The 56,691-nt window shown below is 41.9% G+C and carries 62 protein-coding genes (2 of these 62 cut by a window edge); 42 read left to right on the top strand and 20 right to left on the bottom strand.

Annotation, left to right across the window (positions count from 1 at the left end; all coding sequences use genetic code 11):
- From L3V77_RS24950 to L3V77_RS24840, 23 genes are all read left to right on the top strand, one after another.
- Window positions 1-473: the 3' portion of a phage minor head protein gene (locus L3V77_RS24950; RefSeq protein ID WP_275137504.1), read on the top strand. The gene continues 322 nt to the left of window position 1, outside the view; 473 of the gene's 795 nt are visible here — the last part of the coding sequence; the start codon falls outside the window, past its left edge; the stop codon is at window positions 471-473.
- Window positions 474-785: 312 nt separating this feature from the next.
- On the top strand, window positions 786-1,775 hold the full coding sequence (locus L3V77_RS24945) for a phage protease (protein WP_275137503.1): 990 nt from the start codon (window positions 786-788) through the stop codon (window positions 1,773-1,775).
- Window positions 1,776-1,777: 2 nt separating this feature from the next.
- The gene (locus L3V77_RS24940; protein ID WP_275137502.1) at window positions 1,778-2,674 is read left to right on the top strand and encodes a Mu-like prophage major head subunit gpT family protein; all 897 of its coding nucleotides are present in this window, start codon (window positions 1,778-1,780) and stop codon (window positions 2,672-2,674) included.
- Window positions 2,675-2,727: 53 nt separating this feature from the next.
- Window positions 2,728-2,976, top strand: coding sequence for a hypothetical protein (locus tag L3V77_RS24935; RefSeq protein WP_017098626.1), 249 nt, complete (start codon window positions 2,728-2,730; stop codon window positions 2,974-2,976).
- Window positions 2,977-2,978: 2 nt separating this feature from the next.
- The gene (locus tag L3V77_RS24930; RefSeq protein WP_069669249.1) at window positions 2,979-3,542 is read left to right on the top strand and encodes a hypothetical protein; all 564 of its coding nucleotides are present in this window, start codon (window positions 2,979-2,981) and stop codon (window positions 3,540-3,542) included.
- A 38-nt stretch (window positions 3,543-3,580) separates the two neighbouring features.
- Window positions 3,581-4,204 (top strand): hypothetical protein, encoded by a 624-nt coding sequence (locus L3V77_RS24925; protein WP_275137501.1) that lies wholly within the window; start codon window positions 3,581-3,583, stop codon window positions 4,202-4,204.
- 24 nt (window positions 4,205-4,228) lie between these two features.
- On the top strand, window positions 4,229-4,663 hold the full coding sequence (locus L3V77_RS24920; RefSeq protein WP_102582796.1) for a DUF1320 domain-containing protein: 435 nt from the start codon (window positions 4,229-4,231) through the stop codon (window positions 4,661-4,663).
- Window positions 4,663-5,205: a phage virion morphogenesis protein gene (locus tag L3V77_RS24915; RefSeq protein WP_275137500.1), complete on the top strand. Its 543-nt coding sequence runs from the start codon at window positions 4,663-4,665 to the stop codon at window positions 5,203-5,205. Before L3V77_RS24920 ends, L3V77_RS24915 begins: the two co-directional genes overlap by 1 nt.
- Entirely contained in the window at window positions 5,198-5,788 is a 591-nt protein-coding gene (locus L3V77_RS24910; RefSeq protein ID WP_275137499.1) for a hypothetical protein, read from the top strand. The genes L3V77_RS24915 and L3V77_RS24910 overlap by 8 nt, the downstream gene beginning before the upstream one ends.
- A gap of 27 nt (window positions 5,789-5,815) precedes the next feature.
- Window positions 5,816-6,097, top strand: a complete 282-nt coding sequence (locus L3V77_RS24905) for a DUF2635 domain-containing protein (RefSeq protein WP_275137498.1) — start codon at window positions 5,816-5,818, stop codon at window positions 6,095-6,097.
- A 2-nt stretch (window positions 6,098-6,099) separates the two neighbouring features.
- Window positions 6,100-7,578 carry a phage tail sheath subtilisin-like domain-containing protein gene (locus tag L3V77_RS24900; protein ID WP_275137497.1) on the top strand — a complete coding sequence of 493 codons (1,479 nt, stop codon included), beginning with the start codon at window positions 6,100-6,102 and terminating at the stop codon, window positions 7,576-7,578.
- A gap of 15 nt (window positions 7,579-7,593) precedes the next feature.
- Entirely contained in the window at window positions 7,594-7,947 is a 354-nt protein-coding gene (locus L3V77_RS24895) for a phage tail tube protein (protein ID WP_275137496.1), read from the top strand.
- Window positions 7,947-8,291, top strand: a complete 345-nt coding sequence (locus L3V77_RS24890; protein ID WP_069669256.1) for a phage tail assembly protein — start codon at window positions 7,947-7,949, stop codon at window positions 8,289-8,291. Before L3V77_RS24895 ends, L3V77_RS24890 begins: the two co-directional genes overlap by 1 nt.
- A 125-nt stretch (window positions 8,292-8,416) precedes the next feature.
- On the top strand, window positions 8,417-10,159 hold the full coding sequence (locus L3V77_RS24885) for a phage tail tape measure protein (RefSeq protein WP_275137495.1): 1,743 nt from the start codon (window positions 8,417-8,419) through the stop codon (window positions 10,157-10,159).
- Between the two features lie 11 nt (window positions 10,160-10,170).
- Window positions 10,171-11,490: a DNA circularization N-terminal domain-containing protein gene (locus tag L3V77_RS24880; RefSeq protein ID WP_275137494.1), complete on the top strand. Its 1,320-nt coding sequence runs from the start codon at window positions 10,171-10,173 to the stop codon at window positions 11,488-11,490.
- On the top strand, window positions 11,487-12,569 hold the full coding sequence (locus tag L3V77_RS24875) for a phage baseplate assembly protein (RefSeq protein ID WP_275137493.1): 1,083 nt from the start codon (window positions 11,487-11,489) through the stop codon (window positions 12,567-12,569). Before L3V77_RS24880 ends, L3V77_RS24875 begins: the two co-directional genes overlap by 4 nt.
- On the top strand, window positions 12,569-13,174 hold the full coding sequence (locus L3V77_RS24870) for a phage baseplate assembly protein V (protein WP_275137492.1): 606 nt from the start codon (window positions 12,569-12,571) through the stop codon (window positions 13,172-13,174). Before L3V77_RS24875 ends, L3V77_RS24870 begins: the two co-directional genes overlap by 1 nt.
- A gap of 2 nt (window positions 13,175-13,176) precedes the next feature.
- On the top strand, window positions 13,177-13,632 hold the full coding sequence (locus tag L3V77_RS24865; RefSeq protein ID WP_275137491.1) for a phage GP46 family protein: 456 nt from the start codon (window positions 13,177-13,179) through the stop codon (window positions 13,630-13,632).
- Window positions 13,622-14,689, top strand: a complete 1,068-nt coding sequence (locus L3V77_RS24860; protein ID WP_275137490.1) for a baseplate J/gp47 family protein — start codon at window positions 13,622-13,624, stop codon at window positions 14,687-14,689. Before L3V77_RS24865 ends, L3V77_RS24860 begins: the two co-directional genes overlap by 11 nt.
- Window positions 14,674-15,261: a putative phage tail protein gene (locus tag L3V77_RS24855; protein ID WP_275137489.1), complete on the top strand. Its 588-nt coding sequence runs from the start codon at window positions 14,674-14,676 to the stop codon at window positions 15,259-15,261. The genes L3V77_RS24860 and L3V77_RS24855 overlap by 16 nt, the downstream gene beginning before the upstream one ends.
- Complete coding sequence (locus L3V77_RS24850) at window positions 15,261-16,259, top strand: hypothetical protein (RefSeq protein ID WP_275137488.1); 999 nt, start codon at window positions 15,261-15,263, stop codon at window positions 16,257-16,259. The genes L3V77_RS24855 and L3V77_RS24850 overlap by 1 nt, the downstream gene beginning before the upstream one ends.
- Entirely contained in the window at window positions 16,259-16,780 is a 522-nt protein-coding gene (locus L3V77_RS24845; RefSeq protein ID WP_275137487.1) for a hypothetical protein, read from the top strand. Before L3V77_RS24850 ends, L3V77_RS24845 begins: the two co-directional genes overlap by 1 nt.
- A gap of 390 nt (window positions 16,781-17,170) precedes the next feature.
- Window positions 17,171-17,647 carry a CreA family protein gene (locus L3V77_RS24840; RefSeq protein WP_275138248.1) on the top strand — a complete coding sequence of 159 codons (477 nt, stop codon included), beginning with the start codon at window positions 17,171-17,173 and terminating at the stop codon, window positions 17,645-17,647.
- A gap of 48 nt (window positions 17,648-17,695) precedes the next feature.
- On the opposite strand, the gene L3V77_RS24835 is transcribed toward L3V77_RS24840, so the two are convergent.
- Complete coding sequence (locus tag L3V77_RS24835; protein WP_275137486.1) at window positions 17,696-18,301, bottom strand: OmpA family protein; 606 nt, start codon at window positions 18,299-18,301, stop codon at window positions 17,696-17,698.
- Window positions 18,302-18,475: 174 nt separating this feature from the next.
- On the opposite strand from L3V77_RS24835, the gene L3V77_RS24830 reads away from it, so the two are divergent.
- The 4 genes from L3V77_RS24830 to L3V77_RS24815 all read left to right on the top strand — a co-directional run bounded on the left by L3V77_RS24830 (window position 18,476) and on the right by L3V77_RS24815 (window position 22,610).
- On the top strand, window positions 18,476-19,102 hold the full coding sequence (locus L3V77_RS24830) for a thioredoxin domain-containing protein (RefSeq protein ID WP_275137485.1): 627 nt from the start codon (window positions 18,476-18,478) through the stop codon (window positions 19,100-19,102).
- A 12-nt stretch (window positions 19,103-19,114) separates the two neighbouring features.
- Window positions 19,115-19,588, top strand: coding sequence for an FKBP-type peptidyl-prolyl cis-trans isomerase (locus L3V77_RS24825; RefSeq protein WP_275137484.1), 474 nt, complete (start codon window positions 19,115-19,117; stop codon window positions 19,586-19,588).
- Window positions 19,589-19,884: 296 nt separating this feature from the next.
- A complete protein-coding gene (locus tag L3V77_RS24820) occupies window positions 19,885-21,153 on the top strand; it encodes an FMN-binding protein (RefSeq protein ID WP_275137483.1) in 1,269 nt (422 codons plus the stop codon).
- 140 nt (window positions 21,154-21,293) lie between these two features.
- A complete protein-coding gene (locus L3V77_RS24815) occupies window positions 21,294-22,610 on the top strand; it encodes a flavodoxin domain-containing protein (RefSeq protein WP_275137482.1) in 1,317 nt (438 codons plus the stop codon).
- Between the two features lie 176 nt (window positions 22,611-22,786).
- On the opposite strand, the gene L3V77_RS24810 is transcribed toward L3V77_RS24815, so the two are convergent.
- The 4 genes from L3V77_RS24810 to L3V77_RS24795 form a co-directional block, all read right to left on the bottom strand.
- Window positions 22,787-23,536, bottom strand: a complete 750-nt coding sequence (locus L3V77_RS24810; protein WP_275137481.1) for a LuxR C-terminal-related transcriptional regulator — start codon at window positions 23,534-23,536, stop codon at window positions 22,787-22,789.
- Window positions 23,517-24,302: a tetratricopeptide repeat protein gene (locus L3V77_RS24805; protein ID WP_275137480.1), complete on the bottom strand. Its 786-nt coding sequence runs from the start codon at window positions 24,300-24,302 to the stop codon at window positions 23,517-23,519. The genes L3V77_RS24810 and L3V77_RS24805 overlap by 20 nt, the downstream gene beginning before the upstream one ends.
- 77 nt (window positions 24,303-24,379) lie before the next feature.
- A complete protein-coding gene (locus L3V77_RS24800; protein ID WP_275137479.1) occupies window positions 24,380-24,667 on the bottom strand; it encodes a tetrachloroethene dehalogenase in 288 nt (95 codons plus the stop codon).
- 15 nt (window positions 24,668-24,682) lie between these two features.
- On the bottom strand, window positions 24,683-26,068 hold the full coding sequence (locus L3V77_RS24795) for a reductive dehalogenase (protein WP_275137478.1): 1,386 nt from the start codon (window positions 26,066-26,068) through the stop codon (window positions 24,683-24,685).
- 151 nt (window positions 26,069-26,219) lie between these two features.
- Between L3V77_RS24795 and L3V77_RS24790 the strand changes: the two genes are divergently transcribed.
- Window positions 26,220-27,110, top strand: a complete 891-nt coding sequence (locus L3V77_RS24790; protein ID WP_275137477.1) for a LysR family transcriptional regulator — start codon at window positions 26,220-26,222, stop codon at window positions 27,108-27,110.
- A 236-nt stretch (window positions 27,111-27,346) separates the two neighbouring features.
- Here the strand turns inward: L3V77_RS24790 and L3V77_RS24785 are convergent, their stop codons facing one another.
- Window positions 27,347-27,949 carry a beta-phosphoglucomutase family hydrolase gene (locus L3V77_RS24785; protein ID WP_275137476.1) on the bottom strand — a complete coding sequence of 201 codons (603 nt, stop codon included), beginning with the start codon at window positions 27,947-27,949 and terminating at the stop codon, window positions 27,347-27,349.
- An 86-nt stretch (window positions 27,950-28,035) separates the two neighbouring features.
- On the opposite strand from L3V77_RS24785, the gene arfB reads away from it, so the two are divergent.
- On the top strand, window positions 28,036-28,455 hold the full coding sequence (gene arfB / locus L3V77_RS24780) for an alternative ribosome rescue aminoacyl-tRNA hydrolase ArfB (RefSeq protein WP_275137475.1): 420 nt from the start codon (window positions 28,036-28,038) through the stop codon (window positions 28,453-28,455).
- Window position 28,456: 1 nt separating this feature from the next.
- Here the strand turns inward: arfB and rlmF are convergent, their stop codons facing one another.
- The 3 genes from rlmF to torS form a co-directional block, all read right to left on the bottom strand.
- Window positions 28,457-29,497, bottom strand: coding sequence for a 23S rRNA (adenine(1618)-N(6))-methyltransferase RlmF (rlmF, locus tag L3V77_RS24775; protein ID WP_275137474.1), 1,041 nt, complete (start codon window positions 29,495-29,497; stop codon window positions 28,457-28,459).
- A gap of 118 nt (window positions 29,498-29,615) precedes the next feature.
- Complete coding sequence (locus L3V77_RS24770; RefSeq protein WP_275137473.1) at window positions 29,616-31,265, bottom strand: SulP family inorganic anion transporter; 1,650 nt, start codon at window positions 31,263-31,265, stop codon at window positions 29,616-29,618.
- A 147-nt stretch (window positions 31,266-31,412) separates the two neighbouring features.
- Entirely contained in the window at window positions 31,413-34,304 is a 2,892-nt protein-coding gene (gene torS / locus L3V77_RS24765; RefSeq protein ID WP_275137472.1) for a TMAO reductase system sensor histidine kinase/response regulator TorS, read from the bottom strand.
- A gap of 88 nt (window positions 34,305-34,392) precedes the next feature.
- Between torS and torT the strand changes: the two genes are divergently transcribed.
- Both torT and L3V77_RS24755 read left to right on the top strand, forming a co-directional pair.
- The gene (torT, locus tag L3V77_RS24760; RefSeq protein WP_275137471.1) at window positions 34,393-35,397 is read left to right on the top strand and encodes a TMAO reductase system periplasmic protein TorT; all 1,005 of its coding nucleotides are present in this window, start codon (window positions 34,393-34,395) and stop codon (window positions 35,395-35,397) included.
- Window positions 35,398-35,487: 90 nt separating this feature from the next.
- Entirely contained in the window at window positions 35,488-35,943 is a 456-nt protein-coding gene (locus L3V77_RS24755; RefSeq protein WP_195705204.1) for a methylglyoxal synthase, read from the top strand.
- A gap of 51 nt (window positions 35,944-35,994) precedes the next feature.
- On the opposite strand, the gene L3V77_RS24750 is transcribed toward L3V77_RS24755, so the two are convergent.
- Together L3V77_RS24750 and helD are read right to left on the bottom strand one after the other, a co-directional pair.
- A complete protein-coding gene (locus tag L3V77_RS24750; protein ID WP_275137470.1) occupies window positions 35,995-36,363 on the bottom strand; it encodes a VOC family protein in 369 nt (122 codons plus the stop codon).
- A 13-nt stretch (window positions 36,364-36,376) separates the two neighbouring features.
- Window positions 36,377-38,446 (bottom strand): DNA helicase IV, encoded by a 2,070-nt coding sequence (gene helD / locus L3V77_RS24745; protein ID WP_275137469.1) that lies wholly within the window; start codon window positions 38,444-38,446, stop codon window positions 36,377-36,379.
- 191 nt (window positions 38,447-38,637) lie between these two features.
- On the opposite strand from helD, the gene yccS reads away from it, so the two are divergent.
- The 4 genes from yccS (at window position 38,638) to L3V77_RS24725 (ending at window position 42,402) form a co-directional block, all read left to right on the top strand.
- A complete protein-coding gene (gene yccS, locus L3V77_RS24740) occupies window positions 38,638-40,797 on the top strand; it encodes a YccS family putative transporter (protein ID WP_275137468.1) in 2,160 nt (719 codons plus the stop codon).
- 243 nt (window positions 40,798-41,040) lie between these two features.
- Complete coding sequence (locus L3V77_RS24735; RefSeq protein ID WP_195705208.1) at window positions 41,041-41,205, top strand: hypothetical protein; 165 nt, start codon at window positions 41,041-41,043, stop codon at window positions 41,203-41,205.
- 127 nt (window positions 41,206-41,332) lie between these two features.
- On the top strand, window positions 41,333-41,617 hold the full coding sequence (locus tag L3V77_RS24730; RefSeq protein WP_275137467.1) for a hypothetical protein: 285 nt from the start codon (window positions 41,333-41,335) through the stop codon (window positions 41,615-41,617).
- A gap of 128 nt (window positions 41,618-41,745) precedes the next feature.
- On the top strand, window positions 41,746-42,402 hold the full coding sequence (locus L3V77_RS24725) for a PilZ domain-containing protein (protein WP_275137466.1): 657 nt from the start codon (window positions 41,746-41,748) through the stop codon (window positions 42,400-42,402).
- A gap of 14 nt (window positions 42,403-42,416) precedes the next feature.
- Here the strand turns inward: L3V77_RS24725 and L3V77_RS24720 are convergent, their stop codons facing one another.
- The 5 genes from L3V77_RS24720 to L3V77_RS24700 all read right to left on the bottom strand — a co-directional run bounded on the left by L3V77_RS24720 (window position 42,417) and on the right by L3V77_RS24700 (window position 48,442).
- Window positions 42,417-44,978 (bottom strand): LuxQ periplasmic sensor domain-containing protein, encoded by a 2,562-nt coding sequence (locus L3V77_RS24720; protein WP_275137465.1) that lies wholly within the window; start codon window positions 44,976-44,978, stop codon window positions 42,417-42,419.
- Window positions 44,975-46,072 carry a substrate-binding domain-containing protein gene (locus L3V77_RS24715; protein WP_275137464.1) on the bottom strand — a complete coding sequence of 366 codons (1,098 nt, stop codon included), beginning with the start codon at window positions 46,070-46,072 and terminating at the stop codon, window positions 44,975-44,977. Before L3V77_RS24715 ends, L3V77_RS24720 begins: the two co-directional genes overlap by 4 nt.
- Window positions 46,073-46,211: 139 nt before the next feature.
- Complete coding sequence (locus tag L3V77_RS24710; protein ID WP_275137463.1) at window positions 46,212-47,360, bottom strand: conjugal transfer protein TraF; 1,149 nt, start codon at window positions 47,358-47,360, stop codon at window positions 46,212-46,214.
- Between the two features lie 118 nt (window positions 47,361-47,478).
- Window positions 47,479-47,772: a GIY-YIG nuclease family protein gene (locus tag L3V77_RS24705; RefSeq protein ID WP_275137462.1), complete on the bottom strand. Its 294-nt coding sequence runs from the start codon at window positions 47,770-47,772 to the stop codon at window positions 47,479-47,481.
- A 4-nt stretch (window positions 47,773-47,776) separates the two neighbouring features.
- A complete protein-coding gene (locus L3V77_RS24700) occupies window positions 47,777-48,442 on the bottom strand; it encodes a DUF480 domain-containing protein (RefSeq protein ID WP_275137461.1) in 666 nt (221 codons plus the stop codon).
- A 449-nt stretch (window positions 48,443-48,891) separates the two neighbouring features.
- Here L3V77_RS24700 and L3V77_RS24695 point away from each other — a divergent pair, with 449 nt between their 5' ends.
- Both L3V77_RS24695 and L3V77_RS24690 read left to right on the top strand, forming a co-directional pair.
- Complete coding sequence (locus L3V77_RS24695; RefSeq protein WP_195705217.1) at window positions 48,892-49,206, top strand: DUF496 family protein; 315 nt, start codon at window positions 48,892-48,894, stop codon at window positions 49,204-49,206.
- 304 nt (window positions 49,207-49,510) lie between these two features.
- Entirely contained in the window at window positions 49,511-49,765 is a 255-nt protein-coding gene (locus L3V77_RS24690; protein WP_275137460.1) for a YgjV family protein, read from the top strand.
- A gap of 76 nt (window positions 49,766-49,841) precedes the next feature.
- On the opposite strand, the gene L3V77_RS24685 is transcribed toward L3V77_RS24690, so the two are convergent.
- Entirely contained in the window at window positions 49,842-50,309 is a 468-nt protein-coding gene (locus L3V77_RS24685) for a TetR family transcriptional regulator (RefSeq protein WP_275137459.1), read from the bottom strand.
- A gap of 257 nt (window positions 50,310-50,566) precedes the next feature.
- Here L3V77_RS24685 and L3V77_RS24680 point away from each other — a divergent pair, with 257 nt between their 5' ends.
- Together L3V77_RS24680 and L3V77_RS24675 are read left to right on the top strand one after the other, a co-directional pair.
- The gene (locus L3V77_RS24680; protein ID WP_275137458.1) at window positions 50,567-50,878 is read left to right on the top strand and encodes a YfcZ/YiiS family protein; all 312 of its coding nucleotides are present in this window, start codon (window positions 50,567-50,569) and stop codon (window positions 50,876-50,878) included.
- Between the two features lie 103 nt (window positions 50,879-50,981).
- Window positions 50,982-51,587, top strand: coding sequence for a hypothetical protein (locus L3V77_RS24675; protein ID WP_275137457.1), 606 nt, complete (start codon window positions 50,982-50,984; stop codon window positions 51,585-51,587).
- An 89-nt stretch (window positions 51,588-51,676) separates the two neighbouring features.
- On the opposite strand, the gene L3V77_RS24670 is transcribed toward L3V77_RS24675, so the two are convergent.
- Complete coding sequence (locus L3V77_RS24670; RefSeq protein ID WP_275137456.1) at window positions 51,677-52,786, bottom strand: 1-acyl-sn-glycerol-3-phosphate acyltransferase; 1,110 nt, start codon at window positions 52,784-52,786, stop codon at window positions 51,677-51,679.
- Between the two features lie 236 nt (window positions 52,787-53,022).
- Between L3V77_RS24670 and L3V77_RS24665 the strand changes: the two genes are divergently transcribed.
- Window positions 53,023-53,631, top strand: coding sequence for an AraC family transcriptional regulator (locus tag L3V77_RS24665; RefSeq protein WP_275137455.1), 609 nt, complete (start codon window positions 53,023-53,025; stop codon window positions 53,629-53,631).
- Window positions 53,632-53,758: 127 nt separating this feature from the next.
- Here L3V77_RS24665 and L3V77_RS24660 read toward each other — a convergent pair whose 3' ends face one another.
- Window positions 53,759-54,292, bottom strand: coding sequence for a nicotinate-nicotinamide nucleotide adenylyltransferase (locus L3V77_RS24660; RefSeq protein WP_275137454.1), 534 nt, complete (start codon window positions 54,290-54,292; stop codon window positions 53,759-53,761).
- Window positions 54,293-54,375: 83 nt separating this feature from the next.
- Here L3V77_RS24660 and nadE point away from each other — a divergent pair, with 83 nt between their 5' ends.
- Window positions 54,376-55,206, top strand: a complete 831-nt coding sequence (gene nadE, locus L3V77_RS24655; protein WP_275137453.1) for an ammonia-dependent NAD(+) synthetase — start codon at window positions 54,376-54,378, stop codon at window positions 55,204-55,206.
- Between the two features lie 163 nt (window positions 55,207-55,369).
- Window positions 55,370-55,705 (top strand): hypothetical protein, encoded by a 336-nt coding sequence (locus L3V77_RS24650; RefSeq protein WP_275137452.1) that lies wholly within the window; start codon window positions 55,370-55,372, stop codon window positions 55,703-55,705.
- On the opposite strand, the gene L3V77_RS24645 is transcribed toward L3V77_RS24650, so the two are convergent.
- Window positions 55,702-56,691: the 3' portion of a hybrid-cluster NAD(P)-dependent oxidoreductase gene (locus L3V77_RS24645; RefSeq protein WP_275138247.1), read on the bottom strand. It continues 849 nt past the right edge of the window; the window shows 990 of its 1,839 coding nt (coding positions 850-1,839); its start codon lies off the right edge, out of view — the gene reads right to left on this strand; its stop codon occupies window positions 55,702-55,704. The two genes, L3V77_RS24650 and L3V77_RS24645, sit on opposite strands and share 4 nt — an antisense overlap.

Genomic DNA, 56,691 nt, shown 5'->3' with positions numbered 1-56,691 from the left:
AAGGCCGAGTAAAGACCATTTACAAAACCAACATGAGAACAGCACGTTCAGCTGGGCAATGGGAACGCATCGAGCGAACCAAACGCGCCATGCCTTATTTGCTTTATCAGCTTGGGCCATCCATGGAGCATCGAGTTGATCACGTTAAATGGAAAGATACGCTGCTTCCTGTTGGTGACCCATGGTGGGATAACCACATGCCACCGAATGGTTGGGGCTGCAAATGTTGGATACGCCAGGTCTCTAAGTTTGAAGCTGAGAAACTGATTGCTGATGATAAAGTATCGACCGACTCGCCAGAAGGTGGCACTAAGCAGTGGTTAAACAAGCGAACGGGTGAAGTGGAAGTGTTACCAGAAGGCATTGAACCAGGATGGAATTACAACCCTGGTAAATCACGCCAAGAAGCGATGCAAGAAGACCTATTACAAAAAGAAGCAAGAATGCGTGAGACGCTCTCTAATGGCTCTTAGTTGTAAAATGGCTACAATGTGTCGTTTAAAAAAGTTCTAACAAATCTGAGTTGATTTAAACAGTGTTTAAACATGGTTCAGTAAACTATTTTAGGTGAGATTGCACAAGTCAGCTTGATAAGCTGATTTTTTCGGGTAATCTTTAAGCCCTCAAGAAAAGTATTTCAATTCATCCTTTCCTCCAAAATAGAGCAACCGACGTTATTTCTCGTCGGTTGCTTTTTTTTTGCATTCTTAACTCCACGAAACGAGTTCATACCAACTAATCCAATGAGGAGGTTGTTATGTAAGTTCTGATTTATGGAGCGAGTAATGAAAAAAACTTACCTGGCAATGTGTTTCAACTTATCGAACAGCATGATTGATGGCCTTGGTGAAGAACAAGGTACTAACAGCGTTTGGTTGCCAATGATTCCTGCGGGTGAAGTAAAAGGCCGTGATGGTCGCATGTGGATGAACACCGAACCTGATGCGATTGTTGCAGCCTTTGATGCAAAACTTCCTTTCGACATTGAACACGCTACCGAGATTCGTGGCCCAGAAGGTAAAGACGCTGATGCAGCGGGTTGGATTCTGGCACTAGAAAACCGCGAAGGTGAGATTTGGGCGCAAGTCGAATGGAACTATATCGGCCGCTATAAAATTACCGACAAGTTATATCTGTATTACTCCCCTGCTTTTAACTATGACCAGCAAGGCGTCATTACTGCGATGAGCAGCGCTGGCTTAACCAACAAACCTAACTTTTATGTACCTGCCCTTAATCGACAAGAGGAAACCGACATGCCGCTTTCACAACTGATTGCAGCCGCGCTTGGCCTAGCCGCAGACGCGACCGAAGAGCAAGGTGTTACCGCAATTAATTCACTTAAGTCTGAGAAAGACATTGCGCTAAACCGTGCCGCTACGCCGGACTTAACTAAGTTCATCCCAATTGAAACACACACCGTTGCACTGAATCGCGCCACCACGGCTGAAGCTCAGTTAAAAGATATTGACGATCAGAAAATCGATGGCTTGGTTCAGGCTGCGATTGATGAAGGCAAGATTGCGCCAGCGAACAAAGAAATGTTTGTTGGTATGTGTCGTGCTGAAGGCGGTGTTGAGCAGTTCGAAGCGTTTGTGAAGAGTGCTCCATCTATTGCGACCAACTCCCAGGTTAAGAAGCCGAAAGTTGAAGGTGGCAGCCAGTTAGATAAAGACGAACTTGCGATGTGTCGCAAGATGAATTTGACCGAAGAAGAGTTCCTAGCATCAAAGAACTCTATCGCGTCTAACCAAGAACTGAATAAGGACGCGTAATCATGGCGACTGAAGCTCAAATTATTGAAGCGTTGTTTGTATCAATGAACGCCTCGTTCGTGAAAGGTGTTTCACGAGCAAACCCACAATGGGACAAGATTGCTACTGAAGTTCCGTCTTCTGGTGCCTCTAACTTCTATGGTTGGTTGAAAGACTTACCAGAGATTAAAGAATGGGTAGGTGACCGACAGCTGGCTGATGTGGGTAAGCATGGTTACGCCATTACAAACAAGACGTTCGAAAGCTCTATCTCTATCAGCCGTGAAAATGTTGAAGATGACCAAATCGGTCAGTACTCAGTATTGGCAGAACGTTTTGGTGATCAGGTAACGATGTTCCCAGACAAGCTTGCTTATCCATTGCTTGTAGCAGGTTTCACCACGCTTTGTTATGACGGCCAGAACTACTTTGATTCTGACCACCCGTTAGACACGACACCTGCTTCAACGTTCTCGAACGTGGTTGGTGACCCGTCAACCGATACAGGTTCGCCTTGGTTCTTGATTGATAACTCGCAAACGCTGAAGCCTATCGTGTATCAGAACCGTCGTCCGTTCGTGTTCAAAAACATGAACCCGACAGAAGAGTACACCTGGTTCAACAACAAGTTTGCAGCGGGTACTGATGGGCGTTGTGAAGTTGGCTTCTCTTTCCCTCAATTAGCGATTGGCTCTAAAGCTGCGCTGACGGAAGCGAACTATGAAGCGGCGGTTAAACAACTTGGCGGAATGAAACGTGCCGATGGTGTGCCTCTGGGTGTTCGCCCTACCACACTTGTGGTTGGCTATGCGAACCGTGCGGCAGCGAAGAAATTGATTGAACGAATGCTCATCGAAGGTGGTGATACCAACGTGTATTTCCAAGACGTAGAAGTGATCGTTTCTCCATTCATCGCTTAACCAGCAAGACAGATTGGCGGTAGCAATGCCGCCAACCTTTAGGGATTTATGCCATGACTGTAAAAGTTGAACTTAATCCAAACACTTGGACGCTTATTTCTTCTGCTGCGGCGGGTTATATGGACAACCAAGCAGGCAGCGTTGTGAAGTACCGTGTTGAAGACTCAGCACCATCCGATGCTGAAACGTTTGGGCATCAACTGAAGCTTGAAAAAGGCATTGGTTGGTCTCGCGCTGTAGCGAAAAACATTTACGGAAGAACCGCCAGCTCAACAGGCGATGTCATCGTTACGGAAGGTTAAGTATGTTTTTTGAAAACTCACCACTGATAAGCCAAAGCGCACCGCCAGCACCTGAATCTGTTTTGCTTATGCGTGCCAGTTATGTCACGCCAGATGCGAACGATTTAAAGCAAACGCTCGCGGCAGACAACACACCAGAAGCGATTCAATTTAACCAAATTCCTCTAGCGTCTGCTGACCTTTCCCTTGATTTATTAACAGGTGAAACCACAGCGCTTAAAGACTTTAGTGGAATGGTGAGCTTGAACGTTTCCATTTTGCGTGAGCTTGCAGGTGCAGGAAGTACCGATTGGGGAATGTTCATCGAAGTGTTCGATACAGGAACAGGCCAATGGGTAGCTTATGACGGCAGCTTGAGACCGATTACCTTAGATAGCCAGTCAACCGATGAGAAGCGAGCGATTGATTATTCTGTGTCTGTTTCCATCTTGGCGGGTGACAAATTCCGTTGGATGCATTCAACGAGCGATGCAAGCCGAACGGTTTCCATTGTTTCATTTGGTGCGGCTAATGGGTTGCCCTCTTCAGCGGGTGTGATCATGAGTTTCTGGGGCATTAAACCGTAATTTAATCGCCATTAAATATTCGTTTAAAGGAGTTCACAGTGAGTGGAACTAAAAAATCAACAACTGGAAAAGTTGGAAAAGTGGAAGGAAATCCCTCCACCGCTAAAGCGGAAGCCGAACAGAAAGCACTAGACAACGCCGATGCTGAATTAAAGGCCGAAGCAGAAGCTGAAACCAATGTTCAGTTAAAAACAACCGAGCCGGAAGCATCAACAGCTGAAAGTTCATCTCAATCAGAGCCTGATTCTAAGAACCCTGAAAAGGGGGAGAACGACAAGCTGGAGCAAGATGCGTCGATGGCGGGCACTGAAACCAAAGAAGGAAAGGCAAGTGAGCAAGTGGATTCAAAGAAAGATGATGTGGTTCATCCTGGGGATGGCGTTGACGCTATCGGTATTCTTGGCGCTTTCAAAGTATGCGCTAAATCAGATGCTGGGTTTTGGCGCTCAGGCGTTCAGTTCCATCGTCTCCAAGAAAAGCTGGTGCTTGTGGTGGAACAAGAGCCGGATGCGTCTGCGCGAGTTCATGCGAAAGATCATGAACCAGAGTGCGTGGTGTTCCTCTCTCCTGAAAAGGCGAAGCGAGTACACGACGAGCCGCACCTAACAGTTGAAGTTGTTGAGCTTGAAGACGTACTCGATTTTCAAGACATGCAGCAATAACGTTTTTAAAAGGTAGTAAATACGATGGCAACTTACGCAACCAAGCAAGACCTACTTGATCGTGATGAGCAAATGCTGTGGAACTTTGCGGTAGACCGCACCACTGGCGAACTCAACGATGTTTGGATTAACCAGGCATTAGACCAAGCCGATGAAGAGATTAACTCTTTCTTAGGTCGTCGTTATGTTCTGCCACTGCCGACTGTGCCAGGTATGTTGAATAAGGTTGCCATCACTATTGCGTTCTACTGGTTAGCCGACCGTGACCAACAGGCCACTAACTTACTAGAAGAGCGCTACAAGATGCAGCTTGAAACCCTGCGTGAGATAGCCAATGGCAAGCGCGAACTTGGTTTGCCAACCATCGAAGCCCCAAGCGAAAGCAGCGTGGGCAAGGTTGAGCTGATTCAAGAGAACGAGCGTCAGTTCACTCGCAAAAGCTTGAGAGGCGTCTTGTAATGTCGATTGGTGTTCAAGTAACGGGAACGCAAGAGCTTGAGCGCTATCAACAGCTGCTTGAAACCCTAAGCGACCCAAAGCACAAAATGGAACTTTTGGATAGTTTAGGGAGTGTTGTAGAAAACCAAACCACGAGAAGAATTGCCGATGAGAAAACTTCACCTGATGGTCAACGTTGGGATGATTGGTCTAGCAGTTATGCGAAGACTCGACATGGAAATCAATCCCTATTGGTTGGTGAAGGAGACTTGCGAGACTCCATTACTTTCCAAGTGGAGCGAAACCAAGTTCGAGTTGGATCGCCATTGGCTTACGCTAGCGTTCATCAAGATGGCTTTTCTGGTCCGGTTCAAGTGTCTGCTCATACGCGCCTTATCACACAAGCCTTTGGTAAAGCGATTCCTCAGAGAACTCAATTCATCTCGTCTTTCACTCGTATGATGAACATACCGCAGCGAGAATTTTTAGGGTTAAGTACCGACAACCAAGCGGATGTGTATACGGTTATCGGTAACTTCTGGAAGGAGTTAATGAATGTCTAGACCCGACTTTACCACCAGTGGTTCTACCGTTTGGGCTGTGAATGAAATCGTTCAGTACCTTAAGCCAAAGCTTGAAGGTGGTGTACGTGAAATAGAAAAGATCCAAACCGTTGAGCGCCACATTGGCCGCTTTGATAAAGCGGATGATATTAAGCGCTGGATGTCGAACCGTGACGGTGGCGTTCGTGTTGCTGCCCTACGTGTTCCGCAATATGAAACCGTGGGTAATCGCTTAATTGGTAACGTTAACCTTGTGGCCTATGTGTTTACCACCGACCAGTTCGGTTACGAAAAAGACCTACGTGCTGAAGTGGTCGCAGGAAAGTTGGTGCGTGAACTGGTGGATAGAAGCGCACTGCCAACGGCCTATGGTCGCGTTGAAAACGTACGCAGTGACAATTTATACAGCGGTGAAATTGACAAGCTTGGTATTGCTATCTGGTCTGTCACTTGGTCGCAGCAATGGTACTTAGATGAAGAGATTGATCTCAGTACGTTAGATGACTTCATTACCTTTGGTCTGAAAGGTGAAATCGCAGATGGCGCACCCACCATTGATGGTGAAGTGAAGCTGCCTCAATAAACCGTGACACAAATATAGGACTTAATCATGTCGTTAAAAAAGAATCTGATCCCCATTAAACCCAAGAAAGCCGAAGTGCCTGTACGCAAACCTGACGGTGGTTTTGTTAACGCAGATGGTGAAGAAGTCGAACGCACAGGTTACTGGGTTCGAAGAATTAATGATGGCGACGTGGTACTAGTCCATCAAAAAGATTGGGATGCAGCCAAGGCGGCGCTGGCAAAAGAAAAAGCCGATGCCATCGAGCAACAAAAGAAAGCGCTGGCGAAAGAAGCCAAGGCTACAACCTCTAAAACTGAAGGAGAATAAGCATGTCATTAGGCTCTATTCCTAACGATATTCGAGTACCACTCGTTTATATCGAGATCGACAACAGCGAAGCGAATTCAGGCACACCCGCTTTGGCTCAGAAAGTATTAGTCCTTGGCCAACAGCTGGCAACGGGCAGTGCTGACGCACTTACGCTGAATCGCATTACGACAAGTGAAAGCCAAATGGATGACCTTTATGGTAAAGGTTCAATGCTTTCTCGTTCGCTTAAGAAGTTCCGCAAAACCAATGAATATACAGACGTGTATGCATTGGGTGTGGCTGACTTAGCAGCAAGTGCGGCTAAGGGTGAGATTGCCGTTACTGCAACCACGGTTAAAGCAGGTGTGATCGCTTTATTGATTGCTGGCGAAAGCGTGCAGGTAACGGTGAAAGATACGGACGATGCTGATTCTATTGCGACGGCCATCATTGCTAAGGTGAATGCTGATACCAACCTGCCTGTTACTGCTGCTTTGAAAACAGCTGAGACAAATATTGTAGAGCTGACGTGTAAATGGACAGGTATTACGGGCGACGATATCGATATCCGTTACAACTACTACGACGGTGAGTTCTTGCCTAGTGGTGTGACTATTGCGATTACTGCCATGACAGGCGGCGCAGGAACGCCAGACATGAGCGCTGTTATCGCGGCTATTCCGAACGAATGGTACAACCATATCGTGATGCCATTTAACGATACCCAATCAATGAATGACCTACGTGACGAGCTGATTAATCGCTGGGGCCCACTCAAGATGATTGAAGGCATTGCTTATACCGCGTTCCGTGGCACCTTTGCTGAGACGGGTGCGTTTGGCTCTGCGCGTAATGACTTCTTGTTTACGTGTATGGGTACGAACAGTTCGCCAAACTCGCCTTGGGAATTTGCAGCCGCTTATGCTGGCCGTGCATCTTACTCACTGGGTATTGACCCTGCACGCCCTCTTCAAACGTTAGTGCTGACCAGTTTGCTACCACCGGCTAAAACCGCTCAGTGGGATATGACCGAACGCAATCTACTTCTGCACGATGGCATTGCGACCTATTCCGTTACGCCAGGTAATGAAATTGCGATTGAGCGTGAAGTATCAATGTACCGTGAGAACGTGTATGGCGACCCAGACCCAAGTTACCTCGATATCACGACACCAGCGACATTGGGTTACTTACGTTACTCACTTCGAACCATGGTGACTAACCGATTCCCTCGCCATAAGTTGGCCGGTGACGATGTTCTTGATCGCCTTGACCCTGGTCAGCCAGTGGTGACACCAAAGATTATGCGCCTTGCCATCATCGAATTAGCAAGTGATGACTGGGTGCCGAGCGCGTTGATGGAAGACTTCGAAGGTTTCAAAGAGACGTTAGAATTGTATCGGGACGAAAACGATAAGAACCGTTTGAACTGTGTGTTCAAGCCAGACATCGTGAATCAGTTCCGTATCTTCGCCGCATTAATGCAGTTCAAACTTTAATAGGGAGTACGCACCATGGGACAAATCCTTGGTCAAGTTGTTGTTCGTGCTAACAGCAAACAGCTTAAAACAAAGAAGGGTTCTACTTTGAACCCAGGTGGAGTAACAAATACGGCTCATAATGGGCCAAAGAGAATTTGGGGTTTCTCTCAAGACTTCGTTCCATCAACACTATCTGTAGTGATTGCGGCAGACGAAGATGTCGATGTTGTGGAGATTAATGCTATGACAAATGCCACCTTAACTTACGAAGGCGATAACGGTGTTGACTACATGATTACGGGTGCATCACCACAAGAGCCATTTGTGTTGAGTGATTCTGGTGAGATTACAGGTACGTTCACAGGAAACCCAGCGGAGAAAGTTTAATGGCTATCATGACCTTTGCATTGGATCATGGTTTCAAGGTGGGCGAAGCCGTCCACCATGAAGTTGGTCTAAGAGAGTTAAGCTCTGGTGATTACATCGATGCGCAGTTAGCGGCAGAGAAAGTGATCGTGAATGATGGCGTGGCCATGGCGTACACCTCTGATGTGCTTTATGGCATTGAGCTTCTTGTTCGTCAGGTTGAGTACATTGGCAGTGTTCAGGGGCCTATCTCTATCAAGGAGTTAAGAAAGCTGCACCAGGACGACTTTAAGCTGCTGCAAGAAAAAGCAAGTGAGCTTGATGAGCTGATTACCAAGGAGCTCGAAAACAGGGGGCGATCTTAAGGCGCTACCGGAAGTCTGTGAAAACTTGCAACTTGCGATGTGTTCAAGAATTCCGTTAAGCGTCACCACTGCCATGCCTTTGCGGCGACTACTCAAAACCTATCGAAAACTAAGAGAACAATCCAATGGCACAGAAACTTGAAACCGATATTGTCTTAAACCTTGCAGGCAACCTAGCGGCTAAGGCGCGTCAGTATGGTAATTCGATGGGTGAGTTCGCCAAGAAAAACCAAAAAGCCATGACACTCGTTAAAACCTCGACCGCCGCAGCTGGTCGGGGTATCGACGCTTTAGGTAATCGCTATGTTGGTATGGCGGCAACCTTTGCTACAGGCGCTACGGTTCGTAATGTAGCAGCGTTTGATGCTCAGATGGTTCGTATTGGCACCAATGCCAAGCTGTCTAGCGACCAAGTGGATGTACTAACCCAATCCATTGAAGACTTTTCTACTCAAGCTGATATTCGTATCGATACAACGACTCTCGCGACAGGCGTTGATACCTTACTTGGCAAGACAGGTGATCTTGAATTCGTAATGGACAACCTAGAGAACATGGGTGTGTTCATGCAAGCCTTTGGCGCTGATGCTGAATCGACAGGTGCGTTGTTTGCTCAGTTCCGAGAGAAAGGCATTCGTGATTCAGAAGCTGTAATGAAAACCATTGATGAACTGTACGGCCAGTTCGCCATTGGTAGTGTGAGCGTTAAGGATTTGGCAGGGATATCAGAGCAGCTTTTTGCTACCTATCAAGCCAAAGGCCCTGAAGCGATTACACAAATGTCTGCCCTTGTTCAGTTGTTTGCAAAGGCAAAAGGTAACGCCAACGAATCACTAACCTCTATTCAAGCCGTGTTCGCCACTTTCTCAGACAAAAAGAAAGTTGAGTTTCTAGACAAACAAGGCATCGCTGTATTTAAAGAAGGCACTAAAGAATTGCGAGAGCCAGTAGAACTACTGCTTGAAGTGTTAGATGCGGCAAAAAATGACCCGCTAAAGTTGGGCGATGTATTCGACCAGACTTCATTGCAAGGTCTGTCTTCTATTTATTCTCAAGAGAACAAAGACCTTCTTCTACAAATGACTTCAGGTACTGGTGAGCTAGGTGCAACGCAAGAAGCGGCTGCTAAGAATGCCGCCACGTTAAATAGTGCAATGACCTCTCTGAATAACTCATTCAATAAATTTGCCAATCAAAGGCTGGCTGAACCAATTCAAGAACTCGCTGATGCTATTAACAGTGTTGATGATGAAACCATTCAAAACTGGTTGAAGTGGGGTGAGACTGCACTATGGGTTGTCGGTGGTTTGGTTGCGGCTAAAAAAGGATTAGACATTGCTGCTTCGGTTAAGACCGTATTTGGTAAAGGTGGCGTTCCTGGTGCAGGCGGTAAAGGTGGGTTTCAAGATTTAGGCGCGATGCCTGTGTTTGTTGTAAACATGCCAGGTGGTGGCATGAGTGGTCTAGGTGGTGATCTTCCTGATGGGAAAAGCCCTAAAGGAGGTAAGCCATCTAAGTCTAGGTTTATGAGCCTTTCTAATTTAGCAGCTGCGACCACTGTAGGTTATGGACTTTCTATCATTCCTGACTTCTCTCCTATTAATGTTCGTCGCCAATCTGAAGTTGATAGAAGTCAACTGCCTGAAGGTTTCCCTGTTTCGGCTGGATTGATGGATGTGGTAGACGACTTCAAAAGTTGGTTTTCGTCGAGTTCAAGTAATGAAGGGACGGTCAACAATCCATATTTGTCTTCAAACACGGGAGGAAATATAAACGTAGATGTTTCAGTCAGTGATGACCGAATCACAACAAAGGTCACTTCCTCTTCACCAACTATTCAAATCGACCCAGATACGGGCGCAAATTAAAGGGGCTTTAAATGGCATTTGAAGATCGTTTAACCGCCTCTATTCGTGGTGTTGAATTTTTCCTAGATGATGCAAGTGGTGACTTTGGTCGCCGTGCTATCCCTCATGCTTACCCTAAGCGTGAACAAGGCTATACCGAAGATAACGGTAAAGTGCTTCAACAAGAAATGATTAATGGCCGCACTGTGGGTGATGGCTACTTTGAGAAGCTACAGCAAATCATTGAAGCGATTAATACACCAGGGCCATGTGAACTGATTCACCCTTGGTTTGGCGTTCGTAAAGTTCAGGTTGGTAAAGGCAGCTTTAAGTTAGTCAATAAAACAGACGGCTTAGCCACGTTTAGCTTTGAGGTGTTTGAGCAAGGTGAAAACCTATTCCCGAATTCAAAGCGCGATACCGCAAGCCAGGTGCAAGGTGAATCAACCAAGTCACAAGATGCGGCTAATGATGCCTTTGAAAAAGAATTTGATGAGACGGCCACGGAAGGTGTGGGCGATATGGTTGATCAGTTCTTAGATGACTTAGATGAATTCACTCGTGGTTTGCCATCACTACCTAGTGAGCTACGTGAGTGGACAGATCGCCTTATGCGCACCAAAGATTCCATTGGCAACCTATTGGCCTACCCTGGTGAGTTAGCGCGTGAAACTATGGGCCTGTTGGAAGACGTGAAAGGCGTGGTCACTGACCCTATTCGCGCCCTCGATGTTTACCAGAACGTGCAAAACCGTTGGGATGGTATGCGTGCTGAACTGGCTGTGACTGGTGGTTTAAGCCGTAACATCGATAGTGCTGATGGCTTCGCAAGTTCGGTGCCTAGCGTGGCTAACCCAGTGAAGCAACAAGCCGTGCTAAATAATGCCGATGCGTACAAGCGTTTGATTATGAATTCCACGACGGTTTCTAAGGCTTCAGCAATGGGTGATGCCGATATTGGTGTTGATTTGATTGATACCGATGAGTCGATTAATAGTCTTTCAGGTGCTGACCGTAAAGCCGTATTAACAGGTGAGCAGTACAAGAAGATTGGGTATGACATTGCCAATGAGTTAGCGGAGCTTTCTGCGAATGCCGTTGAGCTTGGTGACTCTGCGGTGTGGCGTCAGTTTCGGGTGCTGCGTCAAGCGGTTTTGGCGGATACTAGAGCAAGAGCCGAGCTTTTGCCTCAGTTAAGTATTTATACGCCCACCAGTACGGTGCCTGTTTCTTTGGTGGCATGGCAAGAGAACGGCGACACTGAAACGCGCCAGAGCATAGTGCGTCGTAATGGTCTGTCTAATCCATCTTTTATCTTGCCTTCAGATTCCATTGAGGTGATTAGCTCATGACAACGCAGTTAGATGAAATTGTATTGAAAGCTGGCGGTAATGTTTACGGTGGCTGGACTAAGGTCAGCGTGACTCGCTCAATCAATGCGATGTCTGGTTCATTTGATTTAGAACTGACTTGGAAGTGGCAAGGCTCTGACGATAAATACAAAGCCTTCATGGAGCCGATTCAGCAAGGTCAGCCTTGTGTGATTGAAATTGGTGGTGAGCGCGTGATTACAGGCTATGTGGATGATTGGGTGCCTAGCTACGATGCAAACCAGGTGATGATATCGGTGAGTGGCCGAGACAAAACCTCTGACCTAGTGGATTGCTCGATTGACTACCCTTCAGGGCAGTTCAAGAATCAAACGTTAACTCAGATTGCTAACGTGGTGTGTAAGCCTTTCGGTATCAAAGTGATCGTGAATACCGATGTGGGCGCGGCGTTCCCTCGTATTCAAATCGAGCAAGGTGAAACGCCGCATGAGCTGCTTGCTCGTCTAGCGCGTCAGCGTGGTGTGCTGCTAACCAGTGACACGTTTGGCAATCTTGTGATCGTGCGTAGAAGTACAGAGCGTGCGGGTGTGTCTTTAATTCTTGGTGAGAATGTGAAAGCTGCGCGTGGGCGCTTCAGCTGGCGTCAGCGTTTTAGTAGCTTTACGGTTAAGGCTGTCGGGCCTTCGTTTGAACGCTGGGATGGCGCTGAACCTTCTAATGTTGTTGGAATCAAAGCCGAAGTTAAAGATGCAGATATTAACCGCTATCGTCCAATGATTATTATCAACGAAGAAATCACCACTGCGGAAGGTGCAGCCAAGCGCGGCCAGTGGGAGCGCCAGCGTAGCATTGCTACCTCTAATGGCGCTGAGTACACGGTGACAGGGTGGCGAATTCCTCAAACGGGCAAGCTATGGAACTTCAATACGATAGTGCCAGTTCAAGATGAGATTGTAGGTTTGGATGAAGAGATGCTGATTGCCTCGATCATGTTTAGCGAAGATGATTCAGGTCGTCTGGCTGTGGTGAGTGTGGTGAAACCAGAAGCATTTGACATCCCTGCTGAAATTGAACAGCAAACGAAAGTAGGTATTGGATAATGGTAACTCAGCGTTATATTGAGCGATTGCTTGCCCCTATTAAACGCCGCATTACAGGTGCCATTACTCGCGCGGTGGTATCTGGTGTGGTTGAAGATTTACAGCGCCAAAACTTACAGCTTAAGATGCACGCGGATGAATCTGTTGATGACATCGAGCGCTTTCAAAACTACGGTTGCAGTTCGTTCCCACCTATAGGCTCTGAAGCTATTCTTGCGGCTATCGGTGGCAACCTAGGTAACTTGGTTGCTGTGGCCGTCGAAGATAAAAAATATCGTCCAAAGGGTGAAAGCGGTGACGTTTTCCTCTACCATTTGGAAGGTCATAAAATCCGCTTAACCAAAGATGGCAAGGTGGTTGTTACAGCAACCGACGTTATTTTTGAAGCCTCTAATTCCTTCACTATTATTTCCCCTGAAACATTGATTCAAGGCCCTTTGCATGTGACAGGTGGGATATCTACAGACCTTGGTATTTTTGCTACTGGCGGCATTACTTCTGCCAGCGTTGTTAGCGGTTTAGATTTTACCGCAGGCGGCTTTAGCTACCTTGGCCACTTCCACAAAGATGCAGAGAACAGGAATACTTCAGTACCAGTGGGTTAACTATGAGCGTGAGCATCGTGTTCGACATGATGAAAAACACAGGAATCATTATCGAGGGCGGAAGTGTCGCAGATGTCACAGTTTCAGCCCTCGTTTTGATCTCGTTGTTTACCGATGCACGCGCCGATACTTCAGACCGCTTACCCGACGATTCAAACGACTTTAGAGGCTGGCCTGGTGACACGTTTTACGATGCACCATGGGGCTCTAAACTTTGGCTGCTTTACCGTGAAAAACTGACTACCGATGTGCGCAACCGTGCGGTGAAATACGCAGAGGATGCACTGGCTTGGATGTTGGTTGATAGCGGTGATGGCCAGATGGCAAAAAGCGTGTCTGTAGTTGGCTCTATTCCTCGTTTTCAAACCCTTGCCTTGTCTATCAATATCACCAAACCAGACAACGAAGTCATCTCACTGACCGTTATGAAACGATGGGAGGCGCAACGTGCCGTTTAACGTTCCTACGCTACGCCAGCTTATTGAAAACGGTTTAATCGATATTGAAGCCTCGTTAGATGAGGTTTTACCTAAGTTTGGCATTGAGCAAGCGCTTAACTCTTCTGTGAGTGGCAGCGTTCGTGATCTCTACGATTACCAATCTTGGATTGTGCGTCAAATCATCCCTTCTACTGAATCTGAAGACCAGACCATCATCGATGCAGCGCGCTATGAAGGCGTGATTCAAAAGCTTGCAACGAATGCCGCTGGCCCCGTTACTTTTACAGGTAGTGTGCCTATTCCCGTTGGTACTGTGATGACGCATTCTGATGGCCGCTTATATCGAGTGACGCTATCTAATGCGCCAGACAGTGGCAGCGTTTTAGTGGAAGTAGAAGCGGAAGAATCAGGCGCAGCGGGTAATCTCGCGGCAGGTGAAACGCTGACATTGGTCTCAACCGTACCAGGCATTCAACCTAATGGTGTGACGGGTGAAATTTCAGGTGGTGCGGAAATAGAATCCGTTGCTGAAGTGCTTGAGCGTTTACTGTTTCGTAAGCGTAACCCACCAATGGGCGGCGCGGTGCATGACTACGTGGCATGGTGCCGTGAAGTGGCAGGGGTTACTCGTGCTTGGGCTATCGATGCCTATCAAGGCGGCTCAACGGTTGGTTATGCGTTTGTCTTCGATGGCCGTACCGATATTCTGCCTAATGTCACCGACCAACAAGCGATGTCTGATTATATTTATCGCCATAAAGACCCAGCAACAGGTAGTGACGTTGGTCGTCCTGGTGGCATCGAGCCAGTGCCGATTTTGTTAACGCTGAAAGTGACGGATTTAGACATCAATATCACCCCAGATAACACAGAGCTTCGCGCCAGTGTGCAGACCAGTATCAACAGCTATTTTAAAACGCTAAGCCCTGCTAGTACCTTGCTTGTAAGTGCTGTGCGCACCGCTATTGGTTCAGTACCAGGTATTGAAGACTATTCGCTAGATCTTAATGCTGACGTTCCTGCTGCATCGAATGAGTTACATGAGCTTGGAGTGATCACATGGGCCACTCTGTAGAGCAATGGACAAACTCAATCATGGCGCAAATGCCACGAGGTATCTTGTGGCAGCGTTCAGCATCTCTAGACCTTCATAAATACGCGGCAGGCTATGCACCAAGGCTTGAATCGGTAGAAGTTAGCGCAGACAGTTTACTGTTAGAAATGCGCCCTGAAACCACTCAGCAATTACTAGACGAATGGGAAGAGTATCTAGGGCTTCCAGAGTGCCAAGTTCAAAACCAAACGTTTGAATCACGCCGTGCAGCTGTGGTTGAAAAGTATCACCGTAAAGGTGGTTTACAAGCATGGAACATCGACAAGCTTGGTGCTGATTTAGGGTTTGATATCGAGGTTGAAGAAATCTTCCCTCACCACTGTTTACGTGGTTGTACTTATCCGCTTTATGAAGAGAAGTACCGCCACTTATTACGTATTCGCGTCAAAGGCATTACACAAGCTTACGCAACGTGCCTAGACGATTGTTTAACCCCGTTAGTATCTCAAACCGCCGCTATTCTGGAATGTACGCTAAACCAGTTCAAGTTGGGCGGTAAGTACTATGAATTCATCTATGAGGAGAGCGTGTAATGCATCCCTTAAATAATGGCTCTCAGGTCGAGAACGTACCCGCGCCCAAGCCAAGAGTCGGTACGGCTGGATACTTCAGTGAGAGCAACGATAGTGGCGCACCAAGCTATCCAGGGCAAGATTGGTTTAATGCAGTGATTCGTGAGTTTCAGACGGCGCTTTCTGCAAGTGGTGTGGCTTTTGACCCAAATAAGTTTGATCATATGACTAAAGCGATTAAAGGTATTAGCCAAGCTAATGCTCTTGCTCAAAACCGCCTACTTCCCAATCAGAACGCTAATGTAATTGGTAAAAACGGTCATCCAGTGCCAAGTGCGAGCGAGTACACTTACCCCGCGGGAGAAGAAATTGCGGCAGGTTGGCTGGCAGTGACAGAATGTGTCATTACTAAAACGGATAAAGCGCTATCAGGAACGGGGACTTACCGCAGAACCATTGATGGCGAGTTTCCCGATGATTATTTTGGTGTTAAGCGACTTAATAACTCCCAAGACATGACAGGTGTAACGTTGGGGGTAATAGCGGGTAGAACGCACATTGAGGTAGATTTACTACAATCAGGCTCGCACGAGTTCCCCGGTTCAAGTGAAGTTGAAGGGATTTGGCAGAGAGTTGGGGATGAAGTGTCAACGCAAGAAGCCACGGTTGTAACTCAATCTAATAGCGGCCTAATTGGTAATTATGAGACAATATTGCCACTTGGAATTTATACTTCCGGTTCATTTTCAAATGCAGCCGGAAGACCTTGGTCAGACTATGTATTTATAGTCACTATTCATGCGGCAAATGACATTGAAAGTGAAGCTGTTGGGGCGGCAATTTGGGTAAGTGAAGATGCAATAAAAAATTCACCAACATCTTGGTACACTGAGTACGTTTCCGAATCAGGACAAAACTCAAGAGTCAACGCTACTGGTCTAAATACATTTTCAGTAGTTAGAGCGGCTAACGATTCAGTCAGACAAGTGATCGGATACGTAAAAGAAGGGGTTGTGTAATGTTTGCATTAGTAGTTGATAATCGAGTCATTGCTGTTAATGAGATTGGATTTACTAACGCTTTAGTCGGTAATTCATTCGAGTTTGCAGAGGTTGAAATAGGCCAAATTTGTTTAGATGGAGAATTAAAAGGCTTTCCGCTTGATGTTCTGAAGGCTGAGAAGCTCACTGCATTATCAGCAGCGTGCGAGTCAACTATCCTCCAGTCTATATTTAATTCGTCAGCACTCGGTGTTTCAAGGCTCTATCGATGCCGGATAGTCGATCAGTTAAATATTAACGGTTATGTGGTCGGCACCAACAATCATAGTATCGACACTTATGTTGATGATAAAGCCTCGGCAGTACCTGAGCTGCACACACCAGAACAATGCACCCAAGTTCGCGTTGATATGACTAAACACATTGAAGTAGTTCGCAATTACTTTTCGGATTTGAAAGAGCGTGTCAATGCTATAGTAGAAGACACGCCCGAAAACCGTAAAAAGCTTGAGTTGATCGCGTGGGAATTAAATAGTTAGAATCATCTCTCGTTGAGTACATAACCTAAGAACAACAAAGCCTAACATATTGAGCATTTCTATCGCTGCTCAATTTTCTAGGCTTTGTTGTTCAAATCGCAAGTCGCGCTACATCGACATGACTTGTTAACCACTGATGTTTCTTCTCAACTGGCTCTATTTGTGAAATCATTTGATATACATCTAATTAATTGGAGGGCTGTTAGACACAGATTTCTCTGATATCAGTGTTACATCGGGTCAGAATTAGCTCTTAGGATATCGCATCCAGATCATGATTGTTATCAAAAAGTAGCTAGACGTGATAGTTGTCTTTCATAATCTTTAACAGATTAATATCCGACCACCGTATGATAGACTTGTAATATAAATTGGCTTTAAGGAATAATGATGAAGAAAGTACTCTTAGCGGTAGGGATATCAACCTTACTGATCGGCTGTTCAGACAACGAAGTTGGTGATGTGTCACTTGGTATTTTTACTATGAAAGATATCAAACTAGACCATATGGCGGATCCTGTGGTTACGGGTGTGACCTGCCATATTGCTTCTATTGAAGCCGACTTCAGCTTATCCGACCCAAGTGATAGCTCTATATCTTGTCGTCAAACAGGAGATATCACCTCAGAGATGATCGCCGAAATAGACAAAAGTAAATCTGGTGAAGTCGTTTTAAAGAAATCCAAAAGCATATTCTTTAAAAACATGAAAATCAGACGTATCTATGATGGAAAGAACCAAACCTTAATGTATCTCTCATACTCGACCAAAGAAACATCAGGCAGCTTCAAACATAGCCTTTCTACTGTTCCGCTCTGGGGAACAGCGGCTTATGTCACACCGGTACTCGATTCGAAAGCTCAATAGTAATAAGAAAGGATTGGCAGATCGCCAATCCTTTTAAGAAATACTTTGTTATTTATTTGCGACTATCAACGTCAACTCAACTCGACGATTACATGCTTTACCTGTCGATGTGCCATTATTGCAAGCTGGCATATATTCCCCATAACCACGAGTAAATATATTATTTGAATGTAGGTCGCTACGCAGCAACTGTGACTTTACCTCTGACGCCCTTTTTTGAGATAACCGTTCATTATTTGACAATTTACCTGTGTTATCTGTATGGCCGTCTATGACGATATCTACATTTGAATAACCTGATAAGAACACACCAAGTTTGGACAGCCAATCTTGAGACACAGGGGATAATGAGGCAGATCCAGTTTTAAAGTTAATATTTTGCTTCAGTTTGATCATGGTATGGCCACCAGACACCACTTCATACTGAATGCCTTGCAGAGACAAAAATCTTGCCACAGAACTCATATCATCATTTTCTCTTTGCCCATAAGAACTTTGATCCGCATTTTGATTACGCGAAGTAGATGTGCTTTCTGCCCATTCTGGGTGACGTAATTGGGAGCTATTCTGTGGAGCCGTATCCAGCATATAGAACTCACTCATCGTTCCACATCCACTAAGTACGACCATTACCAAGCTGACTATCAGTCTCATACCACCACCCAAGAAAATTCATATGTAATCAAAAATTGTATCGGCCTAAACCTAAATATCTTTATAGCATAATAAAATATTTCTAAAAGTTGACCTAAATTTGTTATCCGTATCTTTAATCATCGGTTTACAGACTGTAGAATCAACCCAATATTCCATTTATTGGTTAATAACATGCTAAACAAACTCGCTCGACTGTTTCTATTGGTGACCTTCACCCTTTTTGTTGCTGCCTGCAGCGACTCAAATACACCTCAAATTGGTAAACAGTACAGCGCACTGCCAAACGACTTATCCGAATTTAACTTATCCCCTATTACTGAGGTCTTTTCTTTAACCTGTGGCCATTGTCGAAATATGGAAGCCTCCATACCAGAAATCGAATCACTCACCAAACAGAAAGTCGGAAAGGTTCACGTTACATTCAATGAAAGCGCTCAGGTTAGTGCCATGCTTTATTATGCTGCTGTAATGCAAGTGGAGGGTCAGCCAGAGCACGAATTGGTTGCCGCACTATTTGAAGTAGTACAGCAACAAGAAGGTACGATGGAACAAAAGCAAGCAAGAATCGAGGAAGTATTTGCCTCTCGCGGTTTAGTGAGTCCTTATCGATTCGATAGCTCTCACGTGGCTGAGCTAGAACAACATATGACATTTGCTGACGACGTTTCTAAAAAGGCGGATATTAACTCTGTACCAAGCTTTATCATAAAGGGTAAATATTTGCTTATCACAGAAGGTCATGACGACATAAAAGACCTTGCAGCCACCATTAACTACCTACTTTCGAAATCAGAATAAAAAGGAACTCCTGTGTCTAAAATTATCTTTCCCATTGTTATTCTTGTTCTTGCCGCATTTTTCATCTATCGCACGTGGAATAATCACAAAATCGCAGACGCGAACGTGGCTATCGGGCAAACATTTTTAGAGAATAATGCCAAAGAAGAAGGTGTCATTACTACCGATAGCGGACTTCAATACAAGGTATTGCAGGAAGGTACAGGTACCGAGAACCCAACCGCCACGAGCAAAGTTAAAGTGCACTATCACGGTACATTAATCGACGGTACGGTTTTCGATAGCTCGGTTGATAGAAATGAACCGATTTCATTTGGATTAAATCAAGTCATAAAAGGTTGGACTGAAGGGGTCCAAACCATGGTTGTTGGGCAAAAAATTCGCCTATTTGTACCAAGTAACCTTGGTTATGGAAAAAGCGGCAGCGGACCTATCCCACCAGCGTCGGTACTGATATTTGATGTTGAGTTATTAGAAATACAGTAATTATTGGTATAAAAACGAAATGTATCTAATCGTTGGTCGTTAAACTCCGTAAAAACGGTCGTGATTGAACGTTTAAAGCCCATTACTTTGTTAATGGGCTTTTTTTTGGTACTAGGTAAAGTCAATCTAATCTTGGACGAATAATAACGTCTAAATAGGGCGCTAGGCTTCCGTTTACCTTGCTTCGCATTATTGTTTTATTTTCACATTTACTATGATTTTTCCTAGTGACACGATTTCGCCATAAGTGGATAGTAACAACTGTATTTTCGTTATTATTTTCAGGGGCCATTATCGTGAATTGTAAGGATTGTTCATCGCAATCGTGTCGTAAAAGTAAGGCAACATCCTCGATTAAATGGCGCCTAGATTATGGAAAGGTGTTTCGATTACTCGCGTTCATTACACTCATCTTTGCTTGGTATTGGGGTCAAGAGCATAACCGGCCTGATTGGAAAAGTGATATTCAAGGACTGCATCCTAACGCCAATATTTCAGCCATAAACGGTAGCGAAGTACTATTTTCGATGAACCACAATGGCGGGGAATATTATGTGTCTGTCGCGACGGATAACAGTTACGGAGGACCACTAACGTTGGCGTCTATCATTACCAAAAAAGGTAGAATCAAAACAGTAGAGTTGTTAAACCACAGTGACACTCCTGCGTATATCCAAAAGCTTTTAAATGCAGGATATTTACGACAGTTCCAACGAAAACCTGTCGATTATTTACCCATTGCTGGTAAAAACTGGGATGCGGTCAGTGGGGCAACCCTCAGCTCCAACGCGATTATGCGTGCCAATACTAGGGCATCACATACCATCGCAAAACTGAGTTTTTCCTTATCCCCTAAACCATTACAAAAAGAAATCGACCTCACTCTTAATCACGTTTTAATTACATTACTCATTACGCTGTCAGTCATCAATATTTGGATAGGCAGTAAGAAGCTAAAACTCACTTACATTTTGGGTAGCATTATCGTCATTGGCTTTATGACCAATCAGCTACTCAATGTAGCTAACTTCTCTGGGTTATTGTTAGGTTTTGTACCCGCACTCAGTGAAAATCTCGGTTTCTGGATTCTATTCGGGAGCGTCTTCGTCGCAGTTATCCTTCTAGGAAGAAATATCTATTGTGGTCATATCTGCCCATTCCATGCTATCCAATTTCTATTACAAAAAATTGGCAATCTTAACTTCCCCATTCTGCCTATTGTTCTGAAGTATGGTCGCTATATACCGAAGGTAGGCTTATGGGCCGCTTTAGTGATTGGTCTCGTTACCGTAAACCCTAGTGCAGGTGCATATGAACCATTCTCGATGATATTTTCGTTGCAAGGTGATGGTATTCAGTGGTTCATAATGCCTGCTGTTATCGTTGGGTGCTTCTTTATCCCTGACATGTTTTGTCGTTTTTTCTGCCCTGCAGGAGAGATGCTAACCTTACTAGTTAATTTAAGAAATAACCTTGTTTACCAAATCAAAAGATTCATAAAACGTAAGGCAATCAAAAGGTTATATGATTGCCCTCATACAGGACGAGAACAAAGAGATGAGTAAACCAATTTTGCATCCCAAGACAAGAACCAAAGGACCTCAATGGGCTTCTACAGCGCTATTGTTCGTTACCAGCGCGATTATCATTGCATTCCTTTTTGACTCGTTTATTAGGAACTATACTTGAGCGATTGGCCGTTAATATGAACAAAATAACCCATGCTTTAATGAGCATCCTCTTTAGCCCTGTTTACGAGGACCAAGACATCCTCGTTTGTTATGCTAGCCAAACGGGAACCGCCGCTAATTTGGCTTCTCAATCCGGCGATATTATACGCAGGTTGGGAAGAACCGCCGACGTCAGGTCACTTTCATCATTACAACCTGCCGATTTCAAACGCTATAAACAGGTGTTATTGATTGTAAGTACTTGTGGCGAGGGCGACATCCCTGATGACGGAATACTATTTTATGAGCAACTCAAAGATTTTCCTAATCTCGATACACCTGTTGATTTATTGGCTCTTGGAGACAAAAGTTATTCCCACTATTGTCTAGCAGGAAAATTATTCCATAACGAGTTACTTCGTATGGGGTTAGTAACAGAAGAAGAACCTGTCATGGTCAATGGCAACCCGATGGAAGTGTGGCAAAACTGGCTCTCTCAACAGCTAGAATATGACATCGACATTAACCAAACCAAAGCGGTTAGCATACCTATAAAATTAGTTTTGGCAGAGAAAAGACCCTTACATACCTCAACTTACGCCGACAACGAAAATCACGCTTTTCAGCTACGTTTCGACATTCAGGGCAACGTGACACAACCTTACTTAATTAACGACCTTGTAGGCATTATGCCACCAGGAAGTGCTAAAGAGCGATTGTACTCTATCGCATCATCCCCTACCGAAAACCCTAATCAGATTTCTTTATGCGTAACAAAGCATCAATTTGTGTTAGATGGAAAACTTACAAATGGATTATGCTCAGATTACTTAACCGAACATCTACCTATAGGGCACGAACTGTCAGCAACGATTAGACCCGGAGCAGGCATGTCATTACCAGAGGATGATATACCGGCCATCTTAATTGCAACGGGAGCGGGAATCGCACCTATGATGAGCCTATTGGAGGAGAGAAGGCAGCAGCTTCATTCCGGAAAAAACTGGTTAGTATTTGGTAATAGGCACGCTGACAAGGATTTCTACTATCAACAGGAATTAATACAATACGTCGCAGAAAACGTCATCACGCAGCTTGATACCGCATTTTCTCGAGATTCTAAGCAGAAAATTTATGTACAGGATAAGTTAAATCAACACCACAAACAGTTAGCTGCTTGGTTACTAGATGATGGCGCACAAGTGTACGTTTGTGGCAGACCTGAACTAAAAACAGAAATTTCAACGGTGATCAAACACGCACTCGCTACGCGATACGTCGACAAGGAAGAAGTAGATAATTACTTAAAGGCGATGCAGGAAGATGGCCAAATTACATTCGAGTTGTTTTAAGGGCATTGGTAGGTCGAATAACTAGATCGCATAGTTAAAACTTAACGCAAGCTTACCTATAAAGGCTTGCTTGCGTTAGATTCAAATAATGAAACTCATCACAATAGAATATAGCGTCTGGCAACCGTATCATTTTCAGACTTAAGAATTTAACTGTATGCCAGCTTGATGTCTGTTCATGAAACGATGCCATTTCTAAACAACTCCGCGATTAAACTCCCTCTATTCGTCGCACCTAATATTCGTCTCATTGATTCAATATGGTATTCAATGCCTGAGCCACTGATATGTAAAGCCTCTGACATCTGTTTTGTAGAAAAACCTTCCACCATCAAACTGGCTATTTGGATGGCGTTTTCACAGAATGAACCTCTCACTTTATACAGATTAAAATCTTTCCCTTCAAAGGTTAACCATAATTTATATATCTTGCTTGCAATACCAATGAGTGGTTCTTGATTACACTTCAAAAACAGTTGAGGGTTTTGGTTTTGCTCGTTCTTAATTCTAAAACACAGGATGACTTTCCAACGCTGTTCAATATTGTCACAAATGGGCACCAATATAGTAAATGTACTTTGTTCTTTCGTTTCCAAGCCGTAAGGTGATATCTCAAGCGACCTTACATGTGCCGAATCCCTGAGTGGCACATTATAAATAATCGGATTCTCACTCATTAATATTCGCTCGACATTATGGTCATTTTTGCTAAGGAAACCGGGCGGTGAGCACCAAGTACGATTTGAAGACGTATTATTGCTCGAGTGCATTAGAGTCATGTATTTGTACTCTTTCCCTTTCAACCCATCCCCTCTTCGTTCATTGCGTTTTAAGCCTCCCCATATATCAAAGTTGACCAGTGTCTCCTGTTCAAAGAGTTGTTCGGAAATATTGTCTAGCCTATGATTAAATAGGGGAAGGTTCATGCTCGCAGTACTCCTGAGCCTTTTGTTTCGCTTGCTGTTTTTTTATATCATCAAGAGTACCCAATACGTCCTCTATCAAATCATCTAGATTTGGCATTCCATAGTGTCGGCAATAACAATATAAGCTATATGCTCGAACAACATCTTTGTCTATTCCAAAACCATGTTCTAACATAGACCCCATTATAAAATGGGCTTGTAGAACCTTTTGCTCCATTGCTAATACTATGTATTTTCGAGCGCTTACATAGTCGGTTGCCGTATCTTGCCCTTGATAATAGAGTTGCCCCAAACGATATTGCGCGAATCTATCTCCTTTGTTGGCGGCACACTTAAGAAGTAAGATTGCTTTTACAACGTCTTTATCGACTCCTTTCCCTCGCAGATAAAGGTCGGCTAGATTTGTTTGTGCCTCTGTTATTTCTTTGTCTGCGAGGTGATTTAGAATGTCAAAAGCCTTATCAAATTGATCACTTTGAAAATAAAGCGTCGCCATCGCAAATTGAGCGGGAATAAAGTCGCAATCCGAGGCTTTCTTAAACCAATCAAATGCGATAGATTGGCTTTGAGCAACATGTTCACCTAGAGAGTACATCACGCCCATTTGATACTGCGCTTCAACTAACCCTAAATCAGCGGATTTAGTTAAGTATTTTATTGCCAATTCTGCATTATCATTGTGTTCCATTTCCTTGAGAAGATTCGCTGCCTGTAGATAGTAGTTCTGGGCGTCGGAAAGCTCTTCGCATGGTTTTTCATGAGTCATGTTAGGTAACCTTTTTACTGTAATATTTGGCCTTCCTGGCCTATCGAAATATCCCTATTTGTCTAACGTTTATACAATTATTTATAAGAAGCTTTTTCATTTGGTGCTATCTGGGTTCTCCAAGTAACAGCAAAAATCACTATGGAAATAAAACCAAACATAACCAAACCCATTGCACCTGACTGAGGTTCTCTCTCTACAAAAGAAGCCCACGACCAAGCAATACAGAACCACATACCGATGGCTGAAGCGAGGATGCCGAGCTTTGCTATCCAATTTAGTTTATATAAACGATCAAGTTTCCTGTACCCGATAAATGCTGTTACGGTGAACATACCCAGCAGATACCACATTAATGCCATCATAATTTTATGCTCCTATTAAACTTCAATGTCTTTGCCTGTTTTCCAAAAATCAATAACGGCCTGTTCATCAAATACATTTCCGTATCCAAATAACTCATCCATCACTTTCATGAAGGTATGAATGGGTCCGCCCGTATAAGCATTAGAAGCATCAATCAATCTATGGTGCCAAAAATCTGGTTTATTCCATGGGCAAGCCGTCATACAAATCGCACAATCAGTGCCACTATCTACCCAATATTTGTAGCATTTTTTGGCGTCATTATAGAATTTTTTAACGCCTCTCTGATGGTGCCAGGAGTACTCTGGGTTTTCGCCATTTTCATAGGTTGGTCCCCACCCCGGTTTGTCATCTAAACTGATCGCTTTTGAGGGACACTTTTCTGCACATAACTTGCATTTCTCACAGAACTCCATAATCCCAAAAGACTTAGGTTTATCATATGCTTCGTCAGGTAATTCTAGATCGGTATAGACTTTCGCAATTCGAACACGAGGGCCAAATCGTGGGGCCATCATGTGACCATTACGAGCCCCTTCACCTAAACCCGCCTCTATGGCATAAGAAACACTATTTCCCAAATCGTTACCCGCGCCAACAGCCTGATAACCTAACCCTCGAATAAATGTCGCTAAACTCCCGGCTACTGTCGCCATCTGAGAGTATCCCATACCAACGGCGGCTCCGGACACGTAAGAAGGTGCTGTAGCGATTGCTTGGTAATCTTCCTCAATCAAAACGACTATTACGGTTTTTGCCACAAACGGAAACTCATCCCAAGAAACCTCTCGCCCTTCTTTCGAATCATAAAGCGGGTCCCAATTCCACACCTTATGGTTGCGAGTAATTCCGCACCGTGTTGCCCCTAATAGTCTGGCTGCTGACTTAATGCTCTGGCTTGCATCTTCGGCACTTTCGAACTGCCATTGTTGATCCATGAGACCATGTTGTTCCCAACCGTAAACGCCAGATTTGATCTGCAACGAAGATGAACCCGGCGCCAATACATCATCCATCGCCCAACCTGACATCATTAAGGCCAGATCTAGCTGTCGCATTCCAGGTTTTGAGTTATCCAGCCCAACGAAGGGATTAAAGCCATGCTGTTGGAAATTCCAGCCATTTTCGAAATTCTGATTTCTTTCCGGAAATTTGTCCGCCAACAAAGGAGATTTAATAAACGTCCAAATCGAGTTTTCTTGCGGCATGGGTTTCAATACATCAGGATCAATGGGAACAGGGAAATCGCTATGACTTACACCTTCTATTTTGTTTGCCGCGTGGGCAGAGGAAACACCTACCCCCGCAATAGCAGCCGCTCCCAATCCCAATTTAAAAAAATTGCGACGTGAATTGTCTTCAACTTCATTTTCGTTTTCTTTCTGGTTTTCATTTGACATAATAAAATCTCATTTATGTACGATGTCTAAAAAGCATGTAATATACGAAAGATTTATAGCCTATGTTTATTTGATAATGAAATCAGCAACTGCGGGCTTTTCCGACATAAAAAATTAGAATGAGAATTCTTTCCAATAAGGATCGATTTAGGTGAAGGACTTTAATTACAATCAACTCGTTTCCTTTGTACAAGTCGCCCAAGATCTAAATATCTCTACGGCGGCGAAACATTTAAATAAAAACCGTGCAACAATTACAGAACATATTGAATCTTTTGAGTTTGAACTAGGTCACAAATTATTTAATAGAAGTTCTAGGCAAATAGAACTCACTCCATTAGGGAATAGAATTCTCAAGCCTTCCATTCTATTGACAGCACAAATTTTTACATGGCAAAACACAATAAAAACAGTCTGCCCAGATGCCTCAAAAGTCACATTGCGAATGGCTTACGATGCCGTTGTACCAAAAGAAATGATTAAAAATTTGATTCGATATGCACACTCAAAAAAAATGGAGATCGAGTTTATAAAAATTGGTTCTAACGTGTCACTAGAACTTCTCGAAAAAAACATTGTCGATCTTATAATAGCGCCGTCAGATGATAATGAAGAGAAACTAAGCACGAACGAATGGCGCATTCTTGGGTTTATGCCTTATCGATTTTATGCCCACAAAGATTTTTTTGATTCACAATATGTAATGTTAAGCGAGCTCGTCCACCATACTCAAATATTGCCACAAGCTTATCTAAATAAAACGAAAGATCAGAAATTTATATTCACCCCAAATAATAAAGTTATTAATGATTTAGAGTTATTGGAATGTGCATTATCTGAAAAAATGGGGTGGGCATTTTTACCTACGCATATAGGTGCAGAAAAGTGGAAAAATATCGTTGAGTTTGAATCAAATTTAGGTCGAGAAGGTTTTGTCACCCCAATTATTGCACGATGGCGTGCTGGAGAGGAGGTGTTAATAACGCCGATACTAGATTATTTTGAAGAAAATAATTCATTTCAATGCACGCTATGTAAATAGTTAATATTGCTTCAATGTTGGTGTGTTATTTATAGAAACACATCAACATTGAAGTTTAACGATACATACAATAAATACCTTGACCTTGTCACATCTATATACAATATAAACATAAGCTTAAATAGTCAATAATTTGAAGTACTCTTATCAACCTATATCAATAAATATCATAACGATGTATTCGTTCATATAGTCTACATGACGTTCACTATTCAAACTTATCGGCACCGTTTATTTTATCGTTCAACTGGACAAAACTCGAAACCATCAGGAAGAACCATTATACAATCCATTCCACCTGAATGTGCCGCTTTTTTACCCAATGCCGTATCTTCAAACACCACGCATGAGGTTGGTGCAACACCCATACTTTCTGCGGCCTTAATAAATGTGTCTGGGCATGGTTTAAAATTCGTCACATCCGATGCAGTCACTATTGCATCAAAATATGGCAACAGATCTCTTTCTTCCAAGAGCCTCATCGCATTTGCTCTTTGACTACCAGTACCAAGCCCAAGTTTCTTGTTGCCATAAGCCTTTTTGAGGACATCAAAGGTATGCTTTATAACGTCACCTTGCTCTGCCATTTGCGAAAAAGTGATCATTTTGAAGTCAGACACCGCTGCAAAATCCAGTTCTATACCATATTTTAGGCTAACTTCTTCTGCTATTACTGGACTCGGTTTACCACCCAGTCCGTGGATCCAGTCTCTGTCATACGTAAAATTGAACTGCTTTGCTGTCGTTTCCCACGCATCAAGGTGTGCGGGCATGGTATCTATAAGCGTACCATCCATATCAAATATCACACCTTCATATTTGGAAAGATCAATATTCATTCTATTTTTCCTGTAAAATTAATCGAGACACCATAACTCTACCATATATACAACAACAGATAATCTACTAATTTTACGGACAAATAATGTTAAAAATATCAAACAGTGTTGAAATTTCCGACTGGGAAATTCAACTTACCGCAATACGATCGCAAGGGGCTGGAGGACAAAATGTTAACAAAGTTGCAAGTGCTATACACCTGCGATTCGATGTAACACACTCTACGCTACCGGATTTCTATAAACAGCGTTTATTGAACATGAACGATAGCCGAATAACCAAAGATGGCGTGATAATCATCAAAGCTCAACAGTTTAGAACACAGGAAAAAAATAGAGAGGATGCACTTAAAAGGCTTCAAGAATTAATTGTTTCCGTGTCCTACGTTGAAAAAGCCCGCAGAGTGACACGCCCTACACGTTCTTCTAAACGAAAACGCGTAGACACTAAAGTACTGAAAGGAAAAACAAAAGCACTTAGAGGAAAACCAAATGCTCATGATTAAATTAGTTTTTAAGTTTAAGCCACTGTTGCCGTTGTTGTGGGCTTTTAAAGGTCCACGCAACAATACGACTCACTTTTTGACCTTGGCTCATTTCTAATATCTGAACTTCACACGCATTTACCTTTTCCAAATTCTTTTTCATCCACCTTACATTGTCCTTCTTCGAGATGAGTGTAGAAAACCAAAGCACCTGGTCAGCAAAACGTTTACTCTCTAGTACCATGTTTTTTACAAACTCTGCTTCACCCCCCTGACACCACAACTCCGCTTTTTGTCCACCAAAGTTGAGCAAAGGTTGGCTCCCCTTATTCAGTTGTTGCAAAGATTGACCTCGTTTTATTCGATTTGATACAAGGTTTTTGATTTTGCGTTCGCTGCCTTGTTGCGCTTCCGATAATGATTTATGAAATGGTGGATTACAGGTTGTTATATCGTAATATTCACCCGGTTGGATGATATTCTGAAAAAAATTCTGACTGTTAATCTGAAGCCTACAATCGACCTTATCTTTCAAAATTAAATTGTTCGATACGATTTTTTCGACCGACGCTATCGAAATCGGGTCAACATCACAGGCTACGACATGCCAATCATACTCACTAACACCAATAATTGGGTAGATACAATTAGCCCCAACGCCAATATCTAACGCGTTAACGAGATGATGCTTTAAACCTTTGCTTTCACTTGATAACAGTGTTGCAACTCGATGGATATAATCTGCACGGCCCGGTATTGGCGGACAAAGATACCCTTTAGGGATATCCCACTGCTCAATATTGTAATAGCAACAAAGAAGTGCACGATTGAGAAGCTTTACTGCTTCTGGGTCGGAAAAATCAATGCTGTCTTCACCTTTCGGATTCCTTGTAAGAACCTTTTTAAGCCGTGGCAGAGATTCAACAAGTTTCTTAAAATCATAACGCCCTTGATGCTTGTTCCTGCAATGGAGTCCTATCGGTCCATTAACGGTTTTAATCAGAGTACTAGAGTTTACATCGACCTCTTTTTTAATCTGTACCGATTTGTTTGCTTTGTTCATATTGAGACTGCTAAGTGTAAATTCAACGTGGAGAATAATGAGCAACGCTGTCTTTTGTCAACATAATCGCCTTTATCCAACACATTTATAATGGCTTATTTATCGTACGTTTGAGGATTTAATCAATTTGTCTTTCCCGAATTGCATTTACAGCACTGTCAAAGGTTGCGAAATAGTAATACACACCGACTAAGTCCAACACACCGGCTTTCTTGAGCTTTTTCTCTACACGGGTGTTCGCACCACACACCATCACGCGTATTCCACGGTTTTGTAATTCTCTGATCACTTTATCAAGAGCCTCAATACCTGTGATATCGATGAATGGAACCCACTTCAAACGAATAACAAGGTATTCGGGTGTTGTTAACGTTTCCGCTAGTGTTCTATCCAAACTATCCACTGCGCCGAAAAAAAAGGGACCATCTACGTTATAGACAACCGTATCTTTGGGCAGGGGCAACTCCCCTGCCAAGACTTGTTCATCATTCAATTGGTCTGACGACTGCAATGATACTTCCACACTTGAAGCCATGCGATGTAGAAAATGTAATGTTGCTAAAATCACGCCAATATTAACGGCAACGACCAAGTCTGCAAAAATTGTCAACGTAAAAGTGATAATCAAGACCGCAACATCGGCGTGAGGCGCGGTTCGCATCATTTTGACAAAGTGTTTGGCTTCGCTCATATTCCACGCGACAACAAAGAGAATAGCAGCAAGAGTAGCTAGCGGTATATTGTCAGCTAGGGGAGCCAACACAAGGAGTACAACGCACAACGTAATAGCATGAACGATACCCGCTAACGGGCTATTACCACCATTACGAATGTTTGTAGCTGTACGGGCAATCGCACCCGTCGCAGCGAAACCACCAAATAATGGTGCAACAATATTTGCGATGCCTTGACCAACGAGTTCTTGATTGGAGTTGTGCTTAGTCCCTACCATACCGTCGGCGACGACAGCAGATAATAGTGACTCTATGGCGCCTAGCATAGCGATTGCAAACGCTGGCCCAATAAGTGTTATTACCTGACTCCACTCAAAGGATAGAGGTTCGAATGTAGGCAAGCCTAATGGAATGCCACCAAACGCACTCCCTATCGTTTTAATACCTTCGAATTGAAACATAGCCTGCAATGACGTCATCAATACAAGCGCTATCAGAGGGCCTGGTATTTTCTTAGTCCATCGCAATTTCGGGCATATAAGAAGAATGAATAGAGAAACAATGCCAAACATTGTAGTACTTGGATGAAACTGGGGTAACAATTCGATCAAATGGGCAAATTTTTGATGAAAATGTTCTCCGGTAACGACTGGTAGACCAAAAAAGTCACGCCACTGGCCTATCCATATGATGACACCAATACCAGCAGTAAATCCGACAATGACGGGGGCTGGTATAAACTTGATAATCGAACCCATCTTCGTTAAGCCAAATATAAATAGTATGATACCGGCCATGAATGTCGCTATTTGTAGCCCTATAACGCCATGTTCGCCAGTAATGCCCGACAATATTACGATGAAAGCCCCAGTAGGGCCTGCTATTTGTAGCCTGCTGCCACCAAATATTGATACACAGAATCCTGCAACAATTGCCGTGTAAATTCCCTGCTCGGGCTTAGCACCTGAAGCAATCGCAAATGCCATTGCCAACGGTAACGCGACAACCCCAACGATGACACCTGATAACACGTTATTTAACCAATACTTTTGTTTCAGCAGTCCCGCTGTATATGCTTCTTTTAACGCTATCATTATTTAACCTTAATACTGCAAGTTCCCTCTACTTTAAGAGGGCTTGATCTAATAGCGGTGACTATAACAGCAAGTAATCTATAAAATCTTGATCATAACCAACTAATTATATGTATTTATGAATGCAATAAGTTGCTTATTGGTACCTCATTGCCTTGCTTTTTTTACCAGTCTAATTGACCGTTCTATTATTGAGATCAGCGAATCTCTTTGTTTTTGATACGTTTCAATTGGATAGTCATTGGATTCAACCTCGAGACAAGTAGCATGAAGTGTATACATTCCCATAGAACCCGCAGAGCCCTTTAGTTTGTGCGCTAATTGTTTCACCAAAGCAGGATCTAGTTCCATCACGGCTTGATCTAATTGCTTGACGATATCTAGACTGCTGTTCTCAAATAGCTTTATTAATTCAAGCACTTTCTCTACACCCAAAACTTTGCAATCTTCATCTAATACATGTAAATCCACCAGCTTTTGATGCTTTTCTACTTCAAAGGAAGGTTGTGGTCGTTGAAGTATTCGCCCTTTTAGAATCGATTGCACAAGAATAAGTAATTTATTTTTATCCAAAGGCTTAGGCAAATAGTCATCAAACCCCGCTTTCAAATAGCCCTGCACTTCTTCACTAAACACATGGGCAGAAATGGCAACCATTGGAATACGTTTCTCCGCGTTGTTAAGGGTTTCGGCCTCTATCAATCGCAGATCAGCCATAAGCTCTACACCATTGCAATCGGGTAAATTGATATCTAACAAGCCAATATCAAACTGCTGCTTCTTAAACAGATCTCTTGCTTGTGCTCCATTTTCTGCAATAACCACTTGGTGGCCCTTATTGGTGAGAAAGCCCTCTGCAACGAGGCAATTAACAGGGTTGTCTTCGACTAATAAGATCTTCGCAACAAGGTTGGTTTGTTCTTTTACTACTGGTTTCGGTTTGATTGTCTCTAATGAGACTTCTAGTGGGATAGAGAAGCTAAATACACTGCCTTGATTGAGTTCTGACCCCACCTCTAGAAGACCTCCCATCGCAGTAACTATTTTTTGACTAATTGCTAAGCCCAGTCCTGTTCCACCTAATTTTGCTTTAGCATTACCAACTTGAGTAAATGCATCAAACAGTTTCGATTTATCGCCTTCCGATATACCTACCCCAGCATCGATAACACGAAAAAGAATATGTCCAAAGTGACGCGAGTCCTTACAGACGTTAACGCTCACGTCCCCTGTTGACGTGAATTTTATGGCATTACTTACAAGATTATTCAGTACCTGAGTAATTCGTGTCGCGTCGCCTAACCAATAACCACTGATTTCTTTGTCGACGTTCATAGAAAAACCGAGCTGCTTCTCTGTCGCGTTACTCTTCTGAAGTTGGTAAACGTCGGTCACGAGAGCAGAAAGGTTGAAAGGTGCTTCGCGAATTTCCAAAAAACCCGCTTCAATTTTAGAATAATCAAGCACATCGTTTAGAATGCCCAACAGGGTGTTACCACTGCGATTAATTACATCGACATATTGTTTTTGTTTGATATTTAAACGTGTCTCATCCAATAATGTTGCAGTACCGAGCACACCATTCATTGGGGTTCTGATCTCATGACTCATGGTAGAAAGAAAGGCAGTTTTAGCTCGGTTTGCTTGCTCCGCTTCGATCCTTGCTTGATTATGTTTTAATACTTCTTGGTTGAGTTTCTCGTTTGCCATTCTAAGCTGTTTCGTTCGTTCGGTAATAGTTTCCTCTAAATGTGCTTTATGCTCTTCTAATTCATTTTTGGTCACAGCATCACTGGCTGCAACGATTTGAAGCTGTTCAGCGGTATCTCTAGCAATAACGATAGCTTTACCCATTTGCGCCAGTTCATCGCTACCTTTGACATCAATATCGAACGCTAAGTCACCATTTGCTACTGAACGAATCGCATCGGAGTAGATATGCAACCTTTTGACAACAGAGAGATACACGACATTCCAGAGAATGAAACTTACCGCTACTAATCCAAGCAAAGAAAGTACAATCAACGACCATTTTGCGTAAGTTAACGTTTCACCTAACTCTTTTATCGCCAACGCTGTGTCGCTGTTTGATTCATCTACCAACAAGCTCACTGTTTTATTCAACTCTGATAACTGCGTTAGGTTTAAAACCATCAAATTTTCCGCATTTTGCCTGTTTTCATAACGCAAATCTAGATTATCAAACACCTCTTTTCTTTGCTCTAACTTACTGACTAGCACTTGCATCTGCCTAGAACGGGTAGGGTCTTCCACTGACAAAATACGACGTTTAATGATGTCGATATTATGTTCAAATTCAGCTCTAAGCTTTTGTATGCGCGAGGAGTCTGTTACGGCTCTTGCTTCTTCGATGTGAGCCAGCATCTGAAACGCCAGCAGGTGTAATTCATGTAACCGCTCAGATAAGTCTAAATCGACTTCGATCAGATTATCGAGCGCTCTGTAGACCGTTTCATTGTCTTGTCTCTCGATAAGATTATATATATTGGTTATATTAGCAACAGCTATTGTGCTGGTATTCAAAACCTGAGTTCGGGTTAAGGTTTCTAATTCAACCGCGAGTTGACGCATCTCTTCTACTTGTAAAATAATCACGTGATCTAAAAGTAATTTTTCTTCTACTACGACACCCAGTTCTACTATTGTATCTATAACATTTTGCACCTTGCTTTCTAGTCGCTCTAATATCGCCACATCAAATGGTTTATCGCCAAGAAGCTTAATTTTGTCCAATAACTTTTCTAGTTGAGAAAACAATAGTGCCCCAGCCTGTTGTCTTTCTCTTTCTGTTTGAGCGTTGGATAGCACCCCTAAAGACGACAGTATTTTGGAGCTTTGTTCTGACACTTCTCTTGCCTGAATCATCGCAGGAACCGACGAGTCAATTACTTGCTTTTCCGTTTCAGCTACAAAGGAAAAACCCGAAGCACCAATTGCTACCGCTAAAATTAACAGACTTGCCATTGAAGCAAAGGACAGCAGCAATTTTCTACCTATACTGGCTGACGCTAATAACATATTTTGAGCCTTAAAATGAATACTTCCTTACTTATACGCAATAGGATATATTTTGTTAGGTGAATATCAATAACCTATCCCACTATCTATGAAGTCGTGCTTGAGAAAATTACCTATAAAACTGATAGGCCTATTGATAGGCTTACTAACCACGTCAAGTTTTGCTATAGCGACAGAGAAAATTTGCGCTATTTATCCGCACCTAAAAGACTCCTATTGGTTATCTGTAAACTACGGAATGGTAAACGAAAGCGAACGTTTTGGCATAGACTTAAAGGTTTTTGAATCAGGTGGATACCCTAACGTTAATAAGCAACGGCAGCAGTTGATTCGTTGCCGTGAATGGGGCGCTGATGCAATAATATTAGGCACCGTCGCACCACAGGCGTACATGAACCAAATAGCACAGCTCATTGGCAATATCCCACTATTTTCTACGGTCAATAAGCTCGTTGTAGGCGAACAAGATAAACCTCAATTTAAGGGTTCTGTCGGCGTAGACTGGTATTGGATGGGATATAATTCTGGTCAGTACCTCGCGAAAAAACATCCATTGGGTTCTGGAAAGGTTAACATTGCTTGGCTTCCTGGCCCAAAAATGAGTGGCGGAACTAAACCTAGTAATAGTGGCATGTACGACGCAATTAAAGGTTCTGATGTCTCTATTATCAATACATTATGGGCAGATAACGATAAAGAACTACAACGAAACCTTGTACAACAGGTTCTTGAGCAAACAGACGTTGATTATATTGTTGGCAGCGCAGTCGCAATAGAAGCGGCGATAAGCGAGGTAAGAGCCGCCGGGAAAGAAGATGAGGTTGGGCTTGTTTCAATCTATTTTAGCCATGGTATCTACAGAGCCCTGCTGCGTAACAAAGTGCTTTTTTCTTCAACGGACAAAATGGTGCTACAGGGACGATTATCGATTAGGCAAGCACATGCCTACCTAAACGATGAACCATACAATCAAAATCAAACGCCACAAATTGAACCACTGACGGCCAGTTCATTAAAAAAAACAGTCATACAAGATTCACTTTCGCCTTCTGAATTTAGACCCATATTTTCAGTTTCCAGCAAAAATAACTGACCTTGTAACGACAAAAAACGAATGCAGTTAACAGCAACTGATGTTGTCAAAATTACTTATTTAATCGATTGTAATAATATGGAATAGCAAATGAAAACAACAACTAGAACCATTCCAGCACACAAGCACATCGCGCTTGTTGCTCATGATCATTACAAACCTGAGCTATTGCGTTGGGTGGAAGAAAACAAAGACAAACTTCAGAGCCATTTTCTATATGCTACGGGTACAACAGGCAGCATGTTAAGTAAAGAGACCGGTCTAGCGATTAAGAGTATGATTTCTGGTCCGATGGGCGGAGATCAGCAAATAGGTGCTCTGATTTCTGAAGGTAAAATCGACATGCTTATCTTTTTTTGGGATCCACTAAATTCCGTTCCGCATGATCCAGACGTGAAGGCGTTATTAAGGATTTCTAGCGTATGGAATATCCCAGTAGCAACCAATAGAGCATCCGCAAAATTCTTATTTGAATCTAGCTTGCTCGAACAAGAAGTTGTTATCGAAATACCAGATTACCAAGCTTATTTAGCCGAAAGAACTTAGCAAAAAGGGAGCGTATCGCTCCCTTTTTTATTTGCTCAATACGACGACAACCTATTTGTGACTCCAAACCGCCATTTCATTGCCGCTAGGTTCTATAAAATGAAAACGTCGCCCACCAGGGAATTCAAAGATATCTCGATTGATTACGCCACCTGCAGCCTCAATGTCGGACAGGCTTTTATTAATATTTTCGCTATAAAACACAAGCAATGCGCCCCCTTTTTCTTGCACCGATACGCCTTGGGAATAATAGAAGCCGCCCATTAGGCCATCACCTGTGAACGCCATATACTCTTCACCATAGTCTTCAAAAGTCCAATCAAACACACGACTAAAAAATGCTTTAGTTTTAGCAAAATCTGTTGCAGCATATTCAATATAGTTGATGCTGTTGTGTTTCAGTTCAACATGGTTTGACATGATACTCTCCTTATTAATTTTTCTTGATAACTGGGTAGTTCTCACTAATCAGTTCATTGACAAAAGAAGAAGCTTGAGGACCATGAGTTATCCAAAGTTTCTCTTTTGCTCGTGTCATCGCGACGTAGAATAAACGTCGCTCTTCCGCATCAGGAAAATCGTCACTCCCTTCAGAAAGAACCAGATTCAAATGCCTTTGGCGCTGAGTTGCTGGAAACTGTCCCTCATCAACGGAAAGAACAAATACGTAGTCCGCTTCTTTACCTTTACTGCCATGACAGGTCATGAACTCTAATTTTAAGTTATAAAAATTCTTTTTCCACTCATTGAATAACTCTGGCTTGTGATAGTGGTTTCGTCCCAACAATAACACGGTTTTTTCTTGGGTTACTTTTCGATGAAGTTGATCAAGGATCGATTCAATGCGTCTATTTGAGCAAATAGTGACTGATTTCTGTTTTTGTACAACATGGCTATTTAGTTCTTTATCTAGTTGATTGGGGTTTTCCTGAATAAATCGATTAGCGACCTCTGCAATCATAGAATTAAATCTGTAGGTAGTATCCAAATAGTGGACTGACGAACTTGAAAAACGCTCGGCGAATCCTGTAGTAAGATCCACATCAGCACCTGCAAACTGATAAATTGATTGCCAATCGTCTCCCACCGCAAAAAGCGTTGATTGCATCTCTCCTTTTCTATTGGTGCAGAGTGCATCAATAAGTGCGATGCGGTCTGGTGATATATCCTGATACTCGTCAACCATAATGTAACGCCAAGGAGACAAAAACTTGCCTTTCACTACGTACTCTGTCGCCCGTGTGATCATGGTATAAAAATCTATTTGATCGTTTTCTTTTAACATCTGTTGCCATGCAAGGTAACACGGCCAAACCAAAGAAAGCTCATTATTCAACCTTGGATAGTCAAGTTGATCGATCAACTTTTGCTGCAGTTGCTTCTTAGATAGGTGAGTACTGCACAGCTGATCCAGCTGGTTCACTAGCCAGTTAATGAGTTTCAAATTTTCTGATTGGCCAGATAATTCATCATCACCTTTTAGGTAAGCTATCGGCCAAACCGAAAGGTGCTTCCGCCAACGTTTCAAATTTGTGTCAGTTTGCCAATGGCTTTTTAGCCAATCGCTGCACCATTTCAGCTTGTGCTTTGGATCAGTAGAAAATGGGGACAGTTCAACAGAACGTTGCTCGACTTTAGTGATGATGCTAAGCCCAAGTTGATGAAATGTGTCCACAGTTACATCTGACGCACCGGATCCAATTTTATCTCTTAAGCGCGCTTCCATCTCTTTTACCGCATCTTTGCCAAAGGCCAACATAAGAAGTTGATTGGGCTGCGCTAGGTGACTCTGCAACAAATAGGCGATACGTGCAGTTAAGATACTTGTTTTGCCTGTCCCAGCCCCTGCAAGCACAAGGTTATTATCATTATTAAGTAGAACGGCATGTTGCTGAGACGCATTTAGAGGTGACGATTCAATCTGGGAAAATAAAACCTCCCAGTTTAACCTTTCAGTTTCAAGCCAACGTTCATTTCTATCGTCAACCAAGCGTTCTACATCCGTCAGCCAAGACACAATATCTTTCATCGCATTTGGCATTCTTTGTGTTGCCTCATCGATTGATATTCTCATCTCTCTAAGCTGAGAAAATACGTTTTCTCGCCAAACATATACATCAGAATCAGGTAAATAGGCAGGCTGTTTCTTTAATAGATTTAAACTCTCTTTCCATTTTGGAATATGATCTCTTAGATGCCTGCACTGCTCAGAGTGCCATTCCTTATAAGTATGTACCGCGTATTTAGCGAATGTCTTACATTCGTCCCAAGGTAACCCTTGCACAAGCCAAGCGGTTGACGTGTTTTCTACAGAATGTGCATGGAAAATTAGGGTTCCCCAAAGAAGGCCCCTTTCCAAAGTGACATCGCCACTCCATACAGAAAATGGGATTCTTTCCTCTGCATTGCAGGATGAAATAATTAGGTAATCATCTTCAATCAATACATGGCTGTATTCTTTTTGGACAAAAAACTGAGCATTCTCAGTCGCCTTTAATTCCATAACCTATACACTCTTAAATAAATCAAATACTTTCAAGCTGAAATAATACAACTATTTTCTCCTGAATAGCTAACCAAGATGAAAAATTGAATATTGTACCAAGAAAAATTTATTCATTTTTTCATTGATTTATTGTGCTATTCAAGCAAAATCTTATTTCCGAATGGTCCTCTATAAAGAAGCTTATTTTTGTGCCTTTTTTAATCAATGTTAAACGACTATGGGTTATTCCCGCTATTAATCATAGCGTCCTTATACTCATCACCTTACTTGGGGTGACTATCCCTTGTTGGTACTTTCAGATGCAGGAATTCGCAACACCATTGATTCTGGGTGTAATTGCGGCTGCTTTAGCTGAATCGGACGACAATTTTAAGGGGAGGATTAAGGCACAAACGTTAACCCTGCTCTGCTTCGTTATCGCAACATTTTCAATCGAATTCTTATTTAACTACCCCATATTTTTTGCTATTGGTCTTTTCTCGTCCTCTATTGGATTTATAATGATTGGCGCTATTGGACCAAGATACGCAAAAATAGCGTTTGGTTCGCTTCTCATCGCTATCTACACAATGTTAGGGGCTCACGAAAGCATTAACATCTGGCAGCAACCTTCATTACTTCTCACCGGCTCAACATGGTATTTCCTGAGCTCTACCGTTTGGTATAGCATTGCACCATTACGACCTGTACAACAAAGTTTAGCCGCCGTATTCACGCAACTTTCAAACTATTTTGATGCGAAAAAGCATCTATTCCACCCGAATATCGATCTGATCCCACAGCCATTTAGAATCCAAGAGGCAAGGCTGAATGTAAATACCGTTGATGCACTGAACAATTTTAAACAAACCATTCTTTCCCGTTCTAATCGCGGTATTGTAGACGGCCCAAGCGACCGTTTTCTCAAGATCTATTTCCTAGCCCAAGATATCCATGAAAGAATAAGCTCTAGTCACTATCGATACCAAGATTTAGCAGCGAGTTTTATTCATTCTGACATCATGTTCCGCTTTAAATATCTGATCGATATACAATCCAATTCTTGTGCGGAAATTGCATCTTGTATTAACTCCGGTACTAATTATGAGCATAGTGCGGACTCAAACCGCGCTCTAGAAGATATTCAGCGCTCAATTAAATATCTCGAATCACAACAAGAAAGACAACTCGACCCACTTCTAGAACAACTTAATTACCTTTTTAGAAACCTTTCTACCATCGAAAAGCTGTTATCAAACGTGAGTAACCCTGACGCCATCAATCGAGAAAATGACGATGTTCTCGATGACACCGATGCCCATACTTTTAGGGAGATGTGGTTGCGAGTGAAATCTAATCTCAACCCGTCATCACTGCTCTTTCGGCACGCTATTCGTTTGTCTATTGCTTTAGCTTTAGGCTACGGGATCATTCAATTGTTCGACATAGAAAGAGGCTATTGGATATTGCTTACGACACTGTTCGTATGCCAGCCAAATTATAGTGCGACAAAACAAAAATTAACGTCTCGGGTAGTCGGAACCTTGGCGGGATTATTAATTGGTGTGGTACTGCTGTCGCTGTTCCCCTCGTTACTAAGTCAATTGGTTATCATCGTTCTGTCTGGTGTCGCCTTCTTTGTGTTTAGACTCAATAATTACAGCTATGCCACTGCCTTTATAACTATCTTAGTCTTATTCTGCTTTGATCAATTAGGAGAGGGATACGCCGTGATATTGCCGAGGCTAACAGATACTATCGTTGGTTGTTTACTGGCAGTAGGTGCGGTTACTTATATTTTGCCTGATTGGCAATCTAAAAGATTACATGGCGTTATGGCTGAATCTATCTCAGCGAACAAATTCTATCTTGCGCAGATTATCGGCCAATATAGAATTGGAAAACATAACGATTTAGCGTATCGGATTGCACGACGTCACGCCCATAATCAAGCGTCATTACTTAGTTCTGCCATCACCAATATGTTAGTCGAACCGGGTAAATATCGGTCATCCGTTGATGACAGTTTCAGATTCTTGACTTTAAACCACGCTCTTTTAAGCTATATATCAGCCCTTGGCGCCCATAGACAGAGAATTTCTGACAACTCTACACACCTATTAATTCTAGAAGCCCATCGAGAAATACATGGCGTGTTAGATGCACTAAATACCCAATTGAGCAACGACTGTGAATCGCAAATAAATCAGCAAAACTATAGCGATATTGAAGGCAAACTTTCGGAGTGGCGAAAAGACGAAGAAGGGTCAGCAAGAATGGTTTTACAACAGCTTCATTTGATTTATAGAATGTTGCCAGAACTGCAATCCTTGGCCAACAACTTTGCCAATCGAAGTAAAACACAATAATGAAAATTGTATACATTATCAGCAATATTCATTTTCTACCGCATAAATCGTCTATATTATAGCCTAAGTGACAGGGTGATTTTAACATTCACCTGATTACTCCTGACATTGCTCGCACATTAATAACCATACTCCGTACTATATTACCTACGGTAGATGAAGGATTCCCTACACAAGGACCGTCAGAATGAGTCAACAATCATTACAGGTATACATTAAAATTAAGTGTATAGGAGAGATAGAATGGGCCAGAAACAATTTGAGGAATTTCAGACTCGTGTAGAGTTGCTGTCTCCCCAACAACTCAAAAAATTACAAGATGATATAGAATCTAAACTTGAAGAACGTAAAGAAGAACCTCTGGTCACAGCTGAAGAGCTTGATCTTATCTCTAGCTTATTTCGCTAAATCTATTTTTTTCGCTAATTTTACTTTATTGGTATAATTGGTCCTTCGTTATTTTATCCTATTTAAGCCTAATAATTTGTAACTATCATCAAACAGGATTATTCTTTACGTACAAGCTAAGGAGAATATGATGTCTGTGTCATCGATAAACTCTGGTTACCAACTAATTCAACGTTCCCAAGTTCTTTCCGACGAAGCGGCGAGCGAAATTGCTGACTCTACAATATTAGGTGACCTCGAATTTAACAAAATCGATGATAAAAAGATGGAAGTTTTTAAAGAAAGAACCTCACCAACTACCGAAGATTCTCTCGTTAAACTTCAACAAGCTAAAACCTATAATCAAGCTGGTGCAAGCTTAATTCAACGTTCAAATGATATAATTGGTACAATTTTAGATACTCACGTATAACACTCAAGCTCTTGTTCATCTTCCTTCTACACTGACTCAACCTCCATTATTTGAAAAATTTCCTACAAAACTTCATCGAATACCGCTAATCTATTGGACGCAGGAAGTACACACAGTTCAAGGGACACATGAGCACGAAAAACCATAGCACGAACGAAATCAAACACTACGTAGAGTTTGGAATGCGCCTATCGGTGACTATCAAATTCGGTCCTAACGATGAGTACAACCTTCAATGCAATTTAGTTGGTGTTAAAGACAATCAATTCATGTTACTCGATATGAGCCAAAAAGCGGTGGAAGACCTCATTACCCGTAAAACAAGTAATGTCTCCGTTGTCGTTAGGGGAATTACGGACACTGAGTTGGGTCATATCATTGCATTTAAAACTAAGATTATCACCATCATATCTCGCCCTACATGGCTAATTTTCATCCGTATTCCCTACAATTTTGAATCGAAACCGATCCGAGAAGACAAACGCTTTAAACTCAATATACCGGTTGTAGTTTCACACCATGACACTCAGGTAAATGGCACACTACGAGATCTTTCAGCGTCTGGTTGTGGCATCTATTTAAATAAAACGTTGGAACTCACCAAAGAGTCCATTGTGACCATCATCCCTAAACTCACCCATTTTCCTAAAGACATCCCACAATGCCATATCGTTAATATTCGGCGCCATGCCGGCGGGTTATTGATCGGAATTAGATTTGAGAAAACTATCGATATTAAAAACGACCTTAAATACGAAATTCTAGAATTGTCGTTTGATCACTAAGATCTTTTACTTTGCTACTTATCAACAAAATTTGCTTTGAATAGTAAAAGCGCCTCACGTAAAGGGCCCTCTTTTATCGGTTTTACTAATACATAATTAGCACCAGCCTGCAAAAACGCCTGCTTGGTTTCTTCAAAACCGTCCGCTGTACATGCAATTATTGGAATCAAAAGACCCATTTCATCTCGAATCAATTGTGTCGTTTCAATCCCATCCATATTTGGCATTTGGTTATCCATCATAATGAGATCAAACGTTTTCTTTTTTAGTTGAGCTAACGCGGTAACACCATCTTCAGCCCAGTCGACAACAAACCCGTATTTCTCGCAGAACGCTTTCGCAATAAAGGCATTGGTCTTATTGTCTTCTACCAAAAGCATGGATAATTTTCTGTCAAATAGCTCGATAGGCCTATTCTTTCTAAATGTTGTATCCAAGCCTTGCCATTCATTTTGTTCTTCAATAGGAATTCGCAATAGCAGCGTTGTCCCAATGTGCTCTTTACTCGTAATACTGACTTCACCTTCAAGCATATCAACAAGCAGTTTCACTATAGAGAGACCTAAACCACTGCCTCCATATTCTCTTATCGACGTTCTTTCTGATTGAGTGAATGGGTCAAAGATAGTGTCTAGATTTTGGTCAGAAATGCCTATACCTGTATCACTAACCTCAATGCTTAATTGTGTTTTACCTTGCTGATTTAATAACATCGAAAATATGACATCAATCTGCCCTGAATGGGTAAATTTTAGTGCGTTACTCAATAGATTAAACAATATCTGAGTAAGACGAACTTGGTCTGACAATATCATTGTCTCACGTGGAACTTGGTTGCTCACATTGAGTCTGATATTCTTATCATCACATAGCGGCGAATATATATTCTCTATCGTGTTAACCAAGCTTGCTAAAACGAAGCTGTTTTTTTCTATATTAAGTTTGCCTTGTTCAATCCTTGAGAAGTCTAATATGTCATTTAGCACCGCCAGGAGATGCTCTCCACTCTGACATAACACGTCAATTTTCTCTGCTTGATCTTGCCTGTGCGTACTCTTTTTCAGCAACTGAGATATGCCTAATATGCCGTTTAGTGGCGTTCTGATCTCATGACTTATTCGTGCCATAAATTCAGCTCTCGCTGTTGCTGTTTTTTCTGCTTCTACGCGAGCCAGGTTACTTTGCCTTTCCGCTTCAACGAGAGAAGTAATATCCAATCCCTGTCCGATAATAGTGTGTATTTCATCGTCTAAAGAAATCGGTGATAGGTTCCAAAGATAAACTGTTTTACTAATCGGGATTTTTATACCGGTTAAGACTGCCCCTGTAGCAACCATTTTTATATGAGCGACAATTCTCATTTGGAACGCTTGATAGTCGCCTTCATTATGCACATCATCCAGCCTAAACGCCTTTTCTGCTGCTGGGTTCATCCTAATAATTTTTCCATCGCCATTCCAAACCACTATCGGAGATAATGCGAAGTTAAACAGATCTTGAAATAACTTTTCTTTTTCTAATAGTTCCGAAAAAGTATGTTCTAAAGTATGACCAATGTGGTCAAATTCAGACACGATCGAGCCTTCAAATTTGGACACCTTCCGCTCATCTCGGGCAATTTTCGCGTATGTCATTAGAGAGGTAAGTTCACTTGTAATTCGTTTATGAATGAGAAATCTTGCCAAAAAGGCCGATATAACAATCGAGAGAAATGAGAAAATAAGGCTGATCTTGAAGTTGTCTTCTAATGATAAAAAATTCTGATTATCTTGCAACGAATAGACACTAATTGGGCTAACAACACCATCTACTTTTACGTCAATACTATTTGCCATTAACGTACTATTATAAACTGGGGAAGGCCTTTTAGATTCTTGGATCCGAATTAAAAGATCCCGACCTAATTTAACCGTTGAAGCAACCGGTTTGCCATTCACCATTAAAACAACCTCCGTCGTATTACTGGTGTTTTTTAGGTTTTCAACCAGTGCGAAGTTATTGTTAAGAACCATAACGATAAATAATTTGCCTAATACCTCCCCTCGATTGCTTTCAACGACTGGCATCCGCCTTATTAACAAATGTCGTTCTCCAGAATTAGTTGATAGCGCGATGAAATGCCAACTATCACTATAAGCAACATCGAGTACGAGTCTATCTAAGTGGCGTTGCTCTATCCCAAAAAATGACGAATTTCCGTCATCCCAGAAAAGGGATTGCGATTTTGAAATAAATCGAAAATCTGGTGAGTTTTTTAAATTCGCTTGATCGATAGAGAGAAAGTAGTCGTCAATCTTGGATATCTCTTCAGATTCAACAAAACTGGACAACGTGACGCTGTTTGTCTGGCTATTTTGATTGGATTGCATCGTACCCAACCGATAATCGATTAGGTTTTGTAACAACGACGCTGTTTGAATGATATTACGTTCTATTTCTTGGGTTACTGCTGTGGAGCTGAATTGGTAACTGAAACCTAAAAGAAGAGCAATGAGCAATGTAAACACAACAAAAATGAGACGAACGGTCAGATTAACCATCGACCGTGGTTTAGATTCTCTTTTAATACGCATCATTTATCGGAATACCTAAAAGCTCGTTTTTTTAAACGTTCGATTTTTTCCGCACTGTCTTCTTTTGTAATAAGTTCGAAGCTCCCCGAATACACGATAGGTACCTCTCGACCTTCTATATCCCACTTTATGGCTTCAGCCATTGCAACGCCTGTATCATCGTTCATTCGCATAACAGTGACGTCTAAATCACCATTAGCGATAGCATCGAGTTCAGCGGACCCACCACCCCAGCCATTAATCTTAATTTGAGTATTTCCTGACTCTTTTATCGCGTTGATGGCACCTAACGCTACGTCGGTAGAGCAGGCATAAAGAAAATCTATTTCTGATGACTGACTTAGCGCCGATTTAGCGGCGATGTAGCCCGTTTCTTTCGTTGCTTTTGTATAATATGAAGAAGCGAGTTTGTATCTTCTATCATTTGCCATAGCATCAATAAAAGTGTCACCTCTAGCGTCACTAATATAACCTTGAGAGTAATACAGCATCGAATACTCTGCTCCTTGGGGTAATGCCTTTTTAAAATAATCGGCGAGCATTAAGCTGCCCACAAGGTGGTCAAAACCTACATATAGAAACGGTTGCTTTTTATCCCAGGTTTTCACGGGCGTGGTAATATTTTGCAAGATGAGTTTGGTATCAGAGTTATACAAAACGTGTTCAATAAATTTTTTATGTCTACCCGTTTCTAAAGTAAAGATCAGGTAGTCTGTATTTTTCTTAAGGGCGTTGTTAAGAAATGAGTTTCGTTGCTTTACGTCTGCGTTAGGTCGAGTGAATATTTGTTCAAGAGAATATGTGATATTAAGTTCGATTAACCGCTGTTCAAACGCGAGGATATTTCTACGCCAATAGTCCGATTCCTGTTCCCCAGGGTATACCACCGAGATATGAATAGGATCTTTCTGCACAACTTGCAAAAGTACAGGAATATTGTCTATCGTTAGGGCTAGTTCGCTTGTCAGTTTTTGTTGTTCTGGATGGGAATTAAGAAAATCAGAATAGCTCCAATATGGGCTAAGCACTTCAACCGACAAACTGTAGGATGAATAGAGACAAGCCACCAGTGACAACCGAGCTAAATTGACCTTCATTAAACGCCCTAGATAAGAGTCTGTTTCCAAATCATAATAGAGAATAAAGGGTTATAGCAACATTTATAGGCTTATCTATTAAAAAGAAGCCATCGGCAGATACCGATAGCGTATAAAATTGTGACGATTAGATACTGATTTAGAATGTAAGCGCTAGGTTAGCAGAGGCACCAAATTCATTTTCGCCGGCATACGAACCGGCTACATCGATATTAACGACATCGAATGGTGATATTCCAACGCCCGCTGTAACCATATTATCGATCGTGTTTTCTAGGTCAATTTGATAGCCGGCTCTGAGTTGCAACCAATCCCAAGCATTTCCTTCTAAACCAAAACGGACAAATTGTGTGTCATCATCAACGTTGGCATAACGAGTCTGTGCGGTCAAATCTGCATCTAAAGCCGCGGTAAAAAACCGAGAAGAATAAGCAAAACCTAACGTGGCTTGAGGTGTAAGCTCATATTTGTAATTTAAGTTGGCGGTTTCGATTTCTTGCTTAAACAGATCTCTTATAGCAAACGCCACTCTCCACTGCTCTTTGTACCAAACCGCACCCAAATCTAAATTAAATGCGGTGTCGTTAACCTCACTTTCATCATAGTCATCTAGGTCAAAATCTTCGACATTTACAATATCTGAATAGGTTCGAAGTTCCTGGTATTTTGGCGAGATACCAAGTGAAAATTCTTGCCCACTAATCACCAGTTTTTTAGCAAACGATATTCCATATTCCGTATAGCCAAATGCGGCTAGGTTTACATTCGAGTTTTCGTATCGAGTTTGAGTATCACCACCAGATTCGGATAAAGAAGCAATATCAGTCTCTGCAATTATTTCTACATAACCTCGACCAAAAAAATTCACAGCAACGAAAGCGTTGGGTATCGCAACAGCGATACCGGCTGTAGCGGTAACCGTTAATGGCTTATTACCCGTAAGATCATCCAAGTGGCTGTTAAGTTGATTGATGTTAGATTGGTCAGGAGAAGCTTTAAATTGATCTATAGTATCTTGAAGATCATCTATTTCCTGAAGCGTGTCCTCGCTATCTCTTACTGTCATACCAACACCAGGAATTAACAATGCAAAATTGTCGGACTCTCTATACTGCGCGGTTAACGCGGGATTGTAAAAAGGGGCAACCAAATAGTCAGCGCTCGCCACGCCAGTGTTTCCCATACCATTACCACGACTATCCGCAATATGCGTAGCGGCAAGGACTGAACTAGACATTGTCGCCACACCGATAGCCAAACCAATCTTATTCATCGTTTTCATAGACATCTCAACTGTAAAATTAATTATATATAAGGCTCATATCATTGATGAGCGCTATGTATAATAACAGTAAAAATAGATTATTTCGCGATATTGGTCTAAAAATAGCGGCTAGAAAAACAAATCACACTTGTGGAAAGACATAGCCATCCTTGACCAATGTTTCTTTATCGATCTTTTTCAATTGTTTTATTTTATATTCCAATTGCATAGCAGAGACTTTATTATTTAGCTCTTGAGACCATTCTAAAACTAATGGCCCTTTACCTTTTAAGGCCTTCGCTCCCTTTCCATCCTGATGCATTTTAAATCTACGTTCCAAGTTGTTAGTAACTCCGCAATACAGGGCATTTCTGTTATTGCGGATTAGGTATACCCACCAACTTGTGTTCGATTGCTTGTTAACGAAATCAGACATAAGCTTAAAGTAACAGCTCTAACATTTCGCGTAACTCCGCCACTTCTTTTTTAACTAAGGCAAGCTCTTCTTCTAGTTCAAGAAGCTTCTGATTTTCTTGCTGTTTAACACCCTCATATTGGATTGCAGATGCAGTTGAGAACGCGTCTAGATCGACTTCTCCACAAAACTGATGCATATACCGTGATTCCCTCTTACCCGCTTCTCTGGGCAGTTTGACCACAATCGCCGACTCAACATCATTAACAGACAATTTATCTAGCACCGCTTCCGTTTCTTTTACATCGGTGAACTGACACAGCCTGTTCGTCCGAGTTCTCAGCTCACCTGGTGTTTGTGCTCCTCGAAGAAGAAAACAACAAACCACGCCTTTTTCTTGCTGAGAAAACTGCAGATCACCAAATTCAGTGTTACAGAAACGATGTCGATATTTTGAGACACGACTATTAAACGCACTTTCATCACTTACCATACGTTTTGATATAAGGTTCTCAACCGCGTCTAATACGTCACTTTCACTCAGCGACATGACTGGTTCGCGGTTGCTTTTTTGGTTACATGCGTTAGTTAAACTATTTAATGTGAGTGGATAAAGATCAGGAGTCGTCGCTTCTTTCTCTAAAAGACATCCAATCACTCGTGCTTCGATAGCTGACAATTCAATTTTCATACTCATTCCTTATGGTTATATGTTGAGTAACTCATTGGCAATTTGATATGTTCACCCAGAAATTGTGTTGCCTTAACTAGTGCTCATTCTTATGTAATTCTTTGATTAATTTGCCATTTCGATCGACCAAAATAATACGAGCCCTGTTCAAATCAACTTCGACAAGGTCTTGCTCTCCTCGTGCCTTTAAGTAAGCACGTTGCAGACGTAATGATACTTTGAGACTGGATTCACTGTTTATTTTTTGCATATGTATGATTATCTTTAAATTCCACAACCTCTGATTTGATTTCTATTTTATAACGACATATTGATCGAATAACAATCCTTACCTCAGTTTACTTTTAGTAGGTAGTGAAATTCTCTCCATTTATGATATGACTGTTCTCAAAACGTCTGATATGCTTTAGCGAGTTAACAACATTACATAAATTTAGGAAGATACCGTCATGAACAACGTTTTTGAGATTGTGAATCAAGCTCGTCGCAAAAATAAATTAAAGCGTGAACTCCAAGACAACGAAAAAAAGGTCCGTGATAACACCAAACGCGTAGAACTTTTGGACAACCTGTTGGATTATATCAAACCTCAAATGTCACACGACGAAATTGTTCTTATTATTAAGAACATGAAAGCCGATTACGAAGATCGTGTCGATGACCACATTATTAGTAGCGCAGAGATCTCAAAATCACGACGTGAAATCAGTCGTCGTATTAGAGAACTAACCGAAGTCGACAAGCAGTCTCAAGGTAAAAAATAACCTCTCTGCAATGTAACGTTATGGTACATAAACTAAACCTCAATAGTTGGGCTACCAATATTGAGGTTTTTTTATACAAATTTTCAATAGATTCGGTAATCAAATACGTCTTTTCTTTTGTTAAACGTTTGCGTAATCGCTAACTTACTAAAAATCCATTTTTGTGGCTTTCCTCACACTCTTGTACCTGATATATTCAGCGCCAATTAACAAGTAGAACCATTCGAGGCACGGAGCTTCCTCGTATATCTCACGAAGAGAAGAATTGGTACCGAATTATCGGCATTCAAATGAGGATTTAATAATGGAATTTAATATGATTGAAATTATGGGTTACGTCGCTTCTATAATGGTTGCTATTTCATTAACAATGAAAGACATCGTAAAATTACGCGTTCTAAACTTTGTTGGCTGTACATTTTTTGTAATTTACGGTGTAATGATTGGGGCAATGCCCGTTGTGGCGACTAATGCTTTTATTGCTTGCGTAAACGTTTATTTCCTCTTCAAGATGTATCAAGAAAAAAAATTAAACGTAATAGATGCTATAAAGATTTAAGTTTCCACTGTCGTTTACAATGATATAACGAATAAACTATCCCGACTCTGACTCGTTGGGATAGTATTTGATTAACTCACGCCTTAAAACTTATCTCAACCAGCGATTTTCCAATAAGCCACTCCAATTCTCGTTTACTTTCGCTGCCATATTTATTATTGAGCAGATTGTCTAGCCTATCAATGCCTCCCTGCACCGGTTTTTCACCATTTTCAAATGCAACAATATGATGGAATATAATGCGAAGAATCGATTTGAATTCAGGCCTGCCTAGAGAACTCACCCAACTCTCAGAGAAATTTTCCAATTTATCATCCAGATCTAGATGAGACACTAGCATCCCATATATGCGCTCATCTAACGCCAACATAAAATCTTGCTTCTTAGGGAAGTGATGACTGATTCCTGTTCTCGAAATTCCTGTCTGTTGACTTAATGTCGTGTACGACATTTTGTCGTAACCCAATCTCAGCAACTGATCGGCAACCGCATCTAAAATTCTTTGGATAGTCACTTTAGTTTCAATTTTGCTTCTTTTTGGCATATATCACCTCTTTTTGACGACGTCCTTAACTATTCAACGATCAGTAAAATGGCGACATTAGATATAGCCATTCGTACTATTTGATCTACATTAAATGGTTTTACCGATTAGATGATTGGCATCTTGAAACTATTGCTATACAACTTTGCTAATAGGTTTTTTTTCAACCCGATATTGTTCTAAACTGGGCATATTTTTCTGGTTATCTATCAAGTAGCTAATGTAGTATAGAGCGACTTTAAGTAAGAGGAATTGTTATGACCAAAGATACAAATGGTATTGATCCAGAAAATGAACTTTGTGAAGCATGTGGTGTTACTGCTGAAGTAGGATTTATCATTGGAGAAGGTGACGAGGTTGCTGACGTATCTATATTCGCTCAGTCCAAGCAGCTTCTACAAGCCGAGCTCGACAAATACATAGTACTAGCAAAAGACGTTTGCGCAAATGTTGAGTATGATTCGAGCCCAATTGCTGACGATGCGAAAGAGTTGCATGTCCAATTCAAGTTTGAAGTAAGTGCTGAAAAACTGATTTTTGAGCTCAAGTCCCGTTCGATCAGTCGCTAAATCTCAAATATCAACGGGCTAAACTCTTTAGCTCGTTTCTACACCACGTCTTCAGTTTTTCAGTTCTGTGCCGATAGGTAATAAAATCATTAAGAAATTGCCCATGTATTTTAATAAAACAATACTCATTCTATGCTGCTTGATTCTACCCTCGGCTTGTATTGCTACGCCGCTTGACGAGTATGAAATACTGAATCATCTGGATAGTTACGGTAATCTATATCTTCGAAACAAACCTTATACTTCTTTACCAACTGGTTTGGTCGTGAAAGGTAATCTAAATATTTCAAAAACAAGCATAGAAAAACTCCCACAAGGTCTAGTGGTAAATGGCAATTTAGATGCTTCAAACAGTGCACTTAAGCAGATTCGAAAAGGCACCAAAATTAAAGGCTATGCCAATTTTCTTGGCGCTACAATCGAAACATGGCCTGCTGGTATTCAAGTAGGCGGTTACATTAATTTTACCGATACGCAGCTTAAATCTTTGCCAGCCAGATTGAGTGTGAATGGTGATTTGAGTGTAATTCGTACACCGTTAACAGAGTTACCCAATGACATTATAATAAAGGGCGACCTGTACATTGGTGGCTCTAAGGTAAATGCATTCCCTGAAACCATGACGGTTGATGGCAATATATTTCTCGGTGGTAATGTCATCAAAACATGGCCGAAAAATCTAAACCTTGGTGGAGCTGTGGCTAGATAAGCCAAGGCAGATCAAATTGATATGTCCCTTTCAACGTCCAGCCAAAAATTAGATCGTATTTGCTAGTTGAAAGGAGCGTAATGCTCCTTTTATTGCCCTTTATTATGAACTGGGTTAGCGTACATATTGGTCAATACCTTCTTTGCTCCATCTGATAACTGGTCTAGTTTGTCATTGAAGTCTTGTTTGACTTTATCTGTTATAGAATCGTCTTCAATGCCCGCTGCATAAAGATTAACAGGATAAAGCGTATACAGCTGACTTATCTGCTTATCTATTTCTAGGGCGAGCTCTTCTGGCTTATCAAATTCTTTCTCTATGACACGACCAAAACAAACCGATACCCTTCCCTTATAGCCGACGATACCTTTGACGATACTCTCAATATCTTCAAACTCAGTTTTTTCATAGCTTCCATTATTCCGTTTTTCGTCAAGTTCTCTAGCTTTGTCTAAATCACATGGGTCATTCTCATAGGAGATCGCAACCGGAACTATATTTAGCGACTTTATATATTCGCCAAATCCCACTTTTCTTTTTCGACCTTCAACATGAAACATCTTAAGTATTGCAGGCTCAGTGATATCGTTTCCGTCCTTAGCTCGACCTTCTCGTTGAGCAATCCAGATGGAATTTCCTGTCTCTAATGAGTTTTTGATATAAGAAGATAGCAAACCCAGCGCTTTCAACAGCTCTCTTGGTGCCTTAATAGAACGTCTTACAATAAAACTCTTATTTAGCCTCATCAGCTCCGTCGCACATGGTTTTTTAAGTAGGTTGTCTCCCGTCGCTATTCTGACTGTCTTGTGCTTACTATTATATAAACCATAATTGATGAGTGCTGGATCCATCGCGATGTCTCTATGGTTGGACACAAACAAATAAGGAATATTGCTATCTAAACTGTCAAGTCCCTCAAAAACCACACCATCGGTTGTTTTTCTAAGTGTATTCGCAAGATACCTTTCAACCTCCAATTGCACATCGGCTACCGTTTTTAGTTTACCCCATTTCGTTTTTAAAGTGATCTTCACAAACGGAGAGAGAAGCGTCTTAAGCCACACAGGCTTGGTTGCAAAACGATGATTAATAATGGCACTGACAAACTCTTGGTCACAAACCAAACGATCAATAGCGCCACTAATTTCTGAATCATTGTATGGTCGAATTTCTTGGTAAACATCTTTTTCAGAATTCATATTTTTCTTCATTATTTTAAAATCGGGCTAATTCTACGCACTCTTTGGCTTATATTCAGCATTAGTATTGGTATTTAATCATGGTCCGACCAGAGTATGTATTGAAAATTGCTCATTATGAGTGATACCGCAACTAACCTGAAGCCGGGATGCATCGTTAGGTTAGCTCTTGTGCTAACTATATTGGCTTTATGTCAAATAACAGGTAACCTAGCGGCGAATTATTCGAGGCCACTATGAACTACTCTATTCAATTTGAAAACATTTCTCATCCCTACATCACTATTTCATCACGACAAAAGACCTTAAAACACTCGCTGATGACCGTCACTCAAGGCACGATTTTGATCAAGGTGGGCAAGAATGAATACGCGGTAGAACCAGGGCAATATTTTTGGATACCTGCTGATTGCTTAGTCTCAACGACCTTTTTTGCATTGTCTAACGTTTCAACTATTGCATTTTCTCAACGACTTGCCGACTCTTTTACGAATAAAGTTGGCTTTGTTGAAGCAAGTGATATCACAGAGAATGCATTTAGTTTGTTGACGGATTCGTCTCTCGACAACGATTACCATCAAGTTTTACTGCAGGTCGTTCGTCATGAGGTGAAAAATACCAAGCCTCAGCTACTAATGAGTCAACTGAGCCAGCAATTTAACGCTTGGGCACCAAACAATAACGCGGGACTAGATGCCGAAATCCATTTCTCATTAAAGCTAAGAGAAGCGCGTAAGCGCGTGCTTTCGGGAAAGAAACCCGAACAGGTTGCATTAGAACTGTTTGATGTTTCACAACAAGAATTTGTTGGCTTGTATGAATTTGGTTTTGGATCGTCTCTTTAAACTCGTTTGATACCAGTATATCGAGACGATGAAACGAACCGTTAGATACATCCATGTGCGAGCACATTTCATCTGACCAGTTATTTAGTAGTGTTGGTATTGCAGCAAAACAGTATCGGAGAATACATTAATATACATTGTTTTCTGAAAGGTACTTCTCGACCGAGGATGTCGTCAATTTATTCACGGATTTTTTGTTTCTTAGATTATCTCTAATAAATGAGCTTCTAATGTTCAGTTTTTCTGGGCACACAGTCACCGACCAACGTGCCAGTATTCCTTTGTAATTAAAAAATTTATCAAAATTTATGAAGTTATCAGGCCCCATAACGAAAGTAAACTCAGCGTTAGTGTAGTGTTTTTCCAATGCCGACAATACTGCAAATGTTGTCACGCTCTGTTCTGGTTCGTATAGATCTTTTTCTACCTTGGATACCTCTATCTTTTTCGAACTCAAATCTTTGGCAAATAACTCAACTAACTGACAACGTAGTTCGTAATCCAACATTTCCTTTCCCCAGGCGTGCGAGATACTTGGAACTAAGATAACCTTGTCAAAATGACCCAACGAATCGATGACGCTCTTATGGCCTAAGCTCGGTGGATTAAATGCGCTCCCAAACACGGCAATTTTAGTTTTGTTCTCTATTTTTAACGACATAAGATAGATTTTCACTGTTTTTAATTGTGATTATTTAGGTATGATATTACCTGTTGATACATTTTGTAGGAAAAGGAACCCAAATGGAACATCAAATTCGTGAAGAGATGCGCGTATTAGCTTCTATCGACCCAGATTTTGAGATTAATCGTCGAGTCGAGTTCATTAAAAACAAACTGACCGAATCCGGTTGTAAATCACTAGTATTAGGTATTAGCGGCGGTATTGATTCAACCACTTGTGGCCGTCTCGCTCAACTCGCCGTTATTGGTTTGAATGAAGCATCCTCAACCAACGAATATCAGTTCATTGCGGTTCGTCTTCCCTATGGCGAACAGAAAGACGAAGAGGAAGCACAGCTTGCCCTTTCCTTTATAAAACCAAGCCACTCGGTTTCTGTTAATATAAAAGCAGGGGTCGATGGTATCCACGCCGCCACAGGTGAAGCGCTATACGGGGCTGGTATTCTTCCTGACAACGATGCTAAACATGATTTTGTAAAAGGTAACGTTAAAGCCCGAGCACGTATGGTCGCTCAATACGAAATTGCAGGTTACGTTGGCGGACTGGTCATAGGTACCGATCACTCAGCGGAAAATATAACGGGGTTCTACACAAAATTTGGAGACGGAGCTTGTGATTTAGCGCCATTATTTGGTTTGAGTAAACGTCAGGTCAGACAACTCGCTAATACACTAGGAGCACCTCATGTGTTGGTGAATAAGACACCGACAGCGGATCTAGAAGAGTTGTCTCCTCAAAAAGCGGATGAAGATGCGCTGCATCTCACTTACGATCAGATCGATGATTTTTTGGAAGGCAAAGAAGTATCTATAGACGTCACAAATAGAATAGTTGCCACTTACAAAGCTACTCAGCATAAAAGAAAAGCAATACCAACCATTTACGACTGAGGTTGTTGATAATAGGAGCGGTATCTAATTACAGAAAGAATCAGCGAGTAAAAGCATCCATGAAAGCCAATAGAGCTTTTACTTTCTGATAATATCTTCATCGAGAGGCTGTCACTGATAACCTTTTAATTTAACTTTAACCATTAGATAAACACCACTAAATATGCGAAATCAAACACCATTGCAGCTTCATTCATTATCTCAACTCAAACCTGGAAGTCAGGTAGAAAGCATGGTATCGGGCGATAAATTTGTCATATTGGCAAACTACGGTTCGCGCGCAATCGCTATCGAGAGTATTACTTTGGTTACGGTTAACGATCATGCACATAAAGATTGGTTCTGTGCATCCAGCGATAAGCCACTGAACAAACTCAAAGTGGGCAATGTGATTACTAATAAACAAACCTACATCATTACCCATGTGTCGGATTACATACTACATGCCAATCGTAGTGTTGAAATCACCAACCCAAAAGAGTACCTACTTTTAGATTAACTTGAAAGTTCGACATCTGTTGTTGGTACACTACAACAGGCAAGTATCTTGCCGTTCGCAGCATCATCCTTGGTTAATGCAGGCACGTCTTCTTGATCAACTTGGCCAGATTTGAGTTCTAACATACAGGACCCACACAAGCCCGCCCGACAACTATTGGCAATATATAAGCCCTGTTTTTCTGCTTGCTGTAAAATGGATGATTGATTATCACCTTGAAACTCTTGTCCATTTAGGCTCAAAGTTACAGATTTGATTTCCTTTGCCTTATTTTCGGTACTTACGCCAAACGATTCTTGATGATAGTTCGTTTCAGGTAACCCCATTTTAAGTAACAAATTTTTTGCTTTATTCATAAAAGGTTTCGGTCCACACACGAAGGCTTGTCGCGACTCTACGTCCGGAATATGCTTTATATGAGACAACGCTAATCTACCTTTCACGCCTTCCCATTCTTCGTGCGCCTGACTCAAGGAAATAACCATCTTAAACCCAGGAAATCGTGCGTGGAATGTGTCGAGTTCATTTCTAAAAGGAATATCGTCTATCGTGCTGCACTGATGGAAGAATACCGTATCATTGAGTTGATTGTGATCCGCCAAAAATCTCAACATAGATATCATTGGGGTAACACCACTCCCCGCCGACAAAAGCAAAAGAGGTTGGTCTGCCGTTTCTTGCAAATGGAAGCTTCCGGATGGGCTTTCCGCTGTTAATACTTCCCCAACTTGCATATTATCGGATAAATAGTTCGATACCTTACCTCCATTCACCCGCTTCACTGATATCGCATACCGCCCAAGACGACTAGGGCTAGACGAAAGCGTATAAAAACGAGCGTACGATTCACCATTAGCTTCAATCTCTATCGGTAGATACTGACCAGGGGAATAATTAGGCAATACACCATGGGTTGGTTCTAGCCAATAAGTCACAAAGTCTTTCGCTACTTCTTCGATTTCAACACAGGTTAATCGAAGGCTTTC

This window comes from Vibrio sp. DW001 (assembly GCF_029016285.1).
GTDB lineage: Bacteria > Pseudomonadota > Gammaproteobacteria > Enterobacterales > Vibrionaceae > Vibrio.
This window is presented reverse-complemented; position numbering and strand designations above follow the sequence as displayed.

Excerpts from the sequence above, each read along its gene's own strand:
- L3V77_RS24840 (WP_275138248.1), top strand. The coding sequence starts at position 17,171 with ATGAAGAAAGTACTCTTAGCGGTAGGGATATCAACCTTACTGATCGGC.
- L3V77_RS24690 (WP_275137460.1), top strand. The coding sequence starts at position 49,511 with ATGGAATTTAATATGATTGAAATTATGGGTTACGTCGCTTCTATAATG.
- L3V77_RS24695 (WP_195705217.1), top strand. The coding sequence starts at position 48,892 with ATGAACAACGTTTTTGAGATTGTGAATCAAGCTCGTCGCAAAAATAAA.
- L3V77_RS24810 (WP_275137481.1), bottom strand. The coding sequence starts at position 23,536 with ATGAACCTTCCCCTATTTAATCATAGGCTAGACAATATTTCCGAACAA.
- L3V77_RS24670 (WP_275137456.1), bottom strand. The coding sequence starts at position 52,786 with ATGAATTCTGAAAAAGATGTTTACCAAGAAATTCGACCATACAATGAT.
- L3V77_RS24800 (WP_275137479.1), bottom strand. The coding sequence starts at position 24,667 with ATGATGGCATTAATGTGGTATCTGCTGGGTATGTTCACCGTAACAGCA.
- L3V77_RS24675 (WP_275137457.1), top strand. The coding sequence starts at position 50,982 with ATGTATTTTAATAAAACAATACTCATTCTATGCTGCTTGATTCTACCC.
- torS (WP_275137472.1), bottom strand. The coding sequence starts at position 34,304 with ATGTTATTAGCGTCAGCCAGTATAGGTAGAAAATTGCTGCTGTCCTTT.
- L3V77_RS24785 (WP_275137476.1), bottom strand. The coding sequence starts at position 27,949 with ATGAATATTGATCTTTCCAAATATGAAGGTGTGATATTTGATATGGAT.
- L3V77_RS24900 (WP_275137497.1), top strand. The coding sequence starts at position 6,100 with ATGTCATTAGGCTCTATTCCTAACGATATTCGAGTACCACTCGTTTAT.
- L3V77_RS24680 (WP_275137458.1), top strand. The coding sequence starts at position 50,567 with ATGACCAAAGATACAAATGGTATTGATCCAGAAAATGAACTTTGTGAA.
- L3V77_RS24910 (WP_275137499.1), top strand. The coding sequence starts at position 5,198 with ATGTCTAGACCCGACTTTACCACCAGTGGTTCTACCGTTTGGGCTGTG.
- L3V77_RS24890 (WP_069669256.1), top strand. The coding sequence starts at position 7,947 with ATGGCTATCATGACCTTTGCATTGGATCATGGTTTCAAGGTGGGCGAA.
- L3V77_RS24865 (WP_275137491.1), top strand. The coding sequence starts at position 13,177 with ATGAGCGTGAGCATCGTGTTCGACATGATGAAAAACACAGGAATCATT.
- L3V77_RS24705 (WP_275137462.1), bottom strand. The coding sequence starts at position 47,772 with ATGTCTGATTTCGTTAACAAGCAATCGAACACAAGTTGGTGGGTATAC.
- L3V77_RS24915 (WP_275137500.1), top strand. The coding sequence starts at position 4,663 with ATGTCGATTGGTGTTCAAGTAACGGGAACGCAAGAGCTTGAGCGCTAT.
- L3V77_RS24815 (WP_275137482.1), top strand. The coding sequence starts at position 21,294 with ATGAACAAAATAACCCATGCTTTAATGAGCATCCTCTTTAGCCCTGTT.
- L3V77_RS24920 (WP_102582796.1), top strand. The coding sequence starts at position 4,229 with ATGGCAACTTACGCAACCAAGCAAGACCTACTTGATCGTGATGAGCAA.
- L3V77_RS24905 (WP_275137498.1), top strand. The coding sequence starts at position 5,816 with ATGTCGTTAAAAAAGAATCTGATCCCCATTAAACCCAAGAAAGCCGAA.
- L3V77_RS24755 (WP_195705204.1), top strand. The coding sequence starts at position 35,488 with ATGAAAACAACAACTAGAACCATTCCAGCACACAAGCACATCGCGCTT.
- torT (WP_275137471.1), top strand. The coding sequence starts at position 34,393 with ATGAAGTCGTGCTTGAGAAAATTACCTATAAAACTGATAGGCCTATTG.
- L3V77_RS24895 (WP_275137496.1), top strand. The coding sequence starts at position 7,594 with ATGGGACAAATCCTTGGTCAAGTTGTTGTTCGTGCTAACAGCAAACAG.
- L3V77_RS24660 (WP_275137454.1), bottom strand. The coding sequence starts at position 54,292 with ATGTCGTTAAAAATAGAGAACAAAACTAAAATTGCCGTGTTTGGGAGC.
- L3V77_RS24700 (WP_275137461.1), bottom strand. The coding sequence starts at position 48,442 with ATGAAAATTGAATTGTCAGCTATCGAAGCACGAGTGATTGGATGTCTT.
- nadE (WP_275137453.1), top strand. The coding sequence starts at position 54,376 with ATGGAACATCAAATTCGTGAAGAGATGCGCGTATTAGCTTCTATCGAC.
- L3V77_RS24845 (WP_275137487.1), top strand. The coding sequence starts at position 16,259 with ATGTTTGCATTAGTAGTTGATAATCGAGTCATTGCTGTTAATGAGATT.
- L3V77_RS24770 (WP_275137473.1), bottom strand. The coding sequence starts at position 31,265 with ATGATAGCGTTAAAAGAAGCATATACAGCGGGACTGCTGAAACAAAAG.
- L3V77_RS24885 (WP_275137495.1), top strand. The coding sequence starts at position 8,417 with ATGGCACAGAAACTTGAAACCGATATTGTCTTAAACCTTGCAGGCAAC.
- L3V77_RS24855 (WP_275137489.1), top strand. The coding sequence starts at position 14,674 with ATGGGCCACTCTGTAGAGCAATGGACAAACTCAATCATGGCGCAAATG.
- L3V77_RS24880 (WP_275137494.1), top strand. The coding sequence starts at position 10,171 with ATGGCATTTGAAGATCGTTTAACCGCCTCTATTCGTGGTGTTGAATTT.
- L3V77_RS24665 (WP_275137455.1), top strand. The coding sequence starts at position 53,023 with ATGAACTACTCTATTCAATTTGAAAACATTTCTCATCCCTACATCACT.
- L3V77_RS24850 (WP_275137488.1), top strand. The coding sequence starts at position 15,261 with ATGCATCCCTTAAATAATGGCTCTCAGGTCGAGAACGTACCCGCGCCC.
- L3V77_RS24945 (WP_275137503.1), top strand. The coding sequence starts at position 786 with ATGAAAAAAACTTACCTGGCAATGTGTTTCAACTTATCGAACAGCATG.
- rlmF (WP_275137474.1), bottom strand. The coding sequence starts at position 29,497 with ATGAACAAAGCAAACAAATCGGTACAGATTAAAAAAGAGGTCGATGTA.
- L3V77_RS24730 (WP_275137467.1), top strand. The coding sequence starts at position 41,333 with ATGATGTCTGTGTCATCGATAAACTCTGGTTACCAACTAATTCAACGT.
- L3V77_RS24710 (WP_275137463.1), bottom strand. The coding sequence starts at position 47,360 with ATGTCTATGAAAACGATGAATAAGATTGGTTTGGCTATCGGTGTGGCG.
- L3V77_RS24795 (WP_275137478.1), bottom strand. The coding sequence starts at position 26,068 with ATGTCAAATGAAAACCAGAAAGAAAACGAAAATGAAGTTGAAGACAAT.
- L3V77_RS24805 (WP_275137480.1), bottom strand. The coding sequence starts at position 24,302 with ATGACTCATGAAAAACCATGCGAAGAGCTTTCCGACGCCCAGAACTAC.
- L3V77_RS24715 (WP_275137464.1), bottom strand. The coding sequence starts at position 46,072 with ATGAAGGTCAATTTAGCTCGGTTGTCACTGGTGGCTTGTCTCTATTCA.
- L3V77_RS24930 (WP_069669249.1), top strand. The coding sequence starts at position 2,979 with ATGTTTTTTGAAAACTCACCACTGATAAGCCAAAGCGCACCGCCAGCA.
- L3V77_RS24835 (WP_275137486.1), bottom strand. The coding sequence starts at position 18,301 with ATGAGACTGATAGTCAGCTTGGTAATGGTCGTACTTAGTGGATGTGGA.
- arfB (WP_275137475.1), top strand. The coding sequence starts at position 28,036 with ATGTTAAAAATATCAAACAGTGTTGAAATTTCCGACTGGGAAATTCAA.
- L3V77_RS24735 (WP_195705208.1), top strand. The coding sequence starts at position 41,041 with ATGGGCCAGAAACAATTTGAGGAATTTCAGACTCGTGTAGAGTTGCTG.
- L3V77_RS24935 (WP_017098626.1), top strand. The coding sequence starts at position 2,728 with ATGACTGTAAAAGTTGAACTTAATCCAAACACTTGGACGCTTATTTCT.
- L3V77_RS24725 (WP_275137466.1), top strand. The coding sequence starts at position 41,746 with ATGAGCACGAAAAACCATAGCACGAACGAAATCAAACACTACGTAGAG.
- L3V77_RS24750 (WP_275137470.1), bottom strand. The coding sequence starts at position 36,363 with ATGTCAAACCATGTTGAACTGAAACACAACAGCATCAACTATATTGAA.
- helD (WP_275137469.1), bottom strand. The coding sequence starts at position 38,446 with ATGGAATTAAAGGCGACTGAGAATGCTCAGTTTTTTGTCCAAAAAGAA.
- L3V77_RS24875 (WP_275137493.1), top strand. The coding sequence starts at position 11,487 with ATGACAACGCAGTTAGATGAAATTGTATTGAAAGCTGGCGGTAATGTT.
- L3V77_RS24720 (WP_275137465.1), bottom strand. The coding sequence starts at position 44,978 with ATGATGCGTATTAAAAGAGAATCTAAACCACGGTCGATGGTTAATCTG.
- L3V77_RS24830 (WP_275137485.1), top strand. The coding sequence starts at position 18,476 with ATGCTAAACAAACTCGCTCGACTGTTTCTATTGGTGACCTTCACCCTT.
- L3V77_RS24940 (WP_275137502.1), top strand. The coding sequence starts at position 1,778 with ATGGCGACTGAAGCTCAAATTATTGAAGCGTTGTTTGTATCAATGAAC.
- L3V77_RS24685 (WP_275137459.1), bottom strand. The coding sequence starts at position 50,309 with ATGCCAAAAAGAAGCAAAATTGAAACTAAAGTGACTATCCAAAGAATT.
- L3V77_RS24870 (WP_275137492.1), top strand. The coding sequence starts at position 12,569 with ATGGTAACTCAGCGTTATATTGAGCGATTGCTTGCCCCTATTAAACGC.
- L3V77_RS24650 (WP_275137452.1), top strand. The coding sequence starts at position 55,370 with ATGCGAAATCAAACACCATTGCAGCTTCATTCATTATCTCAACTCAAA.